This is a genomic window from Chromobacterium vaccinii (genome assembly GCF_000971335.1).
Classification (GTDB): domain Bacteria; phylum Pseudomonadota; class Gammaproteobacteria; order Burkholderiales; family Chromobacteriaceae; genus Chromobacterium; species Chromobacterium vaccinii.
This window is the reverse complement of record NZ_JZJL01000027.1, coordinates 1-55030: the sequence shown is the minus strand read 5'-3', so window position 1 is coordinate 55030 and position 55030 is coordinate 1. Positions and strand designations below refer to the sequence as shown.

The 55030-nt window shown below is 64.4% G+C and carries 58 protein-coding genes (1 of these 58 cut by a window edge); 33 read left to right on the top strand and 25 right to left on the bottom strand.

Features of this window, described 5'->3' with window-relative positions:
• On the bottom strand, positions 1-104 hold the 5' end (the start) of the coding sequence (gene soxR, locus VL52_RS14200) for a redox-sensitive transcriptional activator SoxR (protein ID WP_021475977.1). Its footprint begins 343 nt before the window's first position; 104 of the gene's 447 nt are visible here — the first part of the coding sequence; it begins with the start codon at positions 102-104; its stop codon lies beyond the left edge, outside the window.
• A 41-nt stretch (positions 105-145) separates the two neighbouring features.
• Between soxR and VL52_RS14195 the strand changes: the two genes are divergently transcribed.
• Positions 146-757, top strand: a complete 612-nt coding sequence (locus VL52_RS14195; RefSeq protein WP_235429302.1) for a flavodoxin family protein — start codon at positions 146-148, stop codon at positions 755-757.
• The gene (locus VL52_RS14190) at positions 754-1158 is read left to right on the top strand and encodes a VOC family protein (RefSeq protein WP_052729302.1); all 405 of its coding nucleotides are present in this window, start codon (positions 754-756) and stop codon (positions 1156-1158) included. Before VL52_RS14195 ends, VL52_RS14190 begins: the two co-directional genes overlap by 4 nt.
• A gap of 129 nt (positions 1159-1287) precedes the next feature.
• On the opposite strand, the gene VL52_RS25575 is transcribed toward VL52_RS14190, so the two are convergent.
• Both VL52_RS25575 and VL52_RS14185 read right to left on the bottom strand, forming a co-directional pair.
• The gene (locus VL52_RS25575; protein WP_021475974.1) at positions 1288-1413 is read right to left on the bottom strand and encodes a hypothetical protein; all 126 of its coding nucleotides are present in this window, start codon (positions 1411-1413) and stop codon (positions 1288-1290) included.
• Positions 1414-1544: 131 nt separating this feature from the next.
• Complete coding sequence (locus VL52_RS14185; protein ID WP_046157622.1) at positions 1545-1763, bottom strand: hypothetical protein; 219 nt, start codon at positions 1761-1763, stop codon at positions 1545-1547.
• A 97-nt stretch (positions 1764-1860) separates the two neighbouring features.
• Here VL52_RS14185 and VL52_RS14180 point away from each other — a divergent pair, with 97 nt between their 5' ends.
• Complete coding sequence (locus VL52_RS14180; RefSeq protein ID WP_200896025.1) at positions 1861-3645, top strand: aminopeptidase P family protein; 1785 nt, start codon at positions 1861-1863, stop codon at positions 3643-3645.
• Between the two features lie 70 nt (positions 3646-3715).
• A complete protein-coding gene (locus tag VL52_RS14175) occupies positions 3716-4609 on the top strand; it encodes a LysR family transcriptional regulator (RefSeq protein WP_046157620.1) in 894 nt (297 codons plus the stop codon).
• Positions 4610-4782: 173 nt separating this feature from the next.
• On the opposite strand, the gene VL52_RS14170 is transcribed toward VL52_RS14175, so the two are convergent.
• Positions 4783-5442: an ArsR/SmtB family transcription factor gene (locus tag VL52_RS14170; RefSeq protein WP_046157645.1), complete on the bottom strand. Its 660-nt coding sequence runs from the start codon at positions 5440-5442 to the stop codon at positions 4783-4785.
• Positions 5443-5539: 97 nt separating this feature from the next.
• On the opposite strand from VL52_RS14170, the gene VL52_RS14165 reads away from it, so the two are divergent.
• Both VL52_RS14165 and ampH read left to right on the top strand, forming a co-directional pair.
• Complete coding sequence (locus VL52_RS14165) at positions 5540-6043, top strand: DUF2938 domain-containing protein (RefSeq protein WP_046157619.1); 504 nt, start codon at positions 5540-5542, stop codon at positions 6041-6043.
• Positions 6044-6179: 136 nt separating this feature from the next.
• A complete protein-coding gene (ampH, locus tag VL52_RS14160; RefSeq protein ID WP_046157618.1) occupies positions 6180-7496 on the top strand; it encodes a D-alanyl-D-alanine-carboxypeptidase/endopeptidase AmpH in 1317 nt (438 codons plus the stop codon).
• On the opposite strand, the gene VL52_RS14155 is transcribed toward ampH, so the two are convergent.
• From VL52_RS14155 to VL52_RS24065, 4 genes are all read right to left on the bottom strand, one after another.
• A complete protein-coding gene (locus VL52_RS14155; RefSeq protein WP_046157617.1) occupies positions 7468-8442 on the bottom strand; it encodes a polysaccharide deacetylase family protein in 975 nt (324 codons plus the stop codon). The genes ampH and VL52_RS14155 overlap by 29 nt on opposite strands.
• A gap of 12 nt (positions 8443-8454) precedes the next feature.
• Positions 8455-9162, bottom strand: a complete 708-nt coding sequence (locus VL52_RS14150) for an SDR family oxidoreductase (RefSeq protein WP_046157616.1) — start codon at positions 9160-9162, stop codon at positions 8455-8457.
• Positions 9159-9686 (bottom strand): ester cyclase, encoded by a 528-nt coding sequence (locus VL52_RS14145; protein WP_021475966.1) that lies wholly within the window; start codon positions 9684-9686, stop codon positions 9159-9161. The genes VL52_RS14150 and VL52_RS14145 overlap by 4 nt, the downstream gene beginning before the upstream one ends.
• 267 nt (positions 9687-9953) lie before the next feature.
• The gene (locus VL52_RS24065; protein ID WP_021475965.1) at positions 9954-10121 is read right to left on the bottom strand and encodes a putative motility protein; all 168 of its coding nucleotides are present in this window, start codon (positions 10119-10121) and stop codon (positions 9954-9956) included.
• 141 nt (positions 10122-10262) lie between these two features.
• Between VL52_RS24065 and trxB the strand changes: the two genes are divergently transcribed.
• The 4 genes from trxB to VL52_RS14125 all read left to right on the top strand — a co-directional run bounded on the left by trxB (position 10263) and on the right by VL52_RS14125 (position 13859).
• Positions 10263-11216: a thioredoxin-disulfide reductase gene (trxB, locus tag VL52_RS14140; protein ID WP_046157615.1), complete on the top strand. Its 954-nt coding sequence runs from the start codon at positions 10263-10265 to the stop codon at positions 11214-11216.
• A gap of 18 nt (positions 11217-11234) precedes the next feature.
• Positions 11235-11870, top strand: coding sequence for a Smr/MutS family protein (locus VL52_RS14135; protein ID WP_046157614.1), 636 nt, complete (start codon positions 11235-11237; stop codon positions 11868-11870).
• A gap of 71 nt (positions 11871-11941) precedes the next feature.
• Positions 11942-12397, top strand: coding sequence for a peroxiredoxin (locus tag VL52_RS14130; RefSeq protein ID WP_046157613.1), 456 nt, complete (start codon positions 11942-11944; stop codon positions 12395-12397).
• Positions 12398-12455: 58 nt separating this feature from the next.
• On the top strand, positions 12456-13859 hold the full coding sequence (locus tag VL52_RS14125; protein ID WP_046157612.1) for a PhoH family protein: 1404 nt from the start codon (positions 12456-12458) through the stop codon (positions 13857-13859).
• 89 nt (positions 13860-13948) lie between these two features.
• Here VL52_RS14125 and VL52_RS14120 read toward each other — a convergent pair whose 3' ends face one another.
• From VL52_RS14120 to VL52_RS24570, 4 genes are all read right to left on the bottom strand, one after another.
• Positions 13949-14263: a hypothetical protein gene (locus VL52_RS14120; RefSeq protein ID WP_144410254.1), complete on the bottom strand. Its 315-nt coding sequence runs from the start codon at positions 14261-14263 to the stop codon at positions 13949-13951.
• Positions 14264-14497: 234 nt separating this feature from the next.
• On the bottom strand, positions 14498-15358 hold the full coding sequence (locus VL52_RS14115; RefSeq protein ID WP_046157610.1) for a methionyl-tRNA formyltransferase: 861 nt from the start codon (positions 15356-15358) through the stop codon (positions 14498-14500).
• A 382-nt stretch (positions 15359-15740) separates the two neighbouring features.
• Positions 15741-15956, bottom strand: a complete 216-nt coding sequence (locus tag VL52_RS14110; protein WP_021475958.1) for a sigma factor-like helix-turn-helix DNA-binding protein — start codon at positions 15954-15956, stop codon at positions 15741-15743.
• A gap of 65 nt (positions 15957-16021) precedes the next feature.
• Positions 16022-16258, bottom strand: coding sequence for a hypothetical protein (locus tag VL52_RS24570; RefSeq protein WP_144410253.1), 237 nt, complete (start codon positions 16256-16258; stop codon positions 16022-16024).
• Positions 16259-16453: 195 nt separating this feature from the next.
• Between VL52_RS24570 and VL52_RS14105 the strand changes: the two genes are divergently transcribed.
• Positions 16454-18121 (top strand): ABC-F family ATP-binding cassette domain-containing protein, encoded by a 1668-nt coding sequence (locus VL52_RS14105; RefSeq protein ID WP_046157609.1) that lies wholly within the window; start codon positions 16454-16456, stop codon positions 18119-18121.
• Positions 18122-18249: 128 nt separating this feature from the next.
• On the opposite strand, the gene VL52_RS14100 is transcribed toward VL52_RS14105, so the two are convergent.
• Positions 18250-19686 carry an alkaline phosphatase family protein gene (locus tag VL52_RS14100; protein WP_046157608.1) on the bottom strand — a complete coding sequence of 479 codons (1437 nt, stop codon included), beginning with the start codon at positions 19684-19686 and terminating at the stop codon, positions 18250-18252.
• 274 nt (positions 19687-19960) lie between these two features.
• On the opposite strand from VL52_RS14100, the gene VL52_RS14095 reads away from it, so the two are divergent.
• The 8 genes from VL52_RS14095 (at position 19961) to VL52_RS14060 (ending at position 29733) form a co-directional block, all read left to right on the top strand.
• On the top strand, positions 19961-22126 hold the full coding sequence (locus tag VL52_RS14095) for a hypothetical protein (RefSeq protein WP_046157607.1): 2166 nt from the start codon (positions 19961-19963) through the stop codon (positions 22124-22126).
• A gap of 29 nt (positions 22127-22155) precedes the next feature.
• Positions 22156-23367, top strand: coding sequence for a ferritin-like domain-containing protein (locus VL52_RS14090; RefSeq protein WP_046157606.1), 1212 nt, complete (start codon positions 22156-22158; stop codon positions 23365-23367).
• Positions 23368-23426: 59 nt separating this feature from the next.
• Positions 23427-24716: a 3-dehydroquinate synthase gene (locus VL52_RS14085; protein ID WP_052729301.1), complete on the top strand. Its 1290-nt coding sequence runs from the start codon at positions 23427-23429 to the stop codon at positions 24714-24716.
• Positions 24713-25942 (top strand): metabolite traffic protein EboE, encoded by a 1230-nt coding sequence (gene eboE, locus VL52_RS14080; RefSeq protein ID WP_046157604.1) that lies wholly within the window; start codon positions 24713-24715, stop codon positions 25940-25942. Before VL52_RS14085 ends, eboE begins: the two co-directional genes overlap by 4 nt.
• On the top strand, positions 25932-26873 hold the full coding sequence (locus VL52_RS14075) for a UbiA family prenyltransferase (RefSeq protein ID WP_046157603.1): 942 nt from the start codon (positions 25932-25934) through the stop codon (positions 26871-26873). The genes eboE and VL52_RS14075 overlap by 11 nt, the downstream gene beginning before the upstream one ends.
• An 83-nt stretch (positions 26874-26956) precedes the next feature.
• Entirely contained in the window at positions 26957-27829 is an 873-nt protein-coding gene (locus tag VL52_RS14070) for an EboA domain-containing protein (protein ID WP_052729300.1), read from the top strand.
• A gap of 21 nt (positions 27830-27850) precedes the next feature.
• A complete protein-coding gene (locus VL52_RS14065) occupies positions 27851-28924 on the top strand; it encodes a TatD family hydrolase (protein WP_200896022.1) in 1074 nt (357 codons plus the stop codon).
• Positions 28925-28953: 29 nt separating this feature from the next.
• Positions 28954-29733 (top strand): VOC family protein, encoded by a 780-nt coding sequence (locus VL52_RS14060; RefSeq protein WP_046157601.1) that lies wholly within the window; start codon positions 28954-28956, stop codon positions 29731-29733.
• 110 nt (positions 29734-29843) lie between these two features.
• Here the strand turns inward: VL52_RS14060 and VL52_RS14055 are convergent, their stop codons facing one another.
• The gene (locus tag VL52_RS14055; protein ID WP_046157600.1) at positions 29844-30335 is read right to left on the bottom strand and encodes an Lrp/AsnC family transcriptional regulator; all 492 of its coding nucleotides are present in this window, start codon (positions 30333-30335) and stop codon (positions 29844-29846) included.
• 125 nt (positions 30336-30460) lie between these two features.
• Between VL52_RS14055 and VL52_RS14050 the strand changes: the two genes are divergently transcribed.
• Positions 30461-31078 carry a LysE family translocator gene (locus VL52_RS14050; RefSeq protein ID WP_052729299.1) on the top strand — a complete coding sequence of 206 codons (618 nt, stop codon included), beginning with the start codon at positions 30461-30463 and terminating at the stop codon, positions 31076-31078.
• Positions 31079-31155: 77 nt separating this feature from the next.
• Here VL52_RS14050 and VL52_RS14045 read toward each other — a convergent pair whose 3' ends face one another.
• The 3 genes from VL52_RS14045 to VL52_RS14035 form a co-directional block, all read right to left on the bottom strand.
• Positions 31156-32271: an alkene reductase gene (locus tag VL52_RS14045; RefSeq protein ID WP_046157599.1), complete on the bottom strand. Its 1116-nt coding sequence runs from the start codon at positions 32269-32271 to the stop codon at positions 31156-31158.
• 69 nt (positions 32272-32340) lie between these two features.
• On the bottom strand, positions 32341-33147 hold the full coding sequence (gene dkgB / locus VL52_RS14040) for a 2,5-didehydrogluconate reductase DkgB (RefSeq protein ID WP_046157598.1): 807 nt from the start codon (positions 33145-33147) through the stop codon (positions 32341-32343).
• A gap of 113 nt (positions 33148-33260) precedes the next feature.
• On the bottom strand, positions 33261-34448 hold the full coding sequence (locus VL52_RS14035; RefSeq protein ID WP_046157597.1) for an MFS transporter: 1188 nt from the start codon (positions 34446-34448) through the stop codon (positions 33261-33263).
• Between the two features lie 102 nt (positions 34449-34550).
• Here VL52_RS14035 and VL52_RS14030 point away from each other — a divergent pair, with 102 nt between their 5' ends.
• Complete coding sequence (locus tag VL52_RS14030; protein WP_046157596.1) at positions 34551-35483, top strand: LysR family transcriptional regulator; 933 nt, start codon at positions 34551-34553, stop codon at positions 35481-35483.
• A gap of 67 nt (positions 35484-35550) precedes the next feature.
• Here the strand turns inward: VL52_RS14030 and hflX are convergent, their stop codons facing one another.
• A complete protein-coding gene (hflX, locus tag VL52_RS14025) occupies positions 35551-36939 on the bottom strand; it encodes a GTPase HflX (protein WP_046157595.1) in 1389 nt (462 codons plus the stop codon).
• Positions 36940-37096: 157 nt separating this feature from the next.
• On the opposite strand from hflX, the gene VL52_RS14020 reads away from it, so the two are divergent.
• Positions 37097-38359, top strand: coding sequence for a DEAD/DEAH box helicase (locus tag VL52_RS14020; protein WP_200896021.1), 1263 nt, complete (start codon positions 37097-37099; stop codon positions 38357-38359).
• 63 nt (positions 38360-38422) lie between these two features.
• On the opposite strand, the gene VL52_RS14015 is transcribed toward VL52_RS14020, so the two are convergent.
• Together VL52_RS14015 and VL52_RS14010 are read right to left on the bottom strand one after the other, a co-directional pair.
• Positions 38423-38671: a helix-turn-helix domain-containing protein gene (locus VL52_RS14015; RefSeq protein WP_046157594.1), complete on the bottom strand. Its 249-nt coding sequence runs from the start codon at positions 38669-38671 to the stop codon at positions 38423-38425.
• Positions 38672-38684: 13 nt separating this feature from the next.
• On the bottom strand, positions 38685-39245 hold the full coding sequence (locus tag VL52_RS14010; RefSeq protein ID WP_046157593.1) for a DUF2975 domain-containing protein: 561 nt from the start codon (positions 39243-39245) through the stop codon (positions 38685-38687).
• A gap of 387 nt (positions 39246-39632) precedes the next feature.
• Between VL52_RS14010 and VL52_RS14005 the strand changes: the two genes are divergently transcribed.
• The gene (locus tag VL52_RS14005) at positions 39633-41342 is read left to right on the top strand and encodes an ABC transporter ATP-binding protein/permease (protein WP_160298944.1); all 1710 of its coding nucleotides are present in this window, start codon (positions 39633-39635) and stop codon (positions 41340-41342) included.
• Between the two features lie 12 nt (positions 41343-41354).
• Here the strand turns inward: VL52_RS14005 and VL52_RS14000 are convergent, their stop codons facing one another.
• Positions 41355-41783: a DUF1801 domain-containing protein gene (locus tag VL52_RS14000; RefSeq protein ID WP_046157592.1), complete on the bottom strand. Its 429-nt coding sequence runs from the start codon at positions 41781-41783 to the stop codon at positions 41355-41357.
• 173 nt (positions 41784-41956) lie between these two features.
• A complete protein-coding gene (locus tag VL52_RS13995; RefSeq protein WP_046157591.1) occupies positions 41957-42988 on the bottom strand; it encodes a patatin-like phospholipase family protein in 1032 nt (343 codons plus the stop codon).
• Positions 42989-43281: 293 nt separating this feature from the next.
• On the opposite strand from VL52_RS13995, the gene VL52_RS13990 reads away from it, so the two are divergent.
• From VL52_RS13990 to VL52_RS13965, 6 genes are read left to right on the top strand one after another with little or no spacing between them, the layout of a single operon-like run.
• The gene (locus tag VL52_RS13990; RefSeq protein ID WP_046157590.1) at positions 43282-43770 is read left to right on the top strand and encodes a MarR family winged helix-turn-helix transcriptional regulator; all 489 of its coding nucleotides are present in this window, start codon (positions 43282-43284) and stop codon (positions 43768-43770) included.
• Entirely contained in the window at positions 43751-45781 is a 2031-nt protein-coding gene (locus tag VL52_RS13985; RefSeq protein WP_046157589.1) for an FUSC family protein, read from the top strand. Before VL52_RS13990 ends, VL52_RS13985 begins: the two co-directional genes overlap by 20 nt.
• Complete coding sequence (locus VL52_RS13980; RefSeq protein WP_046157588.1) at positions 45778-45978, top strand: DUF1656 domain-containing protein; 201 nt, start codon at positions 45778-45780, stop codon at positions 45976-45978. The genes VL52_RS13985 and VL52_RS13980 overlap by 4 nt, the downstream gene beginning before the upstream one ends.
• Before the next feature lie 4 nt (positions 45979-45982).
• Entirely contained in the window at positions 45983-46858 is an 876-nt protein-coding gene (locus VL52_RS13975; protein WP_046157587.1) for an efflux RND transporter periplasmic adaptor subunit, read from the top strand.
• Entirely contained in the window at positions 46855-48276 is a 1422-nt protein-coding gene (locus VL52_RS13970; protein ID WP_046157586.1) for an efflux transporter outer membrane subunit, read from the top strand. Before VL52_RS13975 ends, VL52_RS13970 begins: the two co-directional genes overlap by 4 nt.
• Positions 48273-49220 carry an alpha/beta hydrolase gene (locus VL52_RS13965; RefSeq protein WP_082113753.1) on the top strand — a complete coding sequence of 316 codons (948 nt, stop codon included), beginning with the start codon at positions 48273-48275 and terminating at the stop codon, positions 49218-49220. The genes VL52_RS13970 and VL52_RS13965 overlap by 4 nt, the downstream gene beginning before the upstream one ends.
• On the opposite strand, the gene VL52_RS13960 is transcribed toward VL52_RS13965, so the two are convergent.
• Positions 49217-49579, bottom strand: a complete 363-nt coding sequence (locus VL52_RS13960) for a YkgJ family cysteine cluster protein (RefSeq protein WP_046157585.1) — start codon at positions 49577-49579, stop codon at positions 49217-49219. The two genes, VL52_RS13965 and VL52_RS13960, sit on opposite strands and share 4 nt — an antisense overlap.
• A gap of 98 nt (positions 49580-49677) precedes the next feature.
• Positions 49678-50925 carry a TIGR03862 family flavoprotein gene (locus tag VL52_RS13955; RefSeq protein ID WP_046157638.1) on the bottom strand — a complete coding sequence of 416 codons (1248 nt, stop codon included), beginning with the start codon at positions 50923-50925 and terminating at the stop codon, positions 49678-49680.
• A gap of 238 nt (positions 50926-51163) precedes the next feature.
• Between VL52_RS13955 and VL52_RS13950 the strand changes: the two genes are divergently transcribed.
• The 4 genes from VL52_RS13950 (at position 51164) to VL52_RS24045 (ending at position 54673) form a co-directional block, all read left to right on the top strand.
• Positions 51164-51790: a hypothetical protein gene (locus VL52_RS13950; protein ID WP_046157584.1), complete on the top strand. Its 627-nt coding sequence runs from the start codon at positions 51164-51166 to the stop codon at positions 51788-51790.
• The gene (locus VL52_RS24060) at positions 51753-53420 is read left to right on the top strand and encodes a recombinase family protein (protein WP_082113751.1); all 1668 of its coding nucleotides are present in this window, start codon (positions 51753-51755) and stop codon (positions 53418-53420) included. The genes VL52_RS13950 and VL52_RS24060 overlap by 38 nt, the downstream gene beginning before the upstream one ends.
• Positions 53421-53856: 436 nt before the next feature.
• Positions 53857-54261, top strand: coding sequence for a hypothetical protein (locus VL52_RS24050; RefSeq protein ID WP_082113750.1), 405 nt, complete (start codon positions 53857-53859; stop codon positions 54259-54261).
• A gap of 103 nt (positions 54262-54364) precedes the next feature.
• Positions 54365-54673 (top strand): H-NS histone family protein, encoded by a 309-nt coding sequence (locus VL52_RS24045; RefSeq protein ID WP_082113749.1) that lies wholly within the window; start codon positions 54365-54367, stop codon positions 54671-54673.
• A 173-nt stretch (positions 54674-54846) separates the two neighbouring features.
• On the opposite strand, the gene VL52_RS25400 is transcribed toward VL52_RS24045, so the two are convergent.
• A partial coding sequence (locus tag VL52_RS25400; RefSeq protein ID WP_235429301.1) for a hypothetical protein occupies positions 54847-55030 on the bottom strand: 184 nt, incomplete at its 5' end.

Sequence of the window (55030 nt, the reverse complement as noted above, 5' to 3'; positions counted from 1 at the left end):
CCCACGCTGTGGATCAGCCCTCTCGCCTCGTAAAACCGCAAGGCGCTGGCCGCCACGCCGGTGCGCTTGGCCAATCGGCCGATGGTGATGGCGCTATCTTCCATATTCGCATTGATTTAAAGTTAACTTTAACTTTGATACTAGCATGGCAATCATTCATTACACGAACGACATGAGCCATATCCAGATCGTCTATTATTCCAGCGGCGACAGCACCCACCGGCTGGCCGAAGCCATCCAGAAAGGCGCGGCCGAATATGGCCACGCCCGCCTGCTGCGCATACTGCCGCAACATATCCAGCACGGCCGCTACCCGATCCAGGCCTTCGCCGACGAGCTGCAGGACGCCAGCGCCATCATCTTCGGCAGTCCCACCTTCATGGGCGGGCCCGCCGCGCAGTTCAAGGCCTTCGCCGACGCCAGCAGCGCCAACTGGTGCCGCCAGGCTTGGGCCGACAAGATCGCCGCCGGCTTCACCATAGGCGGCAACCTGAACGGCGACCAGCAATGCACGCTGGCCTACTTCTCCACGCTGGCCGCCCAGCACGGCATTCTGTGGTGCGGGCTGGAGATCGCCGCCGGCTACAGCCCGGAGGGGCTCAACCGTCTGGGTTGCCAGCTGGGCGCCACCGCGCACAGCCCGGATGGCAAGCTGCACTCGTCCGACCTGGCCACCGCCCGCCATCTGGGCCGGCGCGTCGCCCGGCTGGCCAACCGCATGAGCGCCGCCGCGCTCAAAAAGGAGCAACAGACATGACACCCGACATCCATGGCATAGACCACATCCACGTCTACGCGCGCGACCGCGCCGCCGCCGAAGCCTGGTACCGCCGCGTGTTTGGCCTCATCCGCGTGCCCGAGCTGGAATCCTGGAGCCCCGGCCGCGGCCCGTTGACCGTCGCCAATGCGGCCGGCACGCTCAAGCTGGCGCTGTTCGAACGGCCCGAAGTCGTTCCTGGGGCTGTGATCGCGCTGGGCGTGGATGCCGACGGCTTCCTACAATGGCGCGCCCATCTGCGGAGAGAGCTGGGCACGCAGCCGGAAGCCGTGGACCACGAGCTTTCTTGGTCGATGTATTTCCTCGATCCGGACGGCAACGGCTACGAAATCACCAGCTACGATTACGCGGCCCTGAAGATCGGGCTGGCGCAAGACTGAAGGCCCAATGAAAAACCTCCCGCAGCGCCATGCTCGGGAGGCTTGTCCTCTTGTCCGGCCAAGCGGCCGGAAATATCCGCCCATGCCGGGCGGTCGGGTTCGGCGATGGCGCAGCTCAAGCGCGGCCGGCTAGTGAGGAACGATGACGGGGGCTTCCGGCGCATGCTTCTTCTGATGCTTGGCGGCCCGTTTCTCCTTTGGCGTCATCAACGGCTGTTTCTTCGACTCTTTGCTGGTGTGTCTGGATTTGCTCATGATTCGCTCCTGATTTAGTCGAGCGTCGGCATGACCGACACCGGCCTCAGTATAGTAAGAATCGCCAGGGATGTTAGAAACGCAACAAAAATGCGCGCAACATCTTGCCTTGCATCAAATATCTTGCCAAATCAATAAATGCCATTATCATTCAAATTCACGCCAAACAAAGCTCGCACCGAGCCAAAGGCGGCGACAAAACGACAAAGGAATCCATGATGAAGCATTTTCTGTCCACGCTCGTCCAGCTTTGCAACGTAGCAGGCCGCCCTGGCCACCGCCGCGTCAAGCACCGCTGAGCCACGCTCGGCTCCATAGCCGCCGCGCCGGCGGATGAGCATGCCAGCCATGAGCCGCGCTCATCCACTTGCGCGGCGTTTCCTTTGCTTACAGAATGCATGCAACCACCCTCCCGGAGCCGGCATGAACACTGTAGCAACCCCGCAATTGGACACCATTCCGCAACGCATCGCCTCGCTGCGCGCCGCGATGAAGAACGCCGGCGTCGACGCCTGTCTGGTGCCCTCGTCCGACCCGCATATTTCCGAATACCTGCCCAAGCGCTGGCAGGCGCGCCAATGGCTGTCCGGTTTCACCGGATCGATGGGCACGCTGATCGTCAGCGCCGACTTCGCCGGCGTCTGGGCCGACGGCCGCTACTGGGTCCAGGCCGAGCAGGAACTGGCCGGCACCGGCGTTGAGTTGATGAAAATCGACACCGCCGCCAGCAGCTTGCACCTGCAATGGCTGGCGGACACGCTGAAGCCTGGCCAGACGCTGGCGGTGGACGGCGATGTGCTGGGCCTGGCCGCGGCCAAGGCGCTGCAAGCCGCGCTGGAGCCGCGCGGCGTCGCCCTGCGCACCGACATCGACCTGATCGACGCGATCTACCCCGGCCGCCCGGCGCTGCCCGCCGCCGCCGTCTACCAGCATGACGGCGCCTACGCGCCGGAAAGCCGCGCCGCCAAACTGGCCCGCGTGCGCGAAGCGATGCGCGCGGCCGGCGCCGAGCGCCACTTCATCTCCACGCTGGACGACATCGCCTGGCTGTTCAATCTGCGCGGCGCCGACGTCAGCTACAACCCGGTATTCATCGCCCACGCTCTGGTCGAGGCCGGTTCGGCCACGCTGTTCGTCGCGCCGGGCAAGATAGACGCCGCCCTCGCCGCCCAGTTGGCAGCCGATGGCGTCTGGGTGAGCGATTACGCCGAAGCCAAGCCCGCTCTGTCCGCGTTGCCCGACGGCGCGCTGCTGATCGACCCGCGCCGCGTCACGCTGGGCCTGCGCCAGGCGGTGGCGGACGGCGTCAAGGTGATCGAGGCGATCAACCCCAGCACGCTGATGAAATCGCGCAAGAGCGCGGCCGAAGCCGAGCACGTGCGCCGCGCGATGGAGCAGGACGGCGCGGCGCTGGCCGAGTTCTTCGCCTGGTTCGAAGCCAACGTCAACCAGGCCCGCATCACCGAGCTGACCATAGACGAAGAAATCACCGCCGCCCGCGCGCGCCGCCCGGGCTTCGTCTCGCCCAGCTTCGGCACCATCGCCGGCTTCAACGCCAACGGCGCGCTGCCGCACTATCACGCCACCCCGGAAGCGCACAGCGAGATCAAGGGCGATGGCCTGCTGCTGATCGACTCCGGCGGCCAATACCTGGGCGGCACCACCGACATCACCCGCGTGCTGGCTGTCGGCAGCCCTTCCGCCGAGCAGAAGCGCGACTTCACCCTGGTGCTGAAAGGCACGCTGGCGCTGTCGATGGCCCACTTCCCGCGCGGCACGCTGTCGCCGATGCTGGACGCGCTGGCGCGCGCGCCGCTGTGGCAGCACGACATCGACTTCGGCCACGGCACCGGCCACGGCGTAGGCTATTTCCTCAACGTGCACGAGGGCCCGCAGAGCATCTCGCGCGCCGTGCCGGAACCGCACATGGCGATGCAGGAGGGCATGATCACCTCGATCGAACCGGGCGTGTACCGCGCCGGCCAATGGGGCGTGCGCATCGAAAACCTGGTGCTGAACGTGGCGTCGGAGCAAAACCAGTTCGGCGACTTCCTGAAGTTCGAGACGCTGACGCTGTGCCCGATCGACCGCCGCTGCATCGACCACTCGCTGCTGACCCGGCCGGAGATCGACTGGCTGAACGGCTACCACGCCGAAGTGCGCGCGCGGCTGCTGCCGCTGGTGGACGGCGCGGCGCGCGACTGGCTGCTGGCCAACACCGAAACGCTGTAAACTGCGGCGACACCCGTCGACAGGCCATGCCCCGCGGCATGGCCTGTTTCGTTTTTGCAAGGAAAGATCGATGCCGTTCGACCGCCTGGCCGACCTGCGCCTGTTTCAGGACGCCTCCCTGCTTGGCAGTTTCTCCGCCGCCGGCCGCAAGCACGGCCTGTCCCCCGCGGCCGCCAGCGCCTGCATCCAGCGCATGGAAGCCGCGCTGGGCGCCCGCCTGTTCCAGCGCACCACCCGCCGGCTGCGGCTGACCGAAGCCGGCGAAACCTATCTAACGTACTGCCGGCAGGCGCTGGAGCTGCTGGAGGAAGGCGAGCACCGGCTGCAGCAGGAACAGCGGGAGCTGAGCGGCGTGATCCGCCTGTCCGCGCCGTCCGACCTGGGCCGCAACCAGTTGCTGGGCTGCCTGGACCGCTTCGGCGCCGAACACCCCGCCGTGCATTTCTCGCTGTCGCTCAGCGACACGCCGGCCGACCTGATCGGCGACGACATCGACCTCGCCATCCGCTATGGCCAGCCCGCGGACAGCAGCCTGGTGGCTCGGCAGCTGGCCGCCAGCCGCCGCGTGGTCTGCGCCGCGCCGGCGCTGCTGGAAAGGCTGGGCATGCCCAGCCACCCTCAGGATCTGGCCGCGCTTCCCACCCTGACGCTGATGACCGGCCACGGGCCGATGAACGAATGGCGCTATCGAGACATGGGGGAGGCCAGAACGCTGCGGCTGGTGCGCGCGCGCCAGAGCAACGACGGCGAGGTGCTGCGCCGCTGGGCGGTGCAGGGCCTCGGCTTCGCCTATAAGTCGCAGCTGGACATCGCCGCCGATCTCGCCGCCGGCCGGCTGGCGACAGTGCTGGACGACTACTTCACCGAGCCCGCGCCGCTGCATCTGCTCTACCCCGGCCATCGCCTGCAGCCGGCGCGGATACGGCGACTGGTCGACTTCCTGTTGGCGGAATTCTCACGATAAGGCCAAGTTACGGGCATGAGGCCGTCGCGCCGCAAGCGCTCGTGAATGTCAGGCCAGCGTGCTGGGGCGCAATCTCGGGACGCGCAATCTAGCCGATATCGCCGAACGCGGCCCCAGGACTGATGGGTTGAGAGCCATAATAACTAGGCCGGCCGCAGGGCCGCCGAGCGCGCCTAACCGCGCTCCACGGCCAAGCCCGCGGCCTTCCAGTCCGGATAACCGTCCATCAACCGTCGCGCCGGCCGCCCAGCAGCCCGCAGCATCGCCACTGCCTGCGCCGACAGCGCGCAATACGGCCCGCGGCAGTAGGCAACAATCTCCAGCGCCGGCGGAAGCTCGGCCAACCGGCGCTCCAGCTGCTCCAGCGGCAGGCTCATGGCGCCGGGCAGATGCCCCTGGAGATACTCTTCTCGCGGACGCACATCCAGCAGCAACACGTCGCCATCGCGCAATCGCGCCAACAAGGCCTCGCGTGACATGCCCTCCGCGCCGCCGGCCAAGCCGGCGGCCAGCCGTCCCAATTCCGCCCGCCGATGCTCCACGCATTGACGCAGCGCCGCCAGCAATGGGATCACCGGCCCCTCGCCCAGCCGATATCGCACATGCTTGCCGTCCCGGCGCGACAGCACGAAGCCGGCGCGCTTGAGTTGCTGCAGATGCTGCGAGGCGTTGGCCACGCTCAAGCCCGCCTGCTCGGCCAAAGCTTCCACGCTCCACTCCCCCTGCGCCGCCAGCTCAAGCAGCAGCAAGCGATGCGGGCTGCCCAGCGTACGCGCCAGCTCGGCGAATTCATCCAGCGCGCCATGCCTCGCCACATCCAAGCCCATTGACATCTCCGCCTCCATCGCATCATCATTCAATCAATAAATTGAATGATAGTTTATCAAAACTTAGACTCACCTGCGAATCGAGACAAGAAAGGCATTCCCAATGGACAAGGCATGGCAATCGCTGCTGCCCTACGCGGCGGCGCTGGGCATAGGGGCGACCCTGATCATGGATGCGTGGGCGCTGTTGCTGAAACGCGGCTTCGGCATTCCATCGCTGGATTACGCGATGGTCGGCCGCTGGCTGGGCCACCTGCCGCGCGGCCATTTCCGCCATGACGGCATCGGCCGCTCCGCCCCCATCCCCGGCGAAAAAGCGCTGGGCTGGGCTGTGCACTATTTGATCGGCATGCTGTTCGCCTACTTGCTGCTGGCGCTGTGCGGCCCGGCCTGGCTGGCCCGGCCCACGCTGCTCCCGGCGCTGGCTTTCGGCCTGCTAAGCGTGGCCGCGCCCTTCCTGATTCTGCAACCGGGAATGGGGGCCGGCATCGCAGCCCGCAACACGCCCAACCCCAAGGCCGCCAGGCTTCGCAGCCTGTCCGCGCACGCGGCGTTCGGCCTGGGTTTGTATCTCGCGGCGCAGTCTTTGGCGATCTTGCGTTTTTGACGCCGAAAAATCGCTCCGCAACCTCCGGTTAGCAGGTATTAGCAATCTTTCCGTACCGTTCGGGCCAAACCGGCAATACAATGCAGCGCAAAGATTCATCGGCGCCGTCCGCGCCCAACAGCAACACGGAACAACAATGAGAATTTTCCCTCTGCTAAGCCTCGGCCTGCCCCTGCTTTCCACCCTGGCCCAGGCCGCCGCGCAACCGGCCGAATCCCCGATAGACCGTTACGGCCAGCAGATTTTCAAGAACAGCAGGGCCATCGGCATGACCATGGTGGTCATCGACAAGAATCAAACCCAGATGCGCTTCTACGGCGAGACCCGGTCCGGCAGCCGGCAGACGCCGGACGCCGATTCGCTGCTCCGCATCGCCAGCATCAGCAAGGCCATGACCGGCGAAGTGTTGAGCGCGCTGACCCTGGACAGAAAAGTGAAGCTGGACGACCCGCTGCAGAAATACGCGCCGGCCGGCGTGGCGCTGCCGTCGGCGGGACAATCGATCACCCTGCTCAACCTCGCCACCCACACCAGCGGCGTGCCGCGCGAAATGCCGGGCGAAAAGCCCAAGGACACGCCGGTTTTCGTCTGGCCCAATGTCCAGCAACGCTGGAGCTGGCTGTCCGGCACCAAGAACAAGCTTGCGCCCGGACAGCGCGCCCAGTATTCCAACCTCGGCTTCGACCTGCTGGCCGACGCGCTGTCCCGCGCCTCCGGCAAGCCCTATCCGGTCCTATTCCGGGAAAAAATCACTGTCCCGCTGGGCATGAAGGACACCACCTTCAGCCCCAGTCCCGCCCAGTGCGCGCGGCTGATGGAAGGCTACGGCGCCAGCCCCTGCGTGGACACCACGGCGGCGATAGGCAGCGGCGGGATTTATTCCACTCCCCGCGACATGCAGCGCTGGCTGCAGGAGCTGCTCCACCCGCAGAACGAGGCCCGCCGCCAGTTGCGCGACCAGACGCTGCGCATGCATTTGCAGCGCGCCGACCTGAGCAGCCTGCGCGGCATGGACGTGGCCGGCCAGGCGGACCAGCTGGGCCTGGCGTGGATACGGATGGAGCCCAGCCCCAACTCGCCGGAAATCATCCAGAAAACGGCGGGCGGCGGCGGCTTCCTGGGCTACGCGGCGCTGGCGCCGCGCAACGACGTCGCGGTATGGGTGGGCCTCACCCGCAGCGGCGGCACCCACTACCAGCATCTGAGCAACGGCGTGAACAAGCTGGTGGCCGAACTGAGCGGCTACAAGCCGGTTGCCGCGCCAATGCCCAAACCCACGTTGGCCAAAGGCAAGGCCGCCCGCGGCAAGGCGGCGATCGCCCAGGCGGCTCCGGCCAAGCCGCGCGCGAAAAAGGCCGCGCGGAAAGCCGCCGGCCCCAAGACTGCCGTCGCGAAGAACGGCGCCAAGAAGAAAACCCACTTGGTCAAGACGTCGGCACACCGGGCGCAGTGAGCGCGAAGCGCGCGATCTCGTCCTTGCGCATGAAGCGCACGCCGGGATGGCCCTGCGCGTAGCGGATGAAGGTCTCCAGCGCCTTCACCCGCGCCGGCGTGCCGGAGATGCGGTCGTGGGTGCTGATCGACATCATCCTGCGGCGATGGCCGGCCTCCTGGTACAGCAGGTCGAACTCGGCCTTCAGGTCAGCCAGATAGGCATCCGCGGTCAATGCCGGCGAGTCGTAACGGACGATATCATTGTTGCGCAGCGTGTACGGCACCACCATGAACGGCTTGCCGTTCACCGGCACCGTGAACGGCTCGTCGCGGCTGATGTCGTCGATGTGGTAGACGAAGCCCAGCTCTTGCAGGATGCCCAGCGTGTTGGGCGTGCCGCGCAGCCAGAAGGCGTTGAAGCCGATCGGCCGCGTGCCGGTGGCGCGCTCGATGCTGGCGATGCTGGCCTGGTAGCCAGCCCGCTCCTGTTCCGGCGTCATCGAATACTGCGGCTCCCAGGTCTGGCCGTGGCCGGCCGCTTCATGGCCGCGCTCGACGATCTCGCGCGCCAGCCGCGGATTGCGGTCCACCGCCTGGCCCACCATGTGCGAGGTGATCTTGACGCCGGTGCGGTCCCACAGGTCCAGCATGCGCGGGATGCCCTCCTTCACGCCATAGTCGTACCAGGTCTGCATCGGCAGATCCGGATACTTCGGATCCAGCGGCGGAAACGGCCCGCCGGCGCCGCGCTCCGGCTGCGCGCCGGCCTCGAACTGCATGGAGATGGAAATCACCAACCGGGTGTCTCCCGGCCAGAATCCGGTTTGCTCATGCTTGTTTTGCGTCATTTTTCCTGTCCTTCCCTTTGCCGCCCAGGCCTGCCCTTGCCCCATGGCCAGGCTCGCGCCTCCGGCCGTGGCGCTGGCCAGAAACTGGCGGCGGTTGATTGCTAGCGTTCTCTTCATCGCGTCCTCCGGCTACAGCAAACCGCCGCCATCCACATCCAGCACCGCGCCGGTGAGGAAGGCATTGCCCATCGCGAACAGATAAGCTTGGGCCAAATCCTGCGGCCTGCCCACCCTGCCCAGCGGCAGCCCGGACGCGATCCGCGCCATCGCCGCCCCGCGCCCTTCCGCGCCGGGCTCGCCCCACAGCTCGGTGTCCACCACGCCGGGACTCACCGCGTTGACCCGGCGCGGAGCCAGCTCCTTGGCCAGATTCCTGGCCGCTGCCTCCAGCGCCGCGTTGACCGTGCTCTTGAGCAAGCCGCCGGCGCTGTATTTGCGCGACAGCAGGCCTGACGTGAAAGTGATGGAGGCATCCGCGGCCAAGTAAGGCAAGGCCTGCTGCGCCGCCAGAAGATTGCCGAACAACTTCACCTCGAAGGTCTGGCGCAGATCGTCGCCCGTCATGTCCTCCAACCTCGGCGAGCCGACCCGCGCGCCGGCGGTCAGAATCAGATGGTCGATGCGGCCGATGCCGGCGAAGGCGTTGCGCAGGCTGTGCAGATCAGTGACGTCGGCCCGCAGGCTCTGCCAGGGGCCGGGCTGGGCGACGGAACGGCCCAGCACGTAAACCTGGGCGCCGGCGTCAGCCGCGGCCTGCGCCACAGCCCGCCCGATGCCGGAGGTGCCGCCCAGAACCGCCACCGTTTTTTGCCGCAGAAAATCCGTGGCCGCGCTCATGGCTTCAGCGCTCCCAATTGCTTCAACAGGGTCAGGTTGTCTTCCAGATGCCAGTTCTCGGCGATGCGGCCGTTTTTCACCCGGTAGAGGTCGAAAGCCTGGAAATCCACCGCCTGGCCTGCGCCCTGGACATCGCCGAACTTGCCGCTGAAATGGCCGGTGAAATGCAGGCGCAGCGCCACCCGGTCGGCGGCCAGCACCATATCGGTGACTTCCACCTTCAGATCCGGCACGGCGGCGCGGAAGGTTTGCGAAGCCTGCAACGGCCCGGCCGTACCCTGGCGCCGCCCCTCGGGCAGCGTGCGGTCGAGAAAGTCCGGGTCCAGCGCCAGCTCGGCGTAGCGCGGATCGCCGGTGTTCCAGAAGGCGGCGTAACGCAAGGCCGCCAGTTTCACCGCGGCGGCATTTCCGCCGTTGCGTTCGGAAAACACCCGCGCCGGTTGCGGCAACGCATCGGCGGCCATCGCGGCGCAGGAAACGAACGCCAGCAGGCTGGCGCTTATCAGATTGGGAAGACGGTTCATATCGGCTCCTGGTTGCTGGTTTGCTTGGGAGTCGATTATTGTCCTGCCAGGCCCAATTGATAATTAGCCTGAAGATTGGATGATTTTACAGTTTAATTTGAAAATAATCCCAAACCAAAGCAAGGAGCCGCACAAGCCGGCAGTGACGGCCAAAGCCGCGGCGCGGCGCCACGCCCGAAGAAAAGACCCGCCAGCATGCCGTGCTCCATCAAACCGGGGACAATAAAAAAGCGACCCGAAGGTCGCTTTTTCGCACGCTGCGCCTGCTCAGGCGCGCACGTCGAGATTTTGTCCCAGATGGGCGGGATTGGAAGCCTGGATCTGCTGCGCGGACTGTTCCGCGCCCTGCAGCAGGGTCATGGCCGCCTGCGATTGCGCCTGCATCGCCTTTTTCAGCACCAGAGCCTGCGCATTGGTGCTGACATTCGCGCTCACTTGACTTAATCCATCCATACCCCAACCTCCACGTTTGACATGCTGCCATTGCTTGCAGTGTAGCGGCCCGCAGGCCTGCTGTCACAACAAAACTGCTAGAATGTCAGCCAATCCACCCCTTTTGACGACAGGAAAACACACATGAGCGCACCCCGTCACAGCCCTCTGCTGATTCTTGGCTCCGGCCCGGCCGGCTACACCGCAGCGGTCTACGCCGCCCGCGCCAACCTGAAGCCGGTAATCATCACCGGCATGGCCCAGGGCGGCCAGCTGATGACCACCACCGACGTGGATAACTGGCCTGCCGACGCGGAAGGCGTGCAGGGGCCGGAGCTGATGCAGCGCTTCCAGCAGCACGCCGAGCGCTTCGGCACTGAAATCCTGTTCGACCACATCCACACCACCCACCTGAGCGAGAAGCCGATCCGCCTGGTGGGCGACGCAGGCGAATACACCTGCGACGCGCTGATCATCGCCACCGGCGCTTCCGCCCAATACCTGGGCCTGCCGTCCGAAGAAGCTTTCTCCGGCAAGGGCGTGTCCGCCTGCGCCACTTGCGACGGCTTCTTCTACCGCAACCAGGACGTGGCGGTGGTCGGCGGCGGCAACACCGCGGTCGAAGAAGCGCTGTACCTGGCCAACATCGCCAAGCACGTCACCCTGATCCACCGCCGCGACACCTTCCGCGCCGAGAAAATCCTGGTCGACAAGCTGATGAGCCGCGTCTCCGAGGGCAAGATCAGCCTGAAGCTGAATGCCACGCTGGACGAAGTGCTGGGCGACAACACCGGCGTGACCGGCGTGCGAGTGAAGCTGAACGACGGCGCCAGCGAAAACCTGGCGCTGACCGGCGTCTTCATCGCCATCGGCCACAAGCCCAACACCGACATCTTCAAGGGCCAGCTGGAAATGGACGCCACCGGCTACCTGATCACCAAGGGCGGCCGCGACGGCAACGCCACCCTGACCAGCATTGACGGCGTTTTCGCCGCCGGCGACGTGCAAGACCACATCTACCGCCAGGCAGTGACCAGCGCCGCCTCCGGCTGCCAGGCCGCCCTGGACGCCGAGCGCTATCTCGACAGCCTGAAGTAAGCGCCGGAACCCTGCATCATGAAGACCTTCAAGGACACTCTGAAGGGCCTTCGCCAGACGCTGCGCCAGGCCGCCCCGCCGCGGACGGCCTTGCCGCAGCCTGCAGTGCCCGAGGAGGCGGATTTCCGCCAGTCGGTCGGCAAGGTCAAGCCGCTAAAGCCTGACGACCGCCACCACCCTCAGCCTCCCAAGCCCAGTCCCCGTCCGCGCAAGCCCAGCCAGGGCCCGGCGCTGCACGCGGCCGCCTGCCAGGAAATCCTGCAGCATCAGATAGGCTGGTTCGAACCCACCCACCAGTTGCAGCAGTACGCCCGCCCCGGCATGCCGTCCGCCACGCTGAAACGGCTGCGCCAGGGCAACTGGCCGGTTTGCGCCCAGCTGGACCTGCACGGCTACACCCGCCATCAGGCGCAGGACGCGCTGGCGCTGTTCATCCACCGCGCCCGCCACCGCGGCCAATGCGTGAAAGTGATCCACGGCAAGGGATTCGGCTCGCCGCAGGGAGAGCCGGTGCTGAAAAAACTGGTGCGCAGCTGGCTGCAGCACCACCCCGACGTGCTGGCTTTCTGCGAGGCGGAAACCGGCGGCGCGGGCGGCTCGCTGCTGGTGCTTTTGCGCCGGCCCGCGCCCGGAGAAATCCATGACGAAGGATAACGTGACAACCGCAAGGATAATCCGCTAAGCTCCAAACAAGGCGGACCCCTGCACACTACCAGGAGTTATGCATGACAGGCACACCCTGCCCCGACTTCACCCTGCCCGGCACCGCCGGCGCCGATTTTCAGCTCTCCTCCAGCCGCAAGCCGCTGGTGATCTACTTCTACCCCAAAGACAACACGCCCGGCTGCACCAATGAAAGCATGGCTTTCCGCGACCTCCATCCGGAATTCGCCGCGCTGGGCGCCGAAATCGTCGGCATCTCCCGCGACAGCCTGAAGTCCCACCACAACTTCAAGGCCAAGCTGGAGCTGCCGTTCGAGCTGCTGTCCGACGCCGAGGAAACCGCCTGCGGCCTATTCGGCGTCATCAAGATGAAAAACATGTACGGCAAACAAGTGCGGGGCATCGAGCGCAGCACTTTCGTCATCGATGCCTCCGGCAAAGTGTCGCGCGAATGGCGCGGCGTGAAAGTGCCCGGTCACGCAGAGGAGGTGCTGGCGTACGTCAAGACGTTGAAGTAGCAAGCCGTAGCCGCCCGGCCGACCGGCCGGGCCAGAACATGAACAAGGGGACCACATCATGGCCGGCCGTAAAAAGACCACCGCGTGCAAACTGTTCGTACTGGATACCAACGTACTGTTGCACGACCCCACCTGTCTGTACCGCTTTGAAGAACACGATGTGTTCATCCCCATCATCACGCTGGAAGAACTGGACACCCACAAGAAGGGCATGTCCGAAGTGGCGCGCAACGCCCGCCAGGCCAGCCGCTTCCTCGACGACATCATCAGCGGCAAAGAACTGGACATTTCCGAAGGCATCCCCCTTAAGCATGCCAGCCGCGACGCCGCCAGCGGCAAGCTGATCCTGCAGACCCAGGCCATCAACGGCACTCTCCCCTCGTCGCTGCCCATGGGCAAGGCCGACAACCAGATTCTCGGCATCGTGATGGCGCTGAAGGAGCACTACCAGGGCCGCGCCGTCATCCTGGTGTCCAAAGACATCAACATGCGCATCAAGGCCCGCGCGCTGGGCCTGGAAGCCGAAGACTACTTCAACGACAAGGTGCTGGAAGACACCGACGTGCTGTACACCGGCACGCGCGAGATCGAGCAGATATTCTGGGAACGCAACAGCAAGGACATGAAGTCTTGGCAAGACCACGGCCGCAGCTACTATCAGCTGGCCGGACCGGACTGCAACGGGCTCTACGTCAACCAGCTGCTATGGCAGGAGGGCGAAAAACCGTTCCAGGCGCGGGTCATCAAGGTGGAAGGCAAGACCGCGGTCCTGGAAACGCTGAAAGACTACAGCCACAACAAGAACAACGTCTGGGGCATCACCGCGCGCAACCGCGAACAGAACTTCGCGCTGAACATGCTGATGGACCCCAATGTCGACTTCATCACCCTGCTGGGCCAGGCCGGCACCGGCAAGACGCTGCTGACGCTGGCGGCGGGGCTGGCGATGACGTTGGAGCAGAAAATCTACAGCGAGATCATCATGACCCGCGTCACCGTGCCGGTGGGCGAGGACATCGGCTTCCTGCCCGGCACCGAGGAGGAAAAGATGGCGCCGTGGATGGGCGCGCTGGAGGACAACCTTGACGTGCTGAACAAGAGCGACGACGACGGCGGCGATTGGGGCCGCGCCGCCACCCGCGACCTGATCCGCAGCCGCATCAAGGTGAAAAGCCTTAACTTCATGCGCGGCCGCACCTTCCTCAACAAGTACCTGATCATCGACGAGGCGCAGAACCTGACGCCGAAGCAGATGAAGACGCTGATCACCCGCGCCGGCCCCGGCACCAAGGTGGTCTGCCTGGGCAATGTCAGCCAGATCGACACGCCTTACCTCACCGAAGGCAGTTCCGGCCTGACCTACGTGGTGGACCGCTTCAAGGGCTGGGGCCACTCGGCCCACATCACGCTGCAGCGCGGCGAGCGCTCGCGGCTGGCCGACTACGCCGGCGAAGTGCTGTAAGCGCAAGGGGCGCGGCGAGCTCTTCCGCCCGCCGCGCCCCGAATGGCGAAACGGCGTCCGCCTCGCCGCGGACGCCGCTTCCCTCCCCCTTACCAGTCTTCCTGTTCGCGCATGCCGCGCAGATAGCCCAGCAGGCACAGCACTGCCACGCCTAGCACCAGCAAATCCAGCGCGAACCATTTCTTCGCGTCCCGCATGCTCTCGCTGCGAGACATCAGCTCGGCCGCGAGCGCCAGCCTTTCCACCCCATCCCGCGGCTCCGCGGCCGCGATTCGCGCCGAGGCCTTGCCCGCGCACACCACGCATACGCGCGGCTGCAGCTCATTTCCCAGCTCATGCCAACTCGCCGCCAGCACCACGGCGCAAAACGCGCAAAACAACAGCAAAAACCTGATCATTCCCATTCAGCGCGCATCCGCGCCGACCTCATCCGCCCAGCCATAAAAACAATCGCCGCCAGGCGCATGCCCCTGCGGCGATTTCCAGCCGGCGTTCCGCACGCCTGCCGATCACTTTCCAACCATTCACATTTTTTAACAATCACTAGGCAGGGTCAATCAATCAATCCCGCTCAGGACAATCCCGCGGCATTCGCGCCACAAAAATGCCATATACATCAAGCAAGCGCCCTCCCCGACTCAGCGCCGGCCTCGCCCCGTCACCGCGTCCGGACCATACAGGCTCCACTCGCTGATCAGCAACATCCCGTCTCCAGTCGCCACCAGCAGTTGTTCGGCATGAGAATAAACCAGGCTGCCCGGCGCGAAGCCATGCGTCTCCACCCACCCCTCTGCGCGATGAATGAAAAAAGTGACGTTGTTGACGACCGCCGCGCACTCGAAATCGCCGAAGGCCCGCACCTGACGCAACAGCTCCGCCGTGGTGCGGTTGAAATCCAGCATCCGGTCGCCGTCGGTCCACAGCGGCCAATAGCTGCCGCCCTCCCCTTGAGGCCTCGCCCCGCTCCACAAGCGTTCAAAATCATGAGCCAGTATATGGCTCAGACGGTGCAGCGCCAGTTGCAGCTTGATGTCCAACATCTGATGGCTGTCGGCCTCTCCCAGCGCGAAACGCTCCTGCGCCAGGATATCCCCCGCATCGAACTCAGGGCTCACTTTATGGCAGGTGCAGCCCCACTCGCGATGCCCCTCCAACAAGGCGCGCACCTGCGGATAAGGTCCGCGCCCCATCGGCAACGGCGAGGGATGGAAATTGACCGCGCGCTTCAGATAGGGCTTCCAGTCTGGAATGCGCCAGTTGTAACTGCCCACCAGCAGCGCTTCGCATCCCAGCTCCGCCAGTTCCTCCAAATCCCGCGGCCGCATCGGCGACAATTGCAGCGGCAGCTTGCGCTGCTCGGCGAAAGCCACCGACATCTTGTTGTGGTGCATCCGGTGGTCCACCGGCGTGCAGAACACCTTCACTGGCTGCCAACCCGCCTGCAGGAACACGTCAAGCACTGGTTTGAAACGATCGGAAAGGGTAATCGCGAAGCGCATGGCATCCACTCAGGGCAAGCAGGCCATCCGGCCCGATGGCTTGGTTATATCATTCGCCCTGCGCGCGCCTTCGGCGATGACACGCAAATTAACAGAAGCAGGCATCCGCCCATACATTCAAGCTGCGATCCTATCCAGCCATCCGCCGAAGGCCTACCCGCAGTCGAAACCCACGGATGGCATAGCAAATCTCCGACAAACCGGTCCGCTACGAGCATGCCGCGCGCCCTGCCCAGACCGATGCCGCGCCTGATCGCCATGCCCGCCGCGCCAGTCGCGCGAAATGCGAACGAGCAAGCAAAGCCCGCCAGCGCCTAATCCACCACGACAAAAGGCCCGGAGGAAACACGCTCCGGGCCAATGTGCTGCAATGAACGGTTATTCAGCCGAGGGGCAAGTGCCCCGATAGGGTATTGAGCTTGCCGACCGCGCGGCGGAAGCGCGCATGCGCGCGGGATACGGTGGATTCGCTGATATCCATCTGCTGCGCGGCGAAGTAGCCTGTCATGCCTTCCACCTCCATCAGCCACACCGCCTCGCGCGAACGTTTCTTCATGCCGATCAGGTCGGCCACCACATTGAAATCGTCCAACTTCATCTTATGCCTCCCCATGTAGTCTCGGTTCCCAGCCTGCGCCGGTGAGCCAAACATGTCCTTGCACCTCAATCATAGATGCTTGCAGAAAAAATGCAGGTAGCACGCAACTCGCGGACCTCGTTTTTTGTTGCAACCGCCAACACTCGCAAAGAGAATTTTTCAGCGACGCGATGAGCGATGCAGCTTATGCAGCACCCCGTACATGCCAGATCGGGAAATGCAGCGGCTTGAATGCTTCCCCATGCAGTCGCCCCAGCCAACTCATGCGGGTTGAATGCCCAAACCGGGGCGACATCCTTCACTTTCGCTCTCCCCTGGCCCTCACTGCGACAAAGCCGCTTACCCTCCGGTGGCTTGCATCTGCGTATAATCCCCTGTGTGCCTTGGTGTTTTGTCCGAAGGCGCTATTGATTCATCGCATTCCGTCGGGACGCAAGCGGTCGCCAGGACTGCTATTTTCTCGCTCCCTAAAATTTTGCAGCACGGCTATATCCCCAATGATCATTCTGAAAAACGTGGCCTTGCGCCGCGGCACTAAAGTCTTGCTGGACGGCGCAACCGTCAGCATCAATCCCGGCGAAAAGGTTGGCCTGGTAGGGCGCAACGGCGCGGGCAAGTCTTCGCTGTTCGCGGTGCTGAACGGCAGCCTGCACGAAGACGGCGGCGATTTCTCCATTCCCAGCCAGTGGCGCATGGCGCAGGTGGCGCAGGACATGCCGGAAACATCGCAAACCGCCACTGAGTTTGTGGTGGAGGGCGATACCTTCTTGCTGGCGGCGCGGCGCGAAGTGGCCGAAGCCGAAGCGGGCGAAGATTACATGCGCATGGCGCATGCCTACACCGCCCTGAACGATGCCGGCGAGCACGACGCGCCCGCCCGCGCCCAGGCGTTGATCCTGGGCCTGGGCTTCAGCGTGGCCGAGTTGCAGCAGCCGGTGAACAGCTTCTCCGGCGGCTGGCGCATGCGCTTGCAGCTGGCGCGCGCGCTGATGTGCCCGTCGGACCTGCTGCTGCTGGACGAGCCGACCAACCACCTCGACCTGGACGCGCTGGTCTGGCTGGAAGCCTGGCTCAAGCAATACGCCGGCACCATGGTGGTGATCAGCCATGACCGCGAATTCCTGGACGCGGTGACCAATGTCACCCTGCACATCGACCACGGCAAGCTGGTGCGCTACGGCGGCAACTACAGCAAGTTCGAGGACATGCGCGCCGAGCAGATGATTCTGCAGCAGGCCGCGCTGGCCAAGCAGCAGGAAAAAATGGCTCACCTGCAAAAGTTCATCGACCGCTTCAAGGCCAAGGCCAGCAAGGCCAAGCAGGCGCAAAGCCGCGTCAAGGCGCTGGAACGGATGGAGAAGATCGCGCCGGTGCTGGCCGATGCCGAGTTCCAGTTCGAATTCAAGGAACCGGGCAGTTTGCCCAACCCGATGCTGACCATGTCGCAGGCTTCGTTCGGCTATCCGGCGCCGGAAGACGCCGCGGCAGGCACGCCGCCCACCGTGATTGTCAAAGGCGTGAACCGCTCGGTGCTGGCCGGCCAGCGCATCGGCATCCTCGGCGCCAACGGCCAAGGCAAATCCACGCTGGTCAAAACAGTGGCCGAAGCGCTGGCAGCCACCAGCGGCGAGATCATCCGCGGCAAAGGCCTGAATATCGGCTACTTCTCGCAGCAGGAACTGGACGTATTGCGGCCGGAAGACGACCCGCTGCAGCACATGCTTCGATTGGCGCGCGAAACGCCGGCGCAACTGCGTCCGCCGGCCAACGACTGCCGCGAACAGGGTCTGCGCAATTTCCTGGGCACTTTCAATTTCAGCGGCGACATGGTCAAGCAGGCGGTGGGCAGCATGAGCGGCGGGGAAAAGGCGCGGCTGGTGCTGTGCATGATCGTCTGGCTGCGCCCCAATCTGTTGCTGCTGGACGAGCCGACCAACCATCTGGACCTGGCCACCCGCGAGGCCTTGAGCGTGGCGCTGAACGAGTTTGAAGGCTCGGTGATGCTGGTCAGCCACGACCGCGCCTTGCTGCGCGCGGTCTGCGACGAGTTCTGGATGGTGTCGCGCGGCGGCGTCAGCGACTTCGACGGCGATCTGGACGACTACCAGGTCTACCTGTTGGAAGAAGCCAAGCGCCGGCGCGAAGAGGCGGCCGGCAAACGATAAGGGCTAGGCGGCAATGGCGGACCGCCTCCGCCATTGCCGCGCGCGCTTGGCCTGCCGCGGATTCGTGCCCTAGGATGGCAAGGCTTTCTTTGTCCATTAGCCTTGCCCCCTGCAGTCCCGGCTTGGGCTCAGGCGCTGCCCACCAACCCGCGCGCTTTCGACCCCACTTGGGCCGCATCCACGCCGAACATCGCCTGCAAAGCCAATGCCTTGATGTCGGTGACGGACAGCTCCCCTTCGCAGGCGAAAACGCAGTCGCTGATAAACAGCGGCGCATCCGCGGCGGCGCGCGCGGGCAAGCCATGCGATCCCTTGACCACGCCTGCGTCCAAACCGATCACATCCATCAGGCTGCGCATGCCCAAGGCCCGCCTGGCCAGCCGGCTGGCCACAGCCAGCTTGGGGAAACGGATGCTCGGGTCGATGAACAGTTCCGCCGGGTCGTAGCCGGGCTTGCGGTGGATGTCCACCGTGCGCGCGAAGTCCGGCGCCCTGGCGTCGTCCAGCCAGTAGTAATAGCTGAACCAGGCGTCATCCTCGGCCAGCGCGACGAAATCTCCGGCGCGCTCGTGATTCAGGCCCAGCTCGCCGCGTGCGCGCCCTTGCCACACCCCCGCCACGCCCGAGATGGACCGCAGCGCCTCCTCCACTTCCGCCGCCTTGCGCGCGCCCAGCCCGGGCTGCAAATAGACATGGGCGATCTGGTGGTCCGCCACGGCGAACGCCTGGCATTGGCTGGGATCCAGGATTTCCGCACCGGCCTCATGCCGCACCTGCAGCAGGCCCGCTTCGCGCAGATGGCGGTTCAAATGCACCGCGCGGCTCACCGGGGTGATGCCGTACTCTGACACCACCATCACCTGGTAGCCCCGCTCCCGCGCATGGGCGATCAAATCCCCCGCCACCGCGTCGATGTCCCGCAGGGACTGCCGCACCGCGGGATGCCGCAGATCCGGGCCGTGGCGCTGCAGATCGTAATCCAGATGGGGAAGATAGCTCAGCAACAGGCGGGGGCGAAAATCGGCCATCGCCAGCTTGCTGGCTTCGGCGATCCAGCGGCTGGACGCGATGGAGGTGGCCGGTCCCCAGAAATGGAACAAGGGAAACGCCCCCAGTTCCGCAGTCAGCCGGTCCCGCCACTCGGCGGGCTTGGTGTGGCAATCGGGCAGCTTGCGGCCATCGGCCTTGTAGATGGGACGCGGCGTCGCGCCGAAATCATGGCTGGACGCCATGTTGTACCACCAGAACAAGTTGGCGCTGGAAAATTCTGGATCGTGTCGATTGCCCGCTTCCCACAAGCGCTCGCCATGGACCAGGCGGTTGGACTGGCGCCAGAACCAGACCTCAGCCAGCTCGCGGAACAGCCAGCCATTGCCGACGATGCCGTGCTGCTCAGGCGTCAGCCCGGTCAGCATGCTCGCCTGCACCGAGCAGGTCACCGCCGGCACGATATTGTTTAACGCTCTGACAGCGCCTTGGCCGGCAAACTCGGCCAAGCGGGGCGTGTGCTCCCCGATGAGGCGCGATGTCAGGCCAACGATATTGAGCAGAAGCAGCGGTTGCATACATCCACCTTTCCCCTATCACGCGACTCGCGGCGGCTCGGACGAAAAACACGCTGCGACGCGATCCGAATCTGCCATCCCTATTCCGCCTGCCGATATAGGCATTTAAATACCAACAAACTCCACAATAGAATCAAAACAGCCAATCGTCATTGAAATTATCGAAACCCTCCCCTAGAAATACAGCTGATGCTCGCGTCCTTTCCGTATTGGTCGTTTCCGCCGCATCGCAAAATCGCTCAAGACCGTAGCAACCTTATCGAGGAGCTATCGCATGAGTTATCTCCAGTACCCCCGCCTGGCCTTCTCCGGCCTGTTCCAATCCGATGTCTCCACCGTTAACAACGATCCGCGCCATTTCGACAACGCCACCTTTGAACAGCGCTTCCAGGATCCGCGTTACCAGCCCCCTGTGCAGGAAGACGCCGGCAGCGCTCAGATCTCGATCAACAACGGCTGGTGGAACCCTTGGGGCACCGGCATCTTCGGACTGAAGAATTGCGTGGTGCAATCGGCGCTGGGACCGGATGGCCAGGAAATCCTGAGCAGCGGCGAAGACGCCGCCGTCGGCCTGCTCGTGGGCAACGCCAACGACCAGCCTTCCGGCAAGATGGTGGATCTGGATCCGGACTGGCAGCTGGCCTCCTGTATTTACGGCCAAGTGATCACCCTGCGCGCCGCCAACGGACAAGTGCTGATGCGCGGCCAATACGCGCCCAACCCCTTCCGCGACCTGTGGTTCAACCGGGTGGGCAATATATCGGGCGACAGCGCAGCCTCCGCCATCTGGCAGACTCGGCTCACCCATGTGGAATGGAATCTGGACAAGATCGACAGCCCGGTGCTGCAAGCCTTGAAAGCCATCTGCGAGCAACAGGGAAATATCCTGTCGCTGCGGCTGACCACTTACGGCTACGACGACGCATTGGGCGAAAGCTTCTTCTCCTACGGCATCCTGCTGGGAGCCATCGGTCCCGCCTATGAGACCGAGCCCGAATCCTTCATTCTCGGCCGCCGCTTCATTCCAGCCAATAATCTGCTGCCGCCCGACGCTTACCAGCCGCAAGACTATGTTCCCAATGTCGGCTGGTTCAGCGCGCAAGTGGTGACAAACGACAAAACCCAAAACAGCACTCTGTACGTGGACCTCAGCAACGCGCTGCCCTTGGTCTACAAACCCTCCCAAGCTCCGGCAGACGGCAGCCCCCCAAGGCCAATGAGCACGCCGGAAACGACTTACGAGGTGGACGTTCTCTGCGGCAGGGGCAGCGGCAATCCGGCAGCCCCTAAAGAAGGCAATAGCCAACAGCTGTGGCAGCAACCCCTGATCATCGCCCAATTGACGTCGCAGACGCTGCCGACCAGTCCCTATCTGCAGCCGGGACAAACCGTTCCGGCTCCCGCAGCTGCGCAATATCAGCCGCTGGCGACCATCGACATCAGCAATGCCAACCTGCTCAGCCGCAGCGGCATTGTCGCGGTGCCGATTCCTGCGTCCATGCAACCAACCATCAACCAACTGCCGCTGGCGTTGCTGACCTCAGCCAACCCCAATCCCGGCACTGGCTGGGCCTTGCTATTGTGCTGTGAAGGAAGCGGCGGCTGGGAAGTGCGCGCCGACCAATTCGCGCTGCGCCTTGACCCCAATGACGCGACAGCCAACGTTTTGGACTCCGACGTTTACGTCGCGCAATATGGCGTGCCGCTGGCCAATGGCGACGTCACCTTGGCCGTCACCTCCACCGGCCCCCAAGTGGATGTGGGCGACTGTCCCTCCGACACCCCACCGGGAACAACGCCCAAGGCTCCGACCCCCACTTTCAATGTGCCGGCGGAGCAAGTCCGCTTCGTCCAGAACGCTGCGCGCACCGACGCCAACGGCATGGTGAAGCTTACCCTCAACGGTCCGCAGGCTCTGGGCTACCCCCGCTATTACATCGATGGCCAGCTGTTCAACTATGCCTACAACTTCGCGTCAGATCCCTCCGCTCCCAAGTCGGCGGCCCCCCAGCCGACGGTACAGCAAATGTTCGACCAATACGCGATCGTTGTCCGCTCCACCTATGCGGTTCCCGATACGGTCACCTGGGAAGACGTGCAGCCCATCCTGCAACAGTACGCCAACCTGTACCCGGTGATGAGCCAAGGCCTGTTCGACTTCTCCAAGAAGGAACAGGCGGACGCCAACGCCTTCATCCTCAAGTTCGTGCTGGACAAACCGGACGACGACCCGGACCAGATGCCGGTCACCCGGGATCTGTCCAGCAGCAAGCGCCAGGCGCTGATCAAGTATTTCGACAGCGTGCTGCAAGAACAGGGCCGCCCCCCCAGCATGCTGGACATGTTCGGCAAGCGTTGCCCCACCCGAGGCGGAGGCGCTCAAAAAGACTGCCCCCAAGGCTCCGTCAGCTACGGCAAGCCCGACTGCCCGGCTAAATAACCGAGCTTCCATTTCGAAAGGGTACCAATATGCTGCGCATCAAACAGAGCATCATCAATCAATTGCTGAAGGGCTGTAGCCTGGATGAGCTGAAGAAAGCCATCACTACCGCGATCGCGCTCGAGTTCTCCACCATCCCCCCCTACCTGACCGGGCTGTTCTCCATCATGCCCGGCAGCAATCAAAGAGCCTCCGCCCTGATCCAATCCGTAGTCACCGAGGAAATGCTGCACCTGACGCTGGCCTCCAACATCCTGATCGCCATCGGGGGCAATCCGGACATCATCGCCATCGGCCGCTCCCTGGTATATCCGGGACCGCTGCCGGACCAGATCGACAATGATCTGCAGGTGGGGCTGGCCGCGCTCAGCAAACCGCAGCTGAAAAAAGTGTTCATGGCGATAGAACGTCCGGAAACCAAGCCGGGAGAAATCCTGCCTGGCGAGGAAGCGCCGCAACCCACGCCGGTCGACCCCGGCGAGTTCGGCTCCATCGGCCAGTTCTACAAGGCTCTGCTGACCGCCCTGACCATCGCCAACGCCAACAATCCGGAACTGTTCGCCACACCCAGACTGGATCAGCAGCTCGACATCAGCCAATGGTTCCCGCCGGTTCCCACCGCGCCGGCGCAAGGCAAGATCCGGAACCTCGACGACGCGGCGCTGGCGATCAACACCATCGTGATCCAGGGCGAAGGCATCCAGACCGAAGATGACGCCCACGGCAACCAAGAGGGCCTGCGCCTCGAAGGCAAGCCTCGGCATGCCAGGCTGAGCGAGCGGATACTGCCCCGGCATCGCCACGGCGGCGAGGGCGGCGCATCCGCCAACGAGATTTATCCTGGCGACGGCGACGGCAGCTACGCGCACTATTTCAAGTTCGGCGAGATCTTTTACGGCCGCGAGCTGATGCCAGACCCCGAAGCCGTGTCGGGCTGGTCCTACAACGGCGCGCCGGTGCCGCTGGATGAAAGCCAGATCTACAACTTCCTGCCCAATGCCGCCGTCAGCGATTACCTGCCCGGCTCATCCGCATCCGTCGCTGCCCAACGCTTCTACGATGCCTACCAGATGCTGCTGACCAGCCTGAATCAGGTATTCAACGGCAAACCGGCAGCCATGGACCGAGCGATGGGCCTGATGTACCAGCTGAAGCTGCAGGCGCAGCAGGTCGCGCAATGTCCGGTCGGCGGCAATGCGTCCAACCTGATGGCGGCCCCGCCGTTCATGCTGATCCGTTGATCCCCCATGGCTACGCGTTCCCGCAAGCCTTCCGGAACGCGTAGCCTTCGAACAAGGAGATGCCGATGAAACTGGCCGGAACGGACCCTGTTCGCCTACTCCCGACCTCCCGCACCGCAGCAGCGGATGCTCGGCCGGATTCGCATCAACGCGTGCAACTGAGCCATGACTTCAGCGTGATCCACACCCGAGACGCATTCGCCGCGGAAAATCCCTCCCTGCTCCAGGCCCTGCGCCGCCGGGAGCAGGCCAAGCGGCACCGGGTGGCGGTCTTCGTCGACGACGGCGTGCTGCGCGCCTGCCCGGAACTGCCGCGGCGCATCCGCGGCTACGCGGACACGCACGCCGCCCATCTGGAAATAGCCGGAGAGATCGTGCCGCTTCCGGGCGGAGAAGCCTGCAAGAACGATCCCCAGCACCTATGGCGGCTGCTGCAGGCCCTGGCCGACCGCAATATAGACCGCCATTCCTACGCTCTCGCCATAGGCGGCGGCGCGGCGCTGGACGCAGTCGGCCTGGCCGCGTCGCTGTTCCATCGCGGCGTGCGCCACATCCGCCTGCCGTCCACGGTGCTGTCCCAAGCCGACAGCGGCGTCGGCGTCAAAAGCGCCATCAACTGGAACGGCCAGAAAAACCTGATAGGCAGCTTCGCCGTGCCCTGGGCGGTGATCAACGACGCGGCGCTGATAGACGGCTTGCCCGCGCGCGAGAAGCGCGCCGGCATGGCCGAGGCGGTGAAGGTGGCGCTGATCCGCGACGCGTCATTCTTCCACTGGCTGGAAGCCCGGGCCGACGCTCTCGCCCGCTTCGAGCCGCCAGACCTGGAAGAACTGATACAACGCTCGGCGGCGCTGCACCTGCGCCAGATCACCCAGGGCGGCGATCCATTCGAGCAGGGCTCGGCGCGGCCGCTGGATTATGGCCACTGGATCGCCCACAAACTCGAACGACTGAGCGGCCACGCGCTGAACCACGGCGAGGCCGTGGCCATAGGCGTCGCCTGCGACGCGCGCTATTCGACATTGGCCGGACTGCTGCCGGCTGGCGACGAGGCGCGCGTCTGGCAACTGCTGCGCGCGCTGGGCTTCGAGCTATGGCACGAACAGCTGCTGGCCCGCGACGAACGCGGCCGGCTGGCGCTGCTGCAAGGCCTAGGCGAGTTCCGCGAACACCTGGGCGGCGACCTGTGCGTGACCCTGCTGGCGGAGCTGGGCCGCGGCCGCGAAGTGAACGCCATAGACGGCGAACGCGTCATGCAAAGCATCTTCTGGCTGCAGCAGCGGCACGCCTCCGCCCTGCCCGATGCGCGCGCCGACATCAACGAAACCATCTGCGGAGCCGGGCGATGAAACTGGCGCACCTGCCCCTGCCCGCGCATCTCTCCTACTGCACCAACATCCATGCCGGCGACAGCCTGGCCGAGGTCGAGGCCAGCCTGGATGATTTTCTGCCGGCGATCCGCGCCCATCTGGAGGAATGGCAGGCGCTGCCCCCCGACGCGCCGTTCGGCCTGGGGCTGCGGCTGTCCGCCCAGGCGGCGGAAAGCCTGCTGCAGCCAGACACGCTGAGCGCCTTCGCCGCCCGGCTGGAATCGCTGCATGCCTATGTGTTCACCATCAATGCCTTTCCTTGGGGAAACTTTCACCAGAAACCGGTGAAGCAGTCGGTCTACCAACCCGACTGGCGCAGCAGCCAGCGCGCCGCTTACACCATCCATTGCGCGCGGACGCTGGCCGCGCTGCTGCCACCCGGCGTGGAGGGCAGCATCTCCACCGTGCCGCTGGGTTTCGCCGAAGGGGACTGCGCGGCGGCGATGGCGGACTCGCTGCCGCAATTGCGGCTGGCCGTGCTGGAGCTCAATCGCCTGATGCGCGAAACCGGCAAGGAAATCGTCCTGGCGCTGGAGCCGGAGCCGGCCTGCCTGCTGGAAAACACCGCCGACGCATTGCATTTTTTTCAGCGATATTGGTTTGCCGAAGACAACTTGGCGCAACTGGCCCGACAGGCCGACTGCGCGCTGCCCGAAGCGCTGGAATTGGCGCGCCGGCACCTCGGCGTCTGCTACGACGTATGCCACGGCGCGGTTGAATTCGAAGACCCATGCGCGACATTGGCCTCGCTGCTCGACGCAAGCATCCGCGTCGCCAAGATCCAGCTGTCCTGCGCTCTGCGGGTGGAAGCGATGGATGAGCGCGCCGCGATTCAATTGCGAACGTTCGACGACGGGATTTACTTGCACCAGGTGGTCAGGCGCAATGCATCCGGCCTGCAGCGCCACCCGGACCTGCCGCAGGCGCTGAGCCTGCCGCCCGACGCCATCCGGCGGGAATCATGGCGCGTGCACTGCCATGTGCCGCTGTTTTGGCAAGCCCCGCCGGAAACGGCCCTGGCCAACACCCGCGACAGCCTGGACGCAGTGCTCGGCCTGCTGCGCCGGCAGGCCGTCAGCCCCCATCTCGAAGTGGAAACCTATACCTGGGACGTGTTGCCGCCCCAATTGCGCGCCATGCCCAAGGCCCAGGCGATCGCGCTCGAATTACACACCGTTCTGAAGGAGCTGCGCCATGAGCGCTGACGCCGTTTCATCGATACCCGCCTGGCTACGCCTGGGCCGCGTTTCCAACCTGCCCACCGTACTCAGCAACGCGCTGGCCGCCGCGTTGCTGGGCGCCGCGGCCGGCGGGCAAGCATTGAGCTCGGCAGACCTGGCGGCCCTGCCCCCTCTGATGCTGTCGATGTGCCTGTTTTACGTGGGCGGCATGTATCTCAACGACGCCTTCGACCGCGAAATCGACGCCCGCGAGCGCCCCCAGCGCCCCATTCCGTCCGGCGAAGCGCGCGCGCAAACGGTTTTCGCCTGCGGCTTCGGCATGCTGCTGGCCGGCTGGCTGCTGCTGGCGCTGTACTGCAACGATCACAGCCGCTTCTACGGCGCGCTGCTGGCATCAAGCATCGTGCTGTACAACGTCTGGCACAAGGACAATCCCTGCAGCCCGCTGCTGATGGGCGCCTGCCGCGCCCTGCTCTGCCTGTGCGTCGGCTCGGCCTTCGCCGGCGGCACGCCGCCGCTGCTCTGTCTGGCGGCAGCCCTGCTGCTGGCGCATATCGTCGGACTCAGCCACGCCGCCAAGCAGGAAAGCATGGACCGCATCGGCGCCCTCTGGCCGCTGGCGGTGCTCGGCCTGCCGCCATTGGCCTACACGCTGCTGGCGCTTGTCCGCTTCATCCCGGACGGAGCCCCCCAGGCCTGGCAAGCGCTGACGCTCGCCGCGCTGCTGGCCATCGCGCTGGCCGCCGCGCTGGCGCTCGCCGTGGCGCGGCTGTGCAAGCGTTCGGCGCCCGGCGCGGTCGGACAGGCGGTGGCGCGGATGATCGCCGCCGTCAGCCTGCTGGATGGCCTGGCCTTGGCCGCCTGTCTGCCTCAGCCTGCGCCCGTGGCCATCCTCGGTTGCGTGGCGGCCTATTTCGCCACGCGTTTCCTGCAAACCTATATCCCGGGAACCTGAACATGCGCAGCGACACTCAAGACCCGACTCTCGCCCCCGCCGCCCTTTCCGTCTCAGACGCATGGAGCGCCAGGCAACCCCGCATGCGCGCCTGGCTGGAGCTGCTGCAAGGCTGGCTGAGCGCCCGCGCCGATGGCGACTGGTACGCGCGGCAATGCCAGGATCTGGGCCACGCCACCGCGGGCGACCGCCCGCTGAACCTGCTGTTCAAAGCGCTGGGCATCGCGCCGCGCAAGCTGGGCAAACAAGACTTGGCGCTCAGCGATGCGGAACAGCGCCAGGCCCGCGCCTTGCAGCCCGGCTTCGACGCCAGCCGCTGGAGCGTGGATCAGGCGGCCCGCGTCGGCTTGATTCTGGCCGCGGCCGGCAATCTGCCGGATGGAGCGGCCTTCGCCGCCCTGCTCGACGAGCTGGCGAATCAGGGCGACATCCAGGAGCAGATCGCCCTGTATCAGGGTTTCGCCCTGTATCCGCAAGATCCGGCCTTGCTCGCGCGCGCCGGCGAAGCCGTGCGCAGCGGCATCCGTCCGGTCTTCGCCGCCTTCGCGCTGCGCGATCCCTGGCCGCAAGCGATGCTGCCGCAGGCGGCGTGGAATCAGATGGTGGTCAAAACCTTCTTTCTGGATTTGCCGCTGTGGCCGATCCAGGGGCTGGCTGATCGAGCCGACCAGGATCTGGGCGAAATCCTGTGCGACCTGGCGGCGGAGCGCGCCGCCGCCGGCCGCGGCGTAAACCTGGAAATCTGGCGCCTGCTAGCGCTATGCCCCGGCGAGCGCGGACACGCGCTGCTGCGCCGGCAATACGCAGACACCCGTCCCGGCACGCACGAAATGTACGCCTTGCAACTGGCGGCGAGGGAAAGCCCTCACACCGACATCCGGGCGCTAGTGCCTGCCGGACTGCCCGGCATCGAATTCAGCGATGAATGGGAACGACTGGCCCTGTGGCGGGAATGAATCCAACAAGGGGGAAACCAGATGAGCGACATCCAACACGCAATCGAAGAAATGTTTTCCGACCGCAGCGCGGCCTGCCCCTGCTGCGGGGCGACATTGAGTCCGGAAACGCTGCGGGACTTGCTGCGGCAGGCCACGCAGCATCAGCAGGAGCGCCAGTCGTTTCACCGCCTCTCGCCCAGCGCGGGCGGGATGCTGATAGACCCGCACGCCCACATGATCGCGCGCACCACCGACGACTACGAGGCAATGGCCGCCAGCGGCGTCGTCGCCGTGATCGAGCCGGCATTTTGGCTGGGGCAGGCGCGCACCAACGTGGGCAGCTTCATCGATTACTTCTCGACCATCGCCGGCTTCGAACGCTTCCGCGCCGCGCAGTTCGGCATCCGCCACTACTGCGCGATCGGCCTGAACCCCAAGGAGGCCAACAACCGCGAACTCGCCGACGCCGTGCTGGATATCCTGCCGCGCTACCTGGCCAAGGAGGGCGTGGTGGCCTTGGGGGAAGTCGGCTACGACGAGCAAACCGAGCTGGAAGACCGCGCCTTCCGCGCGCAAATCGAGCTGGCCCAGGAATTCGACCTGCCCATCATGATCCACACGCCGCACCGCGACAAAAAGCGCGGCGCCAAGCGGACGATGGACACGCTGGAGGCCTGCGGCTTCGATCCCGCGCGCTGCGTGATCGACCACAACAACGAGGAAACGGTGCAGGAAGTGCTAGATCGCGGCTATTGGTGCGCGTTCACGATCTACCCCTCCACCAAGATGGGCAACGACCGACTGGCTGCCATCGTCGAGCGCTACGGACCTGAGCGCATCATCGTCGACTCCGCCTGCGACTGGGGCGTGTCCGATCCGCTGGCCGTCGCCAAGTCGGCGCGCATCATGGCCGCCCACGGCCTCGACGAAGCCGCGATACGGCAGGTGGTCTACCACAATGCGCTGGCGGTCTACGGCCTGAACGGCGAAATGAGCGAAACCGACTGGCTGGAGCCCGCGCCGGTGGATCAGCGCACGCTGTACGGCGGCAATTCGGTATTGCGCGGCCAGGCGCCGCGGGTGGACCAGGACAACCCCGACCGCATCGTGTGACGGCGAGGCATCCCAAAAAGGAAAACGGCATGACAAGCAGACAAAGCAACCCCGTGAGCCTGGTTTCTCAATGGTTCATCCGCCACGGCTGCGTCGAACAAGTGCTGTCGGCGCTGCCTGCCTATGTGCAGGAAGTGATGGAGGAGCCGGGAACGCTGATCTATCTGATCCACGCCCCGCTGCCGGAAAACAATCCCAACCCCTTGCTGCAATCGCTGCCTCCCGCCGTGCGCCCCAGCCTGCTGTTCTTCGAAGAATATGCCGGCGAAGACGCTTTTCTGGCCCATGTCAAAGGCCCGGCCTTCACCGCTTTCGTCGACAAATACGGCCAGTGCTTCATCAGCAGCGATGGCCATCCCTATAACACGGTCACCTTCCTGCGCCGCGAGCAGGGCTTCATCCGCGGTCTGGACAGCCGCTCGCCGCAAGCCGAGCAGATCGGCAGCCTGAACCGGCATCCGGCCGTGATGTTTGAAATCATCGCCAAGGATCAGGAGCAATCCAAGGCGTTCTACAGCGAAGTGTTCGGCTGGCGCTACCAGAACGGCGGCTCCGGCTTCGCCTATGTCCACTTCCCGCTGCAATTGCGCACCCTGCTGGGCGGCATCGGCCAATCCGAGAGCGGCGTGCCCGGCATGGAGCCGGGCCACAGCTTCTATTTGCTGGTGGAGGACTTGCAACTGGCCATAGACCGCGCGCTGTCCGCCGGCGGCAGCCCGCACATGCCGATCACCAGCGTGGACGGCTACACGTTCGCCATGATCAAAGACCCGGAAGGCAACCCGGTCGGCCTGCTGCAGGCCGTCTGAACGCGCAAAACCTTCGCGCCCCCCAAATCTGTCCGCGGGGCGCAAAGGCGGAATCGCTGGCATCCGCCGCGCGGACAGGCGCTTCAACCTTGCCGACCCGCCGGCTCCGGCTAGCGGCGCGCCTCCGGCCCCACCGGCAGCCGGCCCGACATCTTCACTTCGCGCAGCGACAGGCTGGAGCGGATGGATGACACGCCCGGCAGTTCGCGCAGCACGTCGCGGACGAAAACGCCGAACGATTCCAGATCCTCGGCCACCACTTGCAGCAGGTAGTCGCACTCGCCGGTCAGGTTATGGCAGGACAGCACCTCCGGGATCGCGCGCACCATCTCCTCGAAGCGCAACGGCGCCTCGCCGATATGGCTGCCGAAGCCGATCTGCACGAAGGCGAGCACGCCATAGCCCAGCTTCTTGCGGCTCAGCACCGCCTGATATCCCTCGATATAGCCGTCGGCTTCCAGCCGCTTCAGCCGGCGCCAGCACGGGGGCTCGCTCAACGCCACCTGTTCCGCCAGTTTCGCGTTGGACAGCCTGCCGTCCTTCTGCAGCAAGGCCATCAAGGCAAGATCCACATCATCCAGATTTGATTTTGGAAGATTCATTTGCACTTAAAACCAAAAATGAAAGAGTCTTTCTAAATTTAACGCGTTAGCGCAAGAGAAAGCAAAGCAATTTCATTCCGCCGGGCGCACACTAGCCGCATCGCCTTCCTATGCCGGAGCCCGCCATGCTGTCCTTGTCCGTGTTGTCGCTCTACCTCGCCGCCCTGGTCGCCGTCTACATCCTGCCGGGCCCGGACATGGCGCTGGTGATGGCCACATCGGCCAGCCGCGGCATCGGCGCCGGCTTGCTGACCGCGCTCGGCATCGCCGCTTCGCGCTTTCTGCATGTGATGATGTCCGGCCTGGGCCTCGCGGCCCTGATGGCCACGCATCCGCTGCTGTTCAACTCGGTGCGCTGGATAGGCGCCGGCTATCTGCTGTGGCTGGCGTGGAAAGTGGTGCGCGCCAAGCCGGCGCAGGAAGATGCGCCCCAAGCGACCGAATCCGGCCGCGCGGCGATCGCCCGCGGCTTCCTGACCAATCTGCTCAATCCCAAGGCGCTGATGTTCTGCGCCCTGTTTCTGCCCCAGTTCGTATCGCCGGCGCACGGCGCGGTGCTGCCGCAGTTCGCGCTGCTCGCGGTCATCCTCGTTGCGGTGGGGCTGTGTTTCGACACCGCCTACGCCTTCGCGGCCTGCGGCATCGCCCGCCGTCTGAAGGGCCGCCGCCCGGCGGCGAAGCTGCAGAAAGGCCTGCTCGGCGGCGTATTCGTGCTGATGGCCGGACGGCTGATCTTTGGCTGATCCCGCCGCGGGACGCTTGCCCTAGCCAACGCGCCGACGCAATGAAAAGAGCCATCCCGGGATGGCTCTTCGTCCGTTCAGATCAATGACGCGGCCAGAGCCGGATAGTCGGTCAATCCGCGCGCGCCGCCGCCGAACAAAGTGGCCCGATTATGCGCCGCCAAGGGTGCGCCGGTGCGCAAACGCTCCGGTAGGTCCGGGTTGGCGACGAAAGGCCGGCCGAAAGCGATCAGATCGGCCCAGCCGGCGGCGATCGCCTCCCGCGCCCGCTCTGCCGTGTACTTGCCGGCATAAATCAGCACGCCGGGGAAGGCGGTGCGCAGCTTCTGCTTGAAGGCCATCGGCATCAGCGGCGCGTCGTCCCAGTCAGCCTCGGCGATGTGCAGATAGCCGACGCCCAGCTCGCCCAGCAGCCTGGCCGCGGCCAGATAGGTGGTTTCCGGGTCGTCGTCGACGCAGCCGTTCAGCGTGGTCAACGGCGCCAGGCGAATGCCGACGCGCGACGCGTCGCCGCAGCCGTCTATCAAGGCCAGCGCCACTTCGCCGAGAAAACGCAGGCGGTTCTCCAGCGAGCCGCCGTATTCGTCGGTGCGGGCATTGGCGTTCGAATCGATGAACTGGTTCACCAGATAGCCGTTCGCGCCGTGCAGCTCCACGCCGTCGAAACCCGCATCCATCGCGTTGCGCGCGGCGGCGCGGTATTGCGCCACCACCTCGCCGATCTCGGCGACGCTCAAGGCCCGCGGCGCGGAAGCCTGGACAAAACCCGGCGTGCGGCCGTCCTCGCCGGCGATGAAAACATTGACGCCGACGGCCTGGATGGCCGACGACGACACCGGCTGCTCGCCGCCCAGCAAGCTGGCATGGCTGAGCCGGCCGACGTGCCAGAGCTGCGCGAAGATGCGGCCGCCGGCGGCATGCACTGCATCAGTCGTCTTGCGCCATCCCGCCACCTGCGCCGGCGTGTGGATGCCGGGCGTCCACGCATAGCCCTTGCCTAGCGGCGCGATATACGTCCCTTCGCTGACGATCAGGCCGGCGCCGGCGCGCTGCGCGTAATACTCGGCCATCAACTCATTGGCTTCGTCGCCGGGTTGGCTGGCGCGCGAGCGCGTCATCGGCGGCATCACGATGCGATTGGGCAGCGTCAGCGCGCCGAGCCGCAGCGCTTGAAACAGAGGATCCTGCATCATGGAATGTGTCCTGTCGTTGCCGCGGCCTGCTGGCCGCGGATGGGTTGCATCAAACGGGAGGCAGCTCGCTCAATCCCATTGCGGCGCCAGGCCGACCGGGTTCACTTCGCGGCCGTTGCGCTCCAGCGCGGCGATCTGCTCCATGTCCTCGTCGCTCAGGCGCAGGGTCTGCGCCAGCAGGTTGCCGGCCAGGTTCTCGCGCTTGGTGGACGACGGAATCACTGAATAGCCCTGCTGCAGCGCCCATGCCAGCGCCACCTGGGCCGGCGTGGCCTGGCGTCGTTGCGCGATGGCGGCGATCACCGAATCGCCCAGCACCTTGCCGTAGGCCAGGGTCATGTAGGAAGTGACATGTATGCCTTCGCCTTGCAGGAAGCCGACCAGCTTGCGGTTTTGCAGATAGGGGCTCAGCTCGATCTGGTTGGTCGCGATCACGTCCTTGCCCACCGCGGCGATCGCCTGCCTGGTCAGCTCGATGTTGAAGTTCGAAACGCCGATCCGGCGGGTCAGGCCCTTCTCTCTGGCGTCGGCCAGCGCGGTCATGAAGGCCTCGACCGACACGCCGCGGCCGGGCGCCGGCCAGTGGATCAGCGTCAGGTCGACGTAGTCGATGCGCAGCTTGGCCAGGCTGTCCTCCAGGCTGGCCGCCAGTTTTTCCGGCGCATGGTTGTCGACCCAGATCTTGGTCGTCAGGAACAGGTCTTCGCGGTTCACGCCGGAAGCGGCGACCGCCTTGCCCACGTCCGCCTCGTTGCCGTAGATCTGGGCGGTGTCGATGGCGCGGTAGCCGAGAGCCAGGCCGTTGCGGACCGAGTCGATGACGATCTGGCCTTGCAGGCGGAAAGTGCCGAGGCCGAAGGCGGGGATGGTGTTCATGGTGTGTGCTCCGTGGAGGTCATGGGGAAACCGGCAGCAGGCGCGCGCGTTCCTGCCCGATGCAAGAACAGCGTGAAATGCGAGCTGCCGTTGAAAAGACTCGGATGACGCGCTCAATGCGCAGAGGCCGCGGCTTCGGTGGCGCGCGTCGGCATGCTGTCGCGCCGGTCCAGCGCGCCGCTGAACGCGGTCAAGCCGAAGGCGGCCAACGTCATCGCGGCGGCGATCCACGGCGTGTGGCCCAGACCGACGCGTTCGACGATCAGCCCGCCCAGCGAGGCGCCGCCGGCGACGCCGAGATTGAAGGCGGCGATATTGAAGCCGGACGCGACGTCGGCGGCCTCCGGCGCGAAACGCCGCGCCTGCTGGACGACATAAACCTGCAGAGCAGGCACGTTGCCGAAAGCCACCGCGCCCCAGGCCAGCATCGTCAGCGCCGCCAGCCAGGCGATATGGACGGTGACAGTCAGCGCCAGCAGCAGAAAAATCCGCTTCAGCGCCTTGACCGGGCCGGCGCGGTCCGCCAGCCTGCCGCCCCAGACATTGCCGAAGGCGACCGACACGCCGTAGCCGACCAGCACAAGGCTGAGCTGGGCCGGCGTAAAGCCGGCGACCTGTTCCAGCAGCGGCGCCATATAAGTGAAGGCGATCAGCGAGCCGCCGTAGCCGACCGCCGTCATCGCGTAGACCAGCAGCAGGCGCGGCTGCGTCAGCGCGCCCAGCTGCCGCGCCAGCGGCGCCGGTTCGGCCTGCGCCAGACGGCGCGGCACGAAGGCTAGCGCGCCGACCAAGGCGATCAGGCCGAACAGCGCGACGACCAGGAAGGTGGCGCGCCAACCGAAATGCTGGCCGATGAAGGTGCCGAGCGGAATGCCGGCGACGAAGGCCACCGTCATGCCGCTGAACATCGTCGCGATCGCGCGGGCGGCCTTCTCCTGCGGCACCAGCGTGGTGGCGATGACGGAACCGACCGAGAAAAACACGCCGTGGGCGAGCCCGGTGAGCACGCGCGCGACGATCAGCGATTCATAACCGGGCGAGCGCCAGGCGATGAGATTGCCGACGGTGAACAGCGCCATCAGCCCGGCCAGCAGCGTCTTGCGCGGCACGCGGCCGGTCAGCGCCGTCAGCAGTGGCGCGCCGATGGCGACGCTGAGCGCGTAGAGACTGACCAGCAGGCCGGCGGAAGGCAGGCTGGTCTGGAGATCGGCGGCGATGGTCGGAATCAGCCCGACGATGACGAACTCGGTCGTCCCGATGGCGAAGGCGCTGATGGTCAGCGCGAGCAAAGCGAGTGGCATGATGGGCATCCATGGGTCCGTGAGGAATGGACGCAGTGTGCCCGCTTTACTTTTGCGGAAAAACCAGCTTATAAACGAAACTCTTTTGAAAAAAAATCAATAATGAAAATCACGCTGGACGAACTCCAGGCCTTCGCCACCGTGGTGGACACCGGCTCCATCACCGCCGCTGCCCAGCAACTGGACCTGACCGTATCGGCGACCAGCCGCTCGCTGGCCCGGCTGGAAGAGAAGCTGAAAACCACGCTGCTGCGCCGGACCACGCGCCGGCTGGAACTGACCGAGGAAGGCCGGGCCTTTCTGCACAGCGCGCGGGCCATCATCGATTCGGTCGACAGCGCGGAAGAACAAATGCTGGCGCGGCGCGAACAGCCGTCCGGACGGCTGCGGGTGGACGCCGCCACGCCGTTCATGCTGCACGTGATCGTGCCGCTGGTGCGCGGCTATCGCGAACGCTATCCGCAGGTGGAACTGGAGCTGAACAGCAACGAAGGCATCATCGATCTGCTGGAGCGGCGCACCGACGTGGCGATCCGGATCGGCCAGTTGAAGGATTCGACGCTGCACAGCCGCCTGATCGGCCGCAGCCGGCTGCGCATCCTGGCCAGCCCGGCCTATCTGGAAGCCCGCGGCCAGCCACAGAGTGTAGAAGAATTGGGCAAACATGCCCTGCTGGGCTTCAATCAGCCCGAGACGCTGAATGTCTGGCCGCTGCTGGACACAGACGGCGAGGCTTATCGGATAGAACCGGCGGTGCGGACCTCCAGCGGCGAAACGCTGAGGCAGCTGGCGCTGGAAGGCGCGGGCATCGTCTGCCTGTCGGACTTCATGACCGAGCGGGACCGCGAGTCCGGCCGCCTGGTGCAAATCCTCGCCCCCGACACCCTGGACATGCGCCAGCCGGTCCAGGCCGTCTATTACCGCAACACCGCGGTGTCGTCGCGAATCGCGTCCTTCATCGACTACCTGGTCGAGGCGTTGGGCGGCAAGCTTCCCGAACGGCGGCCCGCGGAGTGGGCAGCTGCCGCGAAATGAAAAAAGCCTTCCCGGTCGGGAAGGCTTTTCGCTTGCGCTGCCGCTACGCGGCAGGCGTCGGGAGCCATCAAACCTCCCAGTATTCCTTCTCCCTGCCCTGCGAGCCGGGATTAAGCTGCTCGCGCAGGCTGCGCAGCTTTTCCGGCTCGCCGCGCACGCGGAAGCGGCTGCCCTCTTCATCGGCATGCTCTTCTAGCACCTGGCAGTGGCTGTAGATCTCGCCGCGCAGCTGCTGGGCGGACCACGGCAACAGCAGCTCGTCCTCCACCAGATCCTGCTGGAAGAAGGAGACGATGGCCGCGCGCAGGCTGGACACATCATCCGGACGAAGCGCGCTCATCACCACGCAGCCTGGGTAGCGCTGTTGCAATTCCGCCGTCCAGGCGGCCTGCGCGGCCTCGTCGCCGACATGATCAATCTTGTTGAACACGCGGATGCGCGGCAGCTCGTCGGCGCCGATTTCCTTCAGCACTTCGTCGGTCACTTCCAGCTGGCGCAGGAAACCCGGATCGCTGGCATCGATGGCATGCAGCAGCAACGAGGCGTCCAGCGCCTCTTCCAGCGTGGACTTGAATGACGCCACCAGGCCGTGGGGCAGGTTCTTGATGAAGCCGACGGTATCGCTGACCAGCACCCGCGGCACGCTTTCCGGATACAAAACCCGCACCGTGGTATCCAGCGTGGCGAACAGTTTGTTGGCCACCAGCACCTCGCTGCCGGTCAGCGCCCGCATCAGCGTGGATTTGCCGGCGTTGGTGTAGCCCACCAGCGACACCCCGCCCAGGCCCATGCCCTGCCTCTCCAGGCGGCGCGCGCGCTGGGTCTTGCGCTCCAGCTCCATCGCGACGATTTCGCGCTGCAGCTCGGCGATGCGGTCGCGCACCTTGCGGCGGTCCAGCTCGGTGTGCGATTCGCCGGAACCGCGGCCGCCCATGCCGCTGCGCTGCCGGCCTTGCGGGCCAGCCAGCTTGGCGGCCTCGCGCAGGCGCGGCGCCATGTAGCCGAGACGGGCGATCTCCACCTGGGCGCGCGCCGCGCGCGAGCGGGCGTTGCGGTGGAAGATCTCCAGGATGACCATGGTGCGGTCCATCACCTCGCAGCCAACGGCCAGCTCCAGATTGCGCATCTGCGACGGCGAGATTTCATGGTCCACCAGCACCGCGTCGATTTCGACCACGCTGGCGTCCAGCGCCTGCGGTTCGTCTTCCAGTTCGTCGCCGCGGATGCCGCGTTTGACGAACATGCTGATTTCTTCGAGCTTGCCCACGCCCATGTAGGCGGTGCGGTCGAAGCTGCTGCGCTTTTGCACAAAGGTCTGCACCACCTGGAAGCCCAGGGTCTTGGCCAGCTCGCTCAGTTCGGTGAGCGAGGCCTCGAACTCGACATCGCTGACTTCAGGCAACTGCACCGAGGCCACAATGGCGTAGCGGGGCTTCTCTTTGACTTCTGTTTGCATCTACGGATGGCTTTATTTGGGATGAAGAGTCCAGATAGTACTCGCAAACGGCGTTTTCCGCTGGCAAGTCGCGCTTCTTTCTTGACCGGAGGGCCGACGCGGCCGATACTCGTGCCGCTTAGGGTCCCGCCCCTTTATTCAATAGCCGTAATCATTCATGCCATTCGCTTCCCTGGGCCTGCAGCCCGATCTGGTCCAGTCCGCTCTCGAGCAAGGCTATATCCAGCCCACCGCCATCCAGAGCGCCGCCATTCCCGCCATCCTGCAAGGCGGCGACCTGCTGGCCACCGCTCAAACCGGCTCCGGCAAGACCGCGGCCTTTTGCCTGCCGCTGCTGCAGCGATGGCTGGCCAAACCTCGCGGCATACTGCGCCAGCCCCAGGCGCTGATCCTGCTGCCCACCCGCGAACTGGCGGCCCAGGTCGGCGAGATTCTGCGCGACCTGGCGCAGGCCCTGCCGCGCAAGCTGAAAGTGGCCGTGGTCTACGGCGGCGTGTCCATCAATCCGCAAATGATGGCGCTGCGCGGCGGTGCCGACATCGTGGTGGCCACGCCTGGACGCTTGCTCGACCTGCTGGACCACAACGCGCTGCGGCTTTCCGCCGTCAAGACGCTGGTGCTGGACGAGGCCGACCGCCTGCTGGACCTGGGCTTCGCCGACGAGCTGGGCAGCGTGCTGGACCGGTTGCCGCCGACACGGCAGAACCTGCTGTTCTCCGCCACCTTCCCGCCCGCGGTGCGCGCGCTGGCGGAAAAGCTGCTGAACCAGCCGCTGCGGATAGACATCGAGCAAACCGCCGCCACCGCGCCGGACATCCTCCAGCGCGCCATCGAGGTGGATGCCGACAAGCGCACCCTGCTGCTGCGCCATCTGCTGGCGGCAAACCATTGGGATCGGGTATTGGTATTCGTCGCCAGCCGGCAGGCGGCCGACCGGGTGGCGGACAAGCTGCATCGCAACGGCGTGCCCGCCGCCGCCCTGCACGGCGATTGCAGCCAAAGCCAGCGCGGCCAAGTGTTGGCCGACCTCAAATCGGGCCGCTTGCGGGTGCTGGTGGCCACCGATGTGGCGGCGCGCGGCATCGACATCGCCCGGCTGCCGCTGGTGGTGAACTACGACCTGCCGCGCTCGCCGGTGGACTACACCCACCGCATCGGCCGCACCGGCCGGGCCGGCGCCCGCGGCGAAGCCATCAGCTTCGTCAGCGCCGACTGCGCCGCCCACTTTAGGCTGATCGAAAAACGCCAGCAGCTGCGGCTGACGCGCGAACGGATAGACGGCTTCGAACCGACCGAGGCCGCCGCCCCGGCCGCCTCGATGACGGACCCCGACGGCAACGGCGGCATCAAGGGCAAACGCAAGAGCAAGAAGGATAAGCTGCGCGAAGCCGCCGCCCGGCAACAGGCAGGCGACGACTAAGGCAAGCCAGGGCGGCCGCTCCGCAAATGGAGCGGGCGCGGCCGCGCCGCGGCTTCCCCCAGGCTAAAACGCGGCCTCGTCGCCTAGCCCCGCCTCCTCGCCCGGAGCAGGCGGAATGTACTCCAGCAAATCGCCGGGCTGGCAATTCAGATGCCGGCAAATCGCCTCCAGCGTCGAGAAACGAAAACCCTTGATCTTGCCCTGCTTCAGCAGCGACAGATTCTGCTCGGTGATGCCTATGGCGTGGGCCAGATCCTTGGATTTCACTTTGCGCTGAACGAGAAGCACGTCCAGGTTGATTTTTATCGGCACGGGGCGCTTTCTGTCAGAGGAATTGCTTGTTCTCGCGCGCCAGGGCTACGCCCTCTTGCTGAATGCGCGCAATCACCATCACCACCGCTGCGATGAACAAGCTTTCCAGATTGCCGGTGTCCAGGCCAAAGGTCAGCTGGCGGTGCCCCGCCGGCTGCATCATGGTCAGCCACAAGCCCATCAGCGGCTGAACGAGAATATCGGCCAGCACCCAGAACGCGATGCGGGAGCCCACCTTCGCCAGCAAGGACGCGGAACGCTCGGAAAAATATTCGGCCTGCGCGTAAAACCGGAACAAGCGGCGCAGCGCGTTCAGCCCCTGGGCCAAGACCAGCAGCGGGAGGCAGGATATTACTGCACCGCCCAGCCGTTGCCAAAGCGGCAAGACCGTCATGTCGAAGTGGCGCAGGCCATAAAAGCCATTGTGATCATCGAAAGAAATAGTCAAACCAGCATCCAGAATCGCTTTGGGAAACAGCCAGAGCAAGAGATGGAACATCAGCATCGCGCAGATGCCCAGAAAGGTGACGCAGGCCATGACGGCGCAATAACGGCTTAGTCGCGGAGAATTCATCGGTGTCCTTTGCTTGTCTCGAAACGGCGCGCATGCGGCGCCATCTCATGAAATCAGTCACACACACTCAAGTAGCGGGATCATTTATTATTGTCAAACGATAATTTATTGTTGCGCAAGTTTAACAACAACCCCTGTGGCGCGGCTGTCACACCTCACCTCACAATCTTGCCCCAACGCGAAACGCCAAGACGCAGACCCAGCCTGCCCTTGCTGCTGATTTTCCTTCAAGCGGCCAAAAATTCATTCATTACAATCAATAATTATTGTTTTACGATGATTAATTTTCACATTACAGTCATTTATTCGTGCGAGTGGCAACACCATCTCGCGGTCCGAGAATGATGCGGGGAGCCATGCCCCCGGATGGCAAGAATGAGGTTTGGCATGAATGAGCAACAACTGCGGGGCGGATCGGACAACAGCCTGATCGCCAAGTTTCTGGCGCTGGCGGGTCCGTACTGGCGCTCAGAGGAAAAATGGATGGCCTGGACGCTGCTGCTGGCCATCGTCGTCTTGAACGTCGCCATGGTGTATTGCAATGTATGGCTCAACCAGTGGAACGGCGACTTCTTCAATGCCCTGCAGCAGCGCGACTGGAACAGTTTCCAGAGTTTGATCGGCGAGTTCGCCGCGCTGGCCTTCAGCTTCATCGGCTGCGCGGTGCTGATGTCTTACCTGACCTCGGCGCTCAATCTGCGCTGGCGGCGATGGCTGACCGATTTTTATCTTGGGCAATGGCTGAATGGCCGCGCCTACTGCCTGCTGGAGCTCAAATCCTATGGCACCGACAACCCGGACCAGCACATCGCCGAGGATCTGAAAGCCTTTGCCGCCACGTCGCTGAATCTGGGCTTCGATCTGATCCGCAACCTGACGACTCTGGCCTGCTTCATCGGCATCCTCTGGCATTTGTCGGGGCCGCTGGCTTTGTCCTTGTTCGGCTGGCAGGCGAGCGTTTCCGGCTATCTGGTCTGGGCCGCGCTGGGATACGCGCTGCTGGGCAGCTGGCTGATGCATGTCCTGGGACGCAGACTGTCCCGCATCAATATGGAAGGCGAGCGGCGCGAAGCGGACTTCCGCTATGCCGCGGTCAGGCTGCGCGAGCATGCGCAAGCGGTGGCGTTGAGCGGCGGAGAGGAATTCGAGCGCAAGGCCCTCAACCGCCGCTTCCAGGACATCTGCGCCAACTGGCGGCAAATGATAGCCGCGGAATGGCGGCTGACGGGCGCCCGCTCCGCCTATTCCCAGCTCGCCGTGATCTTCCCCATGCTGGCCTGCGCGCCGCGCTACTTTTCCGGCACGCTCGCGCTGGGCGGCCTGATGCAGGTCATTTCGGCGTTTGGCCAGGTCCAGGGCGCGCTGAGCTGGATGGTGAACGCCTACGAGGGCTTGGCCTCATGGAAGGCCAATATCGAGCGCCTGGCCTCGTTCCAGGCTGCGACGGCGCGGGCGCGGCATGAGCTGGCGCACAGCCGGATCGCGCGCTCGGAGTCGGAGGGAGACGATATCCGGCTATGCAAGCTCTCCGTATCGCTACCTGATGGACAGCCGCTGCTGGAGGGCCTGGACCTGCACGCCTCCGGCGGGGAGCGGATCGCGCTCAAGGGCGCGTCCGGCAGCGGGAAAAGCACCTTGCTGCAAGTGCTGGCCGGCATCTGGCCATGGGGAGGGGGCCATGCCGCGCTGCCGGCGAAAAAAATGATGTTCTTGCCGCAACGGCCGTATCTGCCGCTGGGCACCTTGCGGGAGGCCATCAACTACCCCGCGGCTGCCGACGCGTTTTCCCTGGCTGAACAGGAGTTTGTGCTGGCGCGGTGCCGGCTGGCGCATCTGACGCCGCAGCTGGACGATTACGGCAATTGGTCGGCCAGGCTCTCGCCCGGCGAGCAGCAACGACTGGCTCTGGCCAGGGCCCTGCTGCACAAGCCGAGCTGGCTGCTGCTGGATGAAGCGACCTCGGCATTGGACCCGCACAACCAAAGGCATTGCTACCAGCAGTTGCGCAGCGAACTGCCGGATTGCGCGGTGATCAGCGTCTCCCACCGACCCGAAGTGGACGCTTACCATGATAGGGTCTGGCGGATAGATGGATGAACCCGCGCGCCGTCAGCCCGAACTGCGCCCGGTCTTTCCGGATTTGGATTTCGCCGCGGAAAGATTGAGCGCGACCGCGGCGAGGATCAGCGCCTTGAACGCATCCGCGTCTATCGCGTCCCCTTCGCGGATATCGATGGCGCGCCTGGCGTTGCCGTCCAGGCTGGCGTTGAAAAGCCTGGACGGATCATCCAGCGAAGCGCCTTTGAGAAAGGTCAGCTTGACCGCCGACTGGTAGGATTCGCCGGTGCAGATGATCCCGGCATGCGCCCAAACCGGCGTGCCCATCCACTTCCATTCCTCGACGACATCCGGGTCCGCCTCCCGGATAAGCTGGCGCATCCGACTTAACGCCTCTCCGCGCCAGCCGCCGAGCTCCGCGATTCTTTCATCTATTCGTCGGGCCGCCGGCAGGGCCTCGGTTGAAACCGCTTTCTGCATTGCCTCCTCCGCTCAAGAAAACGCCATGACCCCATATGCCAGGCCCGGCCTGCCGCTTCGCTTGTTCATGGAAGACGGCCCCGTGAATTCCGGACTCGGACGGGCATCCATGCCAGCGACACCTTCCGCCGGACTGACCGCGCAGCCGCGGATATCGCGCCCGCCGGCAAGAGTCAGGGCTGAAGAAACAGGCCGTTGATGTCCACGCTGGCGCTGCGGCCCACTTTTCCGCCATGTTCCGCCATCCAGGCTTGCGCCGCCTGGCGCCCTTCGTCCCGCAACCAGGCCAGGAACGGGCCGTAGGTCAGCGCCCGGCTAGACGAGTCGAGTTCGGCCAGCAAATCATGGGCTTCCACCAGATGGAAGCGCGTGGCAAGCAGATGGCGCTCCAGGCGGCCGCGCAGATAAGCAGGCGCATCCGCCATTTCCCGCAGCAAGGCGAACAGGCGCATCTCGCGCAGGAAGGCGCTGTTGAAACCCAGCAGCATCGCCCGACGCTGGATCTCGTCGGCGGTGCGCGGGGTATCTCCATGGATCATAGGCGACAGCAACACCAGCAGGATGTCGTCGCTGCGGCAAAACTTGAATAGCGGAAAGATCGCCGGATTGGCGGCAAAACCGCCATCCCAATACGGCTCCCCTTCTATCATCACCGCCTGCTGCAGTGATGGCAGACAGGCCGAGGCCAGCAAGGCGTCCGCGGACAAGTCTGCATTGCGGAACAACTTCAGCCGCCCGCTGTTGGCATGCGTTGCCGCCACGAACAATTGCACCGGCGAAGCCTGCCGAATGCGCTCGAAATCGAACAGCGAAACGATGATGTCGCGCAACGGGTTGTAATCCAGCGGATTGAGCTGGTACGGAGAGAACCATTGGGACAGCTGCAACACCATTTTCAGGCTGGGGGACACGGTGGAATCCATGCTGAAAGGCAGGGGCCGGGCCATTTCTCCCGGCAGGCTCTCCCCCACCCTGCGCCAGAACGCCGCCAGCGCCTCCCGGGCGGCATCCGGCCCGCCAAGGCACAGGCCATGCGCGACGGCCACCGCGTTCATCGCCCCGGCGCTGGTGCCGCTCAAACCGTCGAAACGATAGCGGCCCGCCTCCAGCAGCGCGTCCAGCACGCCCCAGGTGAACGCCCCATGCGCGCCGCCGCCCTGAAGCGCCAAACTCAGCGACGGCTTGCCTTCCATACGCCGGAACATAGCCGCTCCAATGATGTTGCATCGCACAAATATGGCACGGCGGCTTGCCATTAACAAGTTGCGTTTGCATGAATGCGGTGTGCCGCACTTGCCATTCAGCCTATCAATGGAGGCATGCGTGGCATCGGAAGACCCGGCCATCCGCGCAAGCGCGTGGCCAGCTCTCCTTACCTTTTCCAGGCAAGCGCTTGTCCGCTCCGCCAAATTAGTTAGTTTGCTAATTAATAAAATAGCCGCTACAATCCATTTACATCACGACTATCCCCATCCGGCCTGCCGGCCGGCAAATATCCATGGAAGACATCGATCTGTTACGCCTGAGGCTGACCAGCAGCCTGCGCCCGATGGGCGTGCTGTGGCGGCATATCGCGCAGGAAGCGCTGACGGTTCATGGCATCTCGGTATCCGGCGGCTCCGCGCTGCTGTTCATCGGGCGGCTGGGCGAAGGCGTCAGCCACAGCGCGCTGGCCGAGGAGCTGGGCATGGAGCCCGCCTCCCTTGTTCGCATCGTAGACCAGTTGAGCCAGGCCGGTCTGCTGCGGCGGGAACAGGGGCAGCATGACCGCCGGGTGAAAACGCTGTGGTTCACCGAGGCCGGCCGCGAAGTCACCCGCAAGATAGAGACCGAGCTGGTGGCGCTGCGCTCGCGCGTGCTGGCGCCGCTCAGCCAGGCCGATCTGGAAGCCGCGCTGCGGGTGTTCCACGCGCTGGAGCAGGCGGCGCAAACCCGGCCTCCCGACGACCCCATGCTGGACAAACGCCATGATCGCGCTGCCCGCTAAACGCGACTGGCTATTCTCGGCCCGCACCTTCGCCGCCGCGATGCTGGCGCTGTACATCGCGCTGGCGCTGGGCCTGCCCCGGCCAAGCTGGGCGATGGGCACCGTCTACATCGTGTCCCACCCGCTGATCGGCGCCACCCGCTCCAAGGCGGTGTACCGCGTGTTCGGCACCTTGCTCGGCGCGGCCGCCGCGGTATGCGTGGTGCCGCCGCTGGCCAACCAGCCGGTGCTGCTGAGCCTGGTGGTGGCGCTGTGGTCCGGCGCCCTGCTCTACCTGTCCATGCTGGACCACACGCCGCGCCACTACCTGCTGCGGCTGCCGGCCTACACCATGCCGCTGATCGCGCTGTCGGCGGTGTACGCGCCGGAGAACGTGTTCGACATCGCCGTCGCCCGCAGCGAGGAAATCGTCCTCGGCATCGTCTGCGCCAGCGTGGCGGCGGCGCTGGTGCTGCCCACCCGCGTGTCAGCGGTGCTGAGTCCGCGCGTGGACGGCTGGCTCAAGGACGCCGCCGCCTGGGCGACCGACACGCTGGGCAGCGCCCCCCAGCCGCCGTCGGCGGGCCGCAACCGGCTGGCGGCCGACCTGCTGGCCTTCGACCAACTGCTCACTCACCTCTCCTACGACGCCACCAGCCGCAACGCCGAGCGCACCGCGGGCGAGCTACGCGCGCGGATGAGCATGCTGCCGCCGCTGTTGTCGTCGCTTTCCGAGTTGCTGGCGGTGCTGCGCAAGACGCCCGGCGGCGTGCCCCCGGACTTGCTCCAGTTGATGGGAGACACCTCCAATTGGCTAAGCTACCCGGCCGACAACCCATGGTTTCTGAGCCAGGCGCGCGCGCTGCGCCGCCAGCTGGGCGCGCCGCCTCCGGACGGCGGCTGGCCGTCTTTGCTGGAAGGCACGGTGCGGATGCGGCTGAAATCGCTGGTCAATCTGTGGCAGGACTGCCTGACGCTGCGCGCGCTGATCTCGCGCGGGCTGCCGCTGTGGGACTGGAAACCCGCCTACCGCCGCTGGGAAGTGGGCGTGAAGGCCCGCCACTACGATTACGGCCTGCTCGGCTTCGCCGCCGGCACCGCCGCGCTGGGCATCTTCCTGGGCTGCCTGGCCTGGATCGCGCTGGGCTGGCAGGACGGCGCCAACGCGGTGATCCTGGGCACGGTGGCCTGCTGCCTGTTCGGCTCGATGGACGAGCCTGCGCCGATGCTGCGCACGCTGTTCATCGTCAACACCATCTGCACCATGCTGGCCGGCCTGCTGCTGTTCGCCGTGCTGCCGGCGGTGCACGAATTCGAGATGCTGGCGTTGTGCCTGGCCCCGCCCTTCCTGTTGGGCGGCGCGCTGATGAACCAGGCGCGCTTCGGCCCGGTGGCGATGCTGCTGGTGGTATTCACCGCCAATTTGATCGGGCTGCAGCAAAGCTATAACGCCGACTTCCAGTCTTTCCTCAACAGCAATCTGGCCGGCGCGGCCGGGATCTTGTTCGCGCTGGTCTGGACGCTGACTACCCGTCCCTTCGGCGCCGAGCTGACGTTGCGCCGCCTGATCCGCTCCAACTGGCGCGATCTGGCGCATAACGCCGCCGGCCGCCACGGCGGCGACTACGCGCGGCTGACGGCGCTGATGCTGGACCGGCTGTCGCTGCTGGCGCCGCGCCTGGCAGCCGATGGCGCGGATCCGTCCGCCGGCTTCCGCGAATTGCGGGTGGGCTTCAGCGCGCTGGACCTGCAGCGCGATGAGCACCGCCTGGCCGGCGCCGCCCACCAGGCGGTGGACTCGGCGCTGCAGGGCGTCAGCGAGCACTTTCGCGCCTGCGCCGACGCCGATCGCTACCTCGACGCGCCGGATGCGCTGCTGGGCCGGCTGGACGCGGCCATCGCCCTCACCCTGGCCGACCCCGCGCCGGCCGCGCGCGAGGCGCGCAACGCGCTGGTGGAAATGCGCGTGTCGCTGTTCCCCGATGCCGAAGGCTGCCAGCCGGCATCGACCGTTCCAGGAGCCCAGCCATGATAGGCGAAGTCAATTTCTACGGGGTGTACTTCCCCAGCCTGCTGGTGATGATGGTGATCGCCTTCGCCGCCAGCAGCCTGCTGCGCCGCGCGCTGGCCCGACTGGGCCTGTACCGCGTGGTGTGGCACCGCTCCCTCTTCAATTTCGCGCTTTACCTGATCGTGCTGGGCGGCACGATCGCGCTGTTTCACAGGTGACATCATGAACAACCGCATTCGCAAAGCCGGGTCCATGCTGCTAACCCTGGCCACCGTCGCCGTCGCCATCGTGGTGGTGCGGCATATCTGGATCTACTACACCGACGCGCCGTGGACCCGCGACGGCCATATCGCCGCCGACGTGGTGCAGGTGGCCCCGGACGTGTCCGGGTTGATCACCGAAGTGAAAGTCTCGGACAACCAGCTGGTCAAGAAGGGCCAGGTGCTGTTCGTGGTGGACCGCGCGCATTACGAACTGGCGCTGCGCCAGGCCGAAGCCGCCCTCGCCGCGCAGCGCGCCACGCTGGCCCAGGCCCGCCGCGAGGCCTCGCGCAACCACTCGCTGACCGACCTGGTGGCCACCGAGGCCCGCGAGGAAGGCGACGCCAAGGTGCAGCTGGGCGAAGCCACGCTGGCCGCCGCCGAGGCCGCCGCCGGCCTCGCCCGGCTGAATATGGAGCGCACCGTGGTGAAAAGCCCGGTGGACGGTTACCTGAGCGACCGCACGCCGCGCGCCGGCGATTACGCCGCCAGCGGCCACGCGGTGCTGTCCGTCGTCGACTCCCGCTCCTTCCACGTCGACGGCTATTTCGAAGAAACCAAGCTGGGCGGCGTGGAGCTGAACCAGCCGGTGGACATCCAGATCATGGGCGAATCGCGCAAGCTGCGCGGCCACGTGCAGAGCATCGCCGCCGGCATCGAAAACCGCGACCGCAGCAACGGCGCCTCGCTGCTGCCCAACGTCAACCCCACCTTCAACTGGGTCCGGCTGGCGCAGCGCATCCCGGTGCGCATCGCGCTGGACGAAGTGCCGGCCAATTTCCGGCTGATCGCCGGCCGCACCGCCACCGTATCGGTGCGCCAGGGAGGCCGTTCATGAAAGCCGCGCTGAAGCTGACCGGGCTGGCCTTGGCCGGCGCGCTGGCCGGCTGCGCCGCCGTCGGCCCGGACTACCGCCAGCCTTCGCAGGCCGCGCTGGGCAAGCCCGCCGTCAACGCCGCCTTCCAGTCGGCCAACAATGCGGCCTTCGCCCAGCAGCCGGTTCCCGCCGGCTGGTGGCGGCTGTACGACGACGCCAGGCTGGACAGCCTGGTGGCAGAAGCGCTGAGCGCCAACGCCGACATTCGCGCCGCCGCGGCCAATCTGCGCAAGGCGATGGCGGTGGAAGCCTCGGTCAACGCCGAGCGCGATCCCCACGCCAGCGTGTCCGCCACCGTTCAGCGCGCGCAAGACTCCGGCGAGGCGTATTTGATCGAGAAAAAACTGCCGGTGGCCAATGTCGGAGACGGCGGCCTGCAGATAGGCTACGAGATCGACCTGTTCGGCAAGCTGGCCCGCGCCGAGGAAGCCGCCCGCGCCGGCACCCAGGCCACCGAGGCGGCGATGGACCTGGCGCGGACCACGGTGGCGGCGGAAACCGTGCGCGCCTATGTCCAGGGCTGCGCGGCCGGACACCAGCTGGCGGTGGCCAAGCGCGAGCTGGAGCTGCAGAACCGCGGCGTGGCGGTGGCCAAGCGGATGCAGTCCGCCGGCCGCGGCCGCGCCACCGACGTGGAGCGCGCCCAGGCCCAGGCCGACATCCAGCGCGCCGCGCTGCCCCGCCTGCAAGCAGAGCAGGACGCCGCCCGCTTCCGCCTGGCCGCGCTGCTGGGCAAGGCCCCGGCCGAGCTGCCCGCCGCCGCCTGCTCGGCGCTGCCCCAGTTGAAGCAGCCACTGCCTGTCGGCGACGGCGCGGCGCTGCTCAAGCGCCGCCCGGACGTGCGCGAGGCGGAGCGCAAGCTCGCCGCCGCCACCGCCCGCATCGGCGTGGCCACCGCCCAGCTCTACCCCAGCGTCAGCCTGGGCGCGTCGGCCGGCTTCACCGGCCTGCTGGAGCATGTGGGCGAAGACCGCACCCAGCGCTGGAGCCTGGGGCCCCTGATCAGCTGGACCATCCCCGATAGCGGCGCCCGTGCCCGGGTGAAGGCTGCCGAAGCGGACGCCGACGCGGCGCTCGCCCACTTCGACGGCGTGGTGCTGAACGCGCTGCGCGAGACGGAAACCGCTTTGACCTTTTACGCCAGGGACCTGGAGCGCAACGCCGACTTGCGCTCGGCGCGCGACAACGCCCGCGCCGCCGCGCACGACAACCGCCGCCTGTACGCGGCCGGACGCGCGTCCTACCTGGCCAGCCTGGACGCGGATCGCGCGCTGGCCGGCAACGAATCGGCGCTGGCCGCGTCGGACGCGCAACTGGCGCTGGATCAGGTCAGCCTGTTTCTGGCGCTGGGCGGCGGCTGGGAGCAGACGCCGCGTTGAATCCCGCAATCGAACAGAACGACAATATGAAACAGGAAGTGATTTTTCTCAGCGAAGACCTGGAGCTGGTCGGCCATCTGTACCGCCCCGCCGACTACCAGCCGGAGAAGCGCTACCCGGCCATCGTGGTCAGCCACCCGTTCACCGGCGTCAAGGAACAGGTGGCGGGGCGCTACGCCGAGCGGCTGGCGCAGGACGGCTATCTCGCGCTGGCGTTCGACACCGCCTACCAGGGCGAGAGCGAAGGCCTGCCGCGCCATCTGGAAACGCCCCATTCGCGCGCGGAAGGGATCAAATCGGCGGTCAGCTACCTGTCCAACCTGCCCGATGTCGATGCCGAGCGCATCGGCGCGCTGGGCATCGCCGCCGGCGGCGGCTACGCGGTGTTCACCGCTCGCACCGAACCGCGCATCCAGGCCGTGGCCACCGTCAACGCCGTCTGCCAAGGCAGCCTGCTGCGCGACGGGCTGAACGGCAGCCGCTCGCCCGAACAGTTGCAAAGCCTGCTCGCCGCCGCGGCCGAAGACCGCACCGCCCAAGACCGCGGCGAAGCTGCCGCCACCCGGAGTGCGCTGGCGGAAACGGCGCAGGCGGCGGCCGAACCGCCGCAGCGCCTGCTGCGCGAGGCTTACGACTACTACCGCACGCCGCGCGGCCATCATCCCAACGCGGAAAACCGCTTCGTGGTGTCCGGCCTAGACGCGCTGGCCGGCTTCGATGCCTTCGCCCGCATCGACATGCTCGCCCCGCGGCCGCTGCTGATGATAGCCGGCGCCGACGCTGACACCCGCTACTTCAGCGAGCAAGCCATCGCCGCCGCCGCGGAGCCGAAAGAGCTGTGCCTGATCGCCTGGGCCTCGCACTTCGACCTGTACGACCGCGAACCGTGCGTGGCGGCCGCCGCGGCCAAGCTGAAAGCCTTTTTCGACCGGAGCCTGCCCTAGCCCGCCAACAGCGGCTCGGCCTCGTTGGCCGCCGCCGGCGCCTCCCACAGCGCCGGCAGACCGTGGATGGCGCGCGCCTTCAGGCATTGCGCCGAGCCGGCCTCCACCTCGCGGCAGGGGCTGGGCCGCAGCGGATAGACACCGCAACCGACGCTGTCGCCCACCTCGCCCTGCAAGGCGGCGCAGCGCGGGCTGGCGGACCAGGTGCCGCGCATGCAGCGGGTCCAGTCGTTGAGTTTTTCGGTGAGATGGCCGGGAACCGGGCCGCCGCCGTCATCGGCCTCGGCCCAGTAGAAAGAAACGCGGAAACTGGCGCAGCACGCGCCGCAGGATTGGCAGGGATTGCTTTTTTCACTCATGGCAAGCAAGAAAAACAGGTTGCGGATCGCGCCCGGGATGGGCGAATAAAATGCGATCCGGGTATTCTGTCAGGCCTGCCTGCCGCCCTCAAGTAAAACTATTTTGACGCCTGCCGTTCCAGCCAGCCGGCGATGCCCAGCCCGGCCGCGCGGCCGCTGGCGAAACAGGCGGTCAGCAAGTAGCCGCCGGTCGGCGCTTCCCAATCCAGCATCTCCCCGGCGCAGAACACGCCGGGCAGCGCGGCCAGCATCTGCCGCTCGTCCAATGCGGAGAAGCTGACGCCGCCGGCGGTGCTGATCGCCTCGTCGATGGGCCGCGCCGCAGTCACGGTCACGGGCAAACGCTTGATCGCGGCGGCCAGCCGCGCCGGGTTCTGGAAACTTTCCTTGTCCAGGCATTCGCGCAGGATGCCGGCGCGCGCGCCCTTCAGGTTCAGCCGGCTCTGCAGATGGCTGGACAAGGAGCGCGAGCCTCGCGGATGCGAAACCTCGGCCAGCACCCGCGCCTCGTCCCAGGCCGGGATCAGGTCCAGATGGCAGGTGGCGGAGCCTGCGCGGGCGATCTCGTCGCGCAGCAGCGCCGAGCAGGCGTAGATCAGGCTGCCCTCGATGCCGCTCCTAGTGATTACGCATTCGCCGACGCGCTTGAATTCGCGGCCGTCGCCGCCCTGAAAAGCCAGGCCGACGGACTTCAGCGGCTCGCCGGCGAACTTGTCGGCGAAGAAATCGCTCCAGCCGGCATCGAAGCCGCAGTTGGACGGCTGCAGCGGCGCGGTGGCCACGCCCTTTGCCTCCAGCCACGGCATCCAGCGGCCATCCGAACCCAGCTTCTTCCAGCTGCCGCCGCCCAAGGCCAGCAGCGTCGCGTCTGCGCGCACAGCCAGTTCGCCGTCCGGCGTGTCGAATTGCAGGCTGCCGTCGGCGTTCCAGCCCTGCCAGCGGTGGCGCACATGGATGCGCGCGCCAGCCTCGCGCAACCGGCTGAGCCAGGCGCGCAGCAGCGGCGCGGCCTTCATTTCCTTGGGAAACACCCGGCCGGAGCTGCCGACGAAAGTTTCCACCCCCAGGCCATGCACCCAGGCGCGCAGCGCGTCGGCGTCGAAACCCTTCAGCAGCGGCTCGATCTGCTCCGCGCGGTCGCCGTAACGGCCGACAAAGGCTGGATAGGCTTCGGAATGGGTGATGTTGAGGCCGCCGATGCCGGCCAGCAGGAATTTGCGGCCCACCGACGGCATCGCGTCGTACACGTCCACCGCATAGCCGCGCGCCGCCAGCACCTCCGCCGCCATCAGGCCCGCCGGGCCGCCGCCTATGATGGCGACGCCGCGCCTTGTGCTGTCATTCATGCCCATTCCTTGTATTCCTGTCCCGTTTTCACCATAGCCGTGGCGGCAAGGGCGCGATTGTTGCAGAAATCGGCCGTCAACCCAAGCGCAAGCGTTTTCCGGGCAATGTTTGATCCAGGCCAGAAGTCCGGTTCCCGTTCTCCAGCAGAATCCATACGGCATAGCCAGGACTGTCCGCAATCCGGCCGACAATAACGACGCCACACACAGGAGACGGGGCCCACCACCCCGAAACGCGATGAGAAAATTTTCCGATTGGCCGATCTGGCTGCGCCTGACCGGCGCGATCTGGACCTGCCTGGTGCTGGCCTGGGGCGGGCTGATCGCCTGGGAAACCCAGGCCAGCCGCGAGATCGCCGTCGAGCAGGCCAAGGACCTGGCCCACAGCATGAACGAAATGACCCTGGCCGGCCTGACCGGCATGATGATCACCGGCACCGTCGGCCAGCGCGACGTGTTCCTGGACCAGATCCGCGAGCTGTCGGCGGTGCGCGACCTGCGCGTGATACGCGGCGACGCGGTCAGCAAGCAGTTCGGCCCCGGCAGCGCCGGCGACAAGGCCCGGCCGGGCGACGAAACCGAGCGCGCCGCGCTGCGGGACGGCAAGCCCCACATCCAGATAGAGTCCACCCCGCAATTGGGCGAACACCTGCGCGTGGTCTACCCGGCGCTGGCTTCCGCCAACTACCTGGGCAAGAACTGCCTGGCCTGCCATCAGGTGGCGGACAAGACGCCGCTGGGCGTGGTCAGCATGCGCATCTCGCTGGAAAACCCCAGCGATACTATAGGTGTACGCAATAACATAGCCTGTAGTAGAATATTTTCAAATGAAAAATTCAAAAGTTTACAGCTACTTACGATTTAGTGACCCTCGCCAAGCCACTGGCTCCTCCGCAGACAGACAAATTCAATATGCTACCCGATGGGCTGCCGAACACGGCCTAGTCCTTGATGACGCCCTGACCCTGCGAGACGAAGGACTAAGTGCCTATCACCAGCGTCACGTCAAACAAGGCGCTTTAGGGGCCTTTCTTGAAGCAATCAGCGCAGGACGCATTAGCGCAGGATCAGTCCTCATTGTTGAAGGCTTAGACCGCCTCAGTCGCGCAGAGCCTATCCTTGCCCAAGCTCAATTAGCCCAAATTATCAATGCTGGCATCACAGTTGTTACGGCGAGTGATGGTAAAGAATACAATCGTGAACTAATCAAAAATAATCCAATGGATTTAGTGTATAGCCTTCTCATTATGATTCGTGCCCACGAAGAGAGCGATACAAAATCTAAACGGATTAAAGCGGCCGTTAAAAGACAAGCCGAAGCTTGGATCGCCGGAACCTTCCGTGGGCGGATAGTCAATGGCCGAGACCCTCAATGGCTTGATTGGGATGGAGAAAAATGGATTCCCATCCCTGAACGGGTAGAAGCCTTCAAAATAGCTTTTCGTATGTATAAAGATGGATATGGGGCCAAGCCTATCTTCCAGCACCTATTCAAGCTTGGCTTGACAATGACTAATAAAGGGCTTCCCAATCACGCCAACTTTTACAGATCAATTCGCAATCCAGCACTTTACGGAACAAGGATATTAGAAGTTGGTGGGGAAAAATTTGAACTCAAGAATTATTACCCTGCAATTATCACAGAAGAAGAATATAACTCTCTTCAAACAGAGGCCGGTGGACGATTTAAATTCTCTCAAAACGGCGGGATAATTGGTGTCGTATCAGGACTTGGAATTCTACGATGCGGATATTGCGGCGCAGCTGCCGTAGTTAAAAATTATTTAAATAGAAAAAAAGAGTCAAATGGCAACATAAAAGACAGCCATCGACGATTAATGTGTTTGGGAGCCATAACGACCGGAATTCACAGCTGCCCAATGCCGGCTACATCATCCGTCGCCCCGGTAGAAAATGCAATAATGGAATACTGCAGCGACCAATTAAATCTACTATCACTGCAAAACGGTGAAGATCAATCGCTATCCATTCGCGCCAAGCTCAGCGATAAAAAAACTGAACTAATTAGCATTGAAAACAAAATTCAAAAAATTACCAATACCATACTTGAAAGCGAACTCAATGCGCCAAAATTTCTCATTAAAAAAGCAAGCGAGCTAGAAAGCCTGCAAGAACTCGCCAAAGATCAAATAGAGAAATTAGAAAATGAACTCGTTCTACTTAGTCAAAATCTAATAGAACCAGCACTTGCCGAAACATGGGCAGGATTAACTGATGGCGTCAAAAATCTTGAGAATGAATCAAGGATTTCGGCAAGAAAATTAATCTCTGATACATTTGAGAAAATAATCGTCTACACCAATAGCATCAACCCACCGGCTCGAATTTCAAAAACAAGGAAATTTTCGACAATTGATTTAGTTCTAATCCCCAAAAGGGGAAATTCTCGGACATTGCGAGTAAATCGTCTTACAGGAAAATGGGTAACGGGAGAAGACTTATTATCCACACACCAAACTTTACAGAAAAGCTAATTTAGATTAGTATTCATCCCAACGGTGGCACGCAGAAAGTCACTCGTTTTCGAGGAGGCTAGTCGTTGCCATCCTAGATGAACGTGATGAAACTTTCCCAGCTGGCAACCATCCGAACTGATTTTCCTGAAGCACACTTTTGGATTATTAGACGGAGTTCAGCAGCGCATGTTGGCAAGCCGACCCGAGAGTTCAACCCTGAACATATCGGAATTCGGATCACTGCTTTAAATTTGCTCCTCCCTGATTACCTTTATTATGTAATGGTGCATATACATCATACTGAATATTGGAAGACACTAGCGACAGGGACGCTGGACTTGGTTAACATTCGGGTTTCTGACGTTCGCAATATCGAGCTGTCACCGACGTAAGCCCCAAAAGTCCCGAGCCGAAAGGCTTGGGACTGGCTTCTTAAGTCAAGAGAGAAAAGGCCATGAAGATTCCATTGCCTAGCATTGCCGATCAACAGCAATTCATCAATGAACAAGCCACTCGCCAGGCCATCGCAACGCTTGAAGAAAATTTAAAAGCACCAAAGCTACTGCCTCAAGATGAAATAGACGAAAGTCAATATAGTCGTGCTCACCTACTCCGCGAAGGGGAAGGATGGGAACCACCACACCATGATATTGTTTGCGCCTACTTCTCCCACTTTCAAAAGCATTTCCCGCAATTCAACTCGGACAATACTTTAGGTGAACTATTAGGAACCTCTGGCCACCGCATCCGTGAGTTCAAGCAAGGGCGAAAAATGCCCTATGGTATTTGGCGAAAGCTCTTAGTCATAACAGGTCGTGCTCCACAAGATGTTTTAAAAGTCCTTGGCCGCATGGGTTAAGCTCCGTGGCCCCATTGACTTAACCCAATCCCCCTTGACTTAATCCATTTCAGTTAGTTATATTACAGCCTGTAATTATCAAATCAATAATCAAGGAACATTAATGGACTTGTCTAAACTGGACTTCCCCGAGCTGGTTGCCCTGAAAACCGATGTAGAAGGCGAAATCAAGCGTCGTGAAGTGGAAGAAAAATCTAAGGCTAAGAAGCAAATTCTCGAACTCGCTCGCTCTTTTGGTTTGAGTGTTGAGGACGTGCTGAGCAGCAAGGCAGCCACTGTTCGCAAGCCCGTTGAAGCCAAATACCGTCATCCCGACGATAGCAATCTGACTTGGACCGGCAGAGGCCGTAAGCCGGCTTGGGTCCAAACTTGGATCGACAGCGGCAAAGCACTGGAAGCATTAGCCATCTAATTTCAGCCATCAAGAAAGCGCCTCACGGCGCTTTTTTTATTTCTGCCATACACCAAAGCAAATAATTTCTATGGTTGATTATACCTTATCGGATCATCGCTATTGCTTCCGCCTTATCCTCAAATTCAGCATGCCATATAACTAAACCTGTCCAAAAGGACAGTAACCCTTATTCACTCCCTTATCTGTAAAAGGGTTATCCTGCAGTCTTCCCATTCTGTTACAGCCCGAAAAGCGCCCGACGTCAGAGGCGCACTCATGGAACTGCCATGGATATAACCGCCCTGCTCGCCTCCTTCGCCTCCTCCTTTTCCCAAGCCAACCGCCATATCACCCTTGCCATCGCCAGCGACGCCA

Coding starts and splice junctions, on each gene's coding strand:
- VL52_RS13970 (WP_046157586.1), top strand. CDS start 46,855: ATGAAAGCCGCGCTGAAGCTGACCGGGCTGGCCTTGGCCGGCGCGCTG.
- VL52_RS14085 (WP_052729301.1), top strand. CDS start 23,427: ATGCCGATGAAACTGGCCGGAACGGACCCTGTTCGCCTACTCCCGACC.
- VL52_RS14185 (WP_046157622.1), bottom strand. CDS start 1,763: ATGGCTGGCATGCTCATCCGCCGGCGCGGCGGCTATGGAGCCGAGCGT.
- VL52_RS14125 (WP_046157612.1), top strand. CDS start 12,456: ATGGCCGGCCGTAAAAAGACCACCGCGTGCAAACTGTTCGTACTGGAT.
- VL52_RS13950 (WP_046157584.1), top strand. CDS start 51,164: ATGAGAAAATTTTCCGATTGGCCGATCTGGCTGCGCCTGACCGGCGCG.
- hflX (WP_046157595.1), bottom strand. CDS start 36,939: ATGCAAACAGAAGTCAAAGAGAAGCCCCGCTACGCCATTGTGGCCTCG.
- VL52_RS13975 (WP_046157587.1), top strand. CDS start 45,983: ATGAACAACCGCATTCGCAAAGCCGGGTCCATGCTGCTAACCCTGGCC.
- VL52_RS14170 (WP_046157645.1), bottom strand. CDS start 5,442: ATGTCAATGGGCTTGGATGTGGCGAGGCATGGCGCGCTGGATGAATTC.
- VL52_RS14030 (WP_046157596.1), top strand. CDS start 34,551: ATGAAAATCACGCTGGACGAACTCCAGGCCTTCGCCACCGTGGTGGAC.
- trxB (WP_046157615.1), top strand. CDS start 10,263: ATGAGCGCACCCCGTCACAGCCCTCTGCTGATTCTTGGCTCCGGCCCG.
- VL52_RS13960 (WP_046157585.1), bottom strand. CDS start 49,579: ATGAGTGAAAAAAGCAATCCCTGCCAATCCTGCGGCGCGTGCTGCGCC.
- VL52_RS14020 (WP_200896021.1), top strand. CDS start 37,097: ATGCCATTCGCTTCCCTGGGCCTGCAGCCCGATCTGGTCCAGTCCGCT.
- VL52_RS14165 (WP_046157619.1), top strand. CDS start 5,540: ATGGACAAGGCATGGCAATCGCTGCTGCCCTACGCGGCGGCGCTGGGC.
- VL52_RS14150 (WP_046157616.1), bottom strand. CDS start 9,162: ATGAGCGCGGCCACGGATTTTCTGCGGCAAAAAACGGTGGCGGTTCTG.
- VL52_RS14110 (WP_021475958.1), bottom strand. CDS start 15,956: ATGAAGTTGGACGATTTCAATGTGGTGGCCGACCTGATCGGCATGAAG.
- VL52_RS14005 (WP_160298944.1), top strand. CDS start 39,633: ATGAATGAGCAACAACTGCGGGGCGGATCGGACAACAGCCTGATCGCC.
- VL52_RS14060 (WP_046157601.1), top strand. CDS start 28,954: ATGACAAGCAGACAAAGCAACCCCGTGAGCCTGGTTTCTCAATGGTTC.
- VL52_RS13995 (WP_046157591.1), bottom strand. CDS start 42,988: ATGTTCCGGCGTATGGAAGGCAAGCCGTCGCTGAGTTTGGCGCTTCAG.
- VL52_RS13955 (WP_046157638.1), bottom strand. CDS start 50,925: ATGAATGACAGCACAAGGCGCGGCGTCGCCATCATAGGCGGCGGCCCG.
- VL52_RS14045 (WP_046157599.1), bottom strand. CDS start 32,271: ATGATGCAGGATCCTCTGTTTCAAGCGCTGCGGCTCGGCGCGCTGACG.
- VL52_RS14120 (WP_144410254.1), bottom strand. CDS start 14,263: ATGGGAATGATCAGGTTTTTGCTGTTGTTTTGCGCGTTTTGCGCCGTG.
- VL52_RS13980 (WP_046157588.1), top strand. CDS start 45,778: ATGATAGGCGAAGTCAATTTCTACGGGGTGTACTTCCCCAGCCTGCTG.
- VL52_RS14155 (WP_046157617.1), bottom strand. CDS start 8,442: ATGAAGAGAACGCTAGCAATCAACCGCCGCCAGTTTCTGGCCAGCGCC.
- VL52_RS14195 (WP_235429302.1), top strand. CDS start 146: ATGGCAATCATTCATTACACGAACGACATGAGCCATATCCAGATCGTC.
- eboE (WP_046157604.1), top strand. CDS start 24,713: ATGAAACTGGCGCACCTGCCCCTGCCCGCGCATCTCTCCTACTGCACC.
- VL52_RS14055 (WP_046157600.1), bottom strand. CDS start 30,335: ATGAATCTTCCAAAATCAAATCTGGATGATGTGGATCTTGCCTTGATG.
- VL52_RS13990 (WP_046157590.1), top strand. CDS start 43,282: ATGGAAGACATCGATCTGTTACGCCTGAGGCTGACCAGCAGCCTGCGC.
- VL52_RS24050 (WP_082113750.1), top strand. CDS start 53,857: ATGAAGATTCCATTGCCTAGCATTGCCGATCAACAGCAATTCATCAAT.
- VL52_RS14100 (WP_046157608.1), bottom strand. CDS start 19,686: ATGCAACCGCTGCTTCTGCTCAATATCGTTGGCCTGACATCGCGCCTC.
- VL52_RS14010 (WP_046157593.1), bottom strand. CDS start 39,245: ATGAATTCTCCGCGACTAAGCCGTTATTGCGCCGTCATGGCCTGCGTC.
- VL52_RS14115 (WP_046157610.1), bottom strand. CDS start 15,358: ATGCGCTTCGCGATTACCCTTTCCGATCGTTTCAAACCAGTGCTTGAC.
- VL52_RS14070 (WP_052729300.1), top strand. CDS start 26,957: ATGCGCGCCTGGCTGGAGCTGCTGCAAGGCTGGCTGAGCGCCCGCGCC.
- VL52_RS14000 (WP_046157592.1), bottom strand. CDS start 41,783: ATGCAGAAAGCGGTTTCAACCGAGGCCCTGCCGGCGGCCCGACGAATA.
- VL52_RS14190 (WP_052729302.1), top strand. CDS start 754: ATGACACCCGACATCCATGGCATAGACCACATCCACGTCTACGCGCGC.
- VL52_RS13985 (WP_046157589.1), top strand. CDS start 43,751: ATGATCGCGCTGCCCGCTAAACGCGACTGGCTATTCTCGGCCCGCACC.
- VL52_RS14175 (WP_046157620.1), top strand. CDS start 3,716: ATGCCGTTCGACCGCCTGGCCGACCTGCGCCTGTTTCAGGACGCCTCC.
- ampH (WP_046157618.1), top strand. CDS start 6,180: ATGAGAATTTTCCCTCTGCTAAGCCTCGGCCTGCCCCTGCTTTCCACC.
- VL52_RS14090 (WP_046157606.1), top strand. CDS start 22,156: ATGCTGCGCATCAAACAGAGCATCATCAATCAATTGCTGAAGGGCTGT.
- VL52_RS14065 (WP_200896022.1), top strand. CDS start 27,851: ATGAGCGACATCCAACACGCAATCGAAGAAATGTTTTCCGACCGCAGC.
- VL52_RS14105 (WP_046157609.1), top strand. CDS start 16,454: ATGATCATTCTGAAAAACGTGGCCTTGCGCCGCGGCACTAAAGTCTTG.
- VL52_RS14075 (WP_046157603.1), top strand. CDS start 25,932: ATGAGCGCTGACGCCGTTTCATCGATACCCGCCTGGCTACGCCTGGGC.
- VL52_RS24045 (WP_082113749.1), top strand. CDS start 54,365: ATGGACTTGTCTAAACTGGACTTCCCCGAGCTGGTTGCCCTGAAAACC.
- VL52_RS14130 (WP_046157613.1), top strand. CDS start 11,942: ATGACAGGCACACCCTGCCCCGACTTCACCCTGCCCGGCACCGCCGGC.
- VL52_RS14050 (WP_052729299.1), top strand. CDS start 30,461: ATGCTGTCCTTGTCCGTGTTGTCGCTCTACCTCGCCGCCCTGGTCGCC.
- VL52_RS25575 (WP_021475974.1), bottom strand. CDS start 1,413: ATGAGCAAATCCAGACACACCAGCAAAGAGTCGAAGAAACAGCCGTTG.
- VL52_RS14095 (WP_046157607.1), top strand. CDS start 19,961: ATGAGTTATCTCCAGTACCCCCGCCTGGCCTTCTCCGGCCTGTTCCAA.
- VL52_RS14135 (WP_046157614.1), top strand. CDS start 11,235: ATGAAGACCTTCAAGGACACTCTGAAGGGCCTTCGCCAGACGCTGCGC.
- VL52_RS14145 (WP_021475966.1), bottom strand. CDS start 9,686: ATGAACCGTCTTCCCAATCTGATAAGCGCCAGCCTGCTGGCGTTCGTT.
- VL52_RS24060 (WP_082113751.1), top strand. CDS start 51,753: ATGAAAAATTCAAAAGTTTACAGCTACTTACGATTTAGTGACCCTCGC.
- dkgB (WP_046157598.1), bottom strand. CDS start 33,147: ATGAACACCATCCCCGCCTTCGGCCTCGGCACTTTCCGCCTGCAAGGC.
- VL52_RS14035 (WP_046157597.1), bottom strand. CDS start 34,448: ATGCCACTCGCTTTGCTCGCGCTGACCATCAGCGCCTTCGCCATCGGG.